The organism is Pseudomonas bananamidigenes, assembly GCF_001679645.1.
Taxonomy (GTDB): Bacteria; Pseudomonadota; Gammaproteobacteria; order Pseudomonadales; family Pseudomonadaceae; genus Aquipseudomonas; species Aquipseudomonas bananamidigenes.
Genome location: NZ_LRUN01000040.1, coordinates 1 through 57,459, shown reverse-complemented (window position 1 = coordinate 57,459; position 57,459 = coordinate 1). Strand labels below are relative to the sequence as shown.

Sequence of the window (57,459 nt, the reverse complement as noted above, 5' to 3'; positions counted from 1 at the left end):
TGATCTGAGCGAAGACATCTACCGTTTGAAGCCGGGCAACAGCCCTGACGGGTCCGTGGAAATCGCGGTGACCCGTCTCGGCATGGCTGATGAGCCGGCGTCACGCGGTGTACCGGTGATTTTGCTGCATGGCAGCTTCTCCAACCGGCGCTTCTGGTTTTCCCCAAAAGGCCTGGGGTTGGGCGCTTATCTGACACGTCTGGGGTTTGATGTGTGGATCCCGGAAATGCGCGGCCACGGCATGTCCCGGCGTAACGAAGACTATCGCCGCAACCGTGTTGCCGACTACGCCCGTTACGACCTGCCGGCCATTGCCGCGTTCGTGCGTGAACAGAGCGGGCAGGTTCCGCACTGGATCGGCCATTCGTTGGGCGGCATTACGCTCGCGGCAGCGCTGGGCGGCGAATACCTTGGCGAACCGGCCGTGGCATCGGCAGCTTTTTTCGGCACCCAGGTCAGCCGCACGTATTGGCCGTTGAAAATACCGCCGGTGGAGTGGAGCGGACGCTTCATTCTCAAACGATTTGCCCAGCTGTCCGGCTCGCGGCTCAAGCGTGGTCCGGAGGACGAACCGATCGGCCTGGCGCTGGAAAGCATGCGCTGGTACGGCCTGTTCGGGCGTTTTGGCGACAAGGACAAGGATTGGTGGGCGGGGCTTGCCGATGTTCAGGTGCCCGTACTGGCCGTAACGGCGGCCGGGGATCATCAGGATCCGGCCTGGGCCTGCCGCAAACTGTTCGAGCAGATCGGCTCCGAGCACAAGCAATTCATCAACTTGGGGCGCGAACAGGGCTTCGGCGAAAACTTCGGTCATGTCGAGATGCTGGTGAGCAAGGCCGCCCAGACCGAAGTCTGGCCGCTGGTGGCGCGCTGGTTGACTGACCAGCACACGCCGTTACTCGGCGAAAAGGTGGATCTGGCGGCAGCGGGATGAGCGCAAGGCTCTGAAAAGGGCATTTCGTTCGAACCGGGTTGCGGCTAAGATATGACGCATTGGACGGTTCCGGTCACATTTGGTGACTGTTTCGCTATTACGTTTCAGCTTGTGTTCAGGTTCGCTCAGCGACCATTGGTTGAACCAAGGTAAACAGCGGCCGCCGGATCTCGTTTCCAAAGAATGCGACATCCATGATCGTCTTCCTTGTTACAGGAGTTATTCGATGAACCATTACCTCACGCCTGACCTGTGCGATGCCTATCCGGAGCTGGTGCAGGTGCTGGAACCGATGTTCAGCAATTTCGGCGGCCGTGATTCCTTCGGCGGCGAGATCGTGACCATCAAATGCTTCGAAGACAACTCGCTGGTCAAGGAGCAGGTCGAACTCAAGGGCAACGGCAAGGTGCTGGTGGTCGATGGCGGCGGATCCCTGCGGCGTGCGCTGCTGGGCGACATGCTGGCTGAGAAGGCCTCGAAAAACGGTTGGGAAGGGCTGGTGATCTACGGTTGCATCCGTGACGTGGATGTCATCGCCCAGACCGATCTCGGCGTGCAGGCACTGGCCAGCCACCCGATGAAGACCGACAAGCGCGGTATCGGCGACCTCAACGTGCCGGTGACTTTCGCGGGTGTCACCTTTCATCCGGGCCAATACATTTATGCGGACAACAACGGCGTGATCATCTCGCCGAGCCCGCTGAAAATGCCTGAATAAATCGCGGCAACTACCGGGGTGAGGATGTTCGAGGAAGAAAACGCGCAATGGGGGCTGGTGCATGCCCTGGTGCTGGACGGTAAAGGCGGTGCGCGTTCGATAGCCCGGACTGAACTCGACGACTTGCAGCTGCAGGCCCATGAAAGCCTGTGGCTGCACTGGGATCGCAGTCATCCGCAGACCCAGACCTGGCTGCGCAAATCCAGCGGGCTCAACGAATTTACCTGCGATCTGCTGCTGGAAGAGAATACCCGTCCACGGCTGTTGCCGCTGCCTGACTCCGAATTGCTGCTGTTTTTGCGCGGGGTCAACCTCAATCCCGGTGCCGAGCCTGAAGATATGGTTTCGGTACGGATTTTCGCTTCGGCCCAGCGTGTGATTTCCCTGCGTCTGCGCCCATTGCGCGCCACCGATGAATTGCTGGCGATGCTGGGGGAGGGCAAGGGCCCGAAAACTTCGTCCGAACTCATTCTTTATCTGGCGCAATACCTCACCAACAAGGTGCAGGATCTGGTCACTTGCCTGTCGGAAGTGGTCGATGAAGAGGAAGAAAAGCTGGATGCCGACGAACGGTATACCCCCGAACACGGAGCGGTTTTGCACATCCGTCGCCGGGCGGCCGGACTGAAGCGTTTTCTTGCACCGCAGCGGGAAATTTTCGGACAGCTGACACGGATAAAACTGCCATGGTTCGTCGATGACGACGCGGACTACTGGAACGAATTGAACAACAGCCTGACCCGCTATCTCGAAGAGCTCGAATTGACCCGGGAGCGCGTGGGGCTTGTGCTGGACACCGAAGACCGGCGTTTGAGCGTGCGCATGAATCGCACCATGTATCGCTTCGGGATCATCACCGGGATCTTCCTGCCGATGAGTTTTCTCACCGGCCTGCTGGGGATCAATGTCGGTGGAATTCCGCTTTCCGGAAACCCTTACGGCTTTCTGGTGGCGTGCCTGCTGATGGTTCTGGTGGCGCTCGGACAATGGTGGTTGTTCCGCCGATTGCGCTGGGTTTGACGATGGGCCATGTGACCCGACCAAATTTGCCCGCGTCTTCCACAGACATCACGAGAGGTGCGTATGCACGATCCGTTTGAACAGTCTTTGCGCGACATGCTCAACGCCTCGCCGTCCGGCCGTGACGACGATGCCTGCCTGGGCCGCGTACTCAAAACCGCCAACCGCCAGGTCGGCGCCGGTGATCTGTTCAGCCTGCTGGGCCGCTGGCTGCCCGCGCTGATGATCGCCCTGAACAACGGCTCGGCTCATGTCGCGCCGGTTTCCCGTCTCCGTAAACCTAACGCTCGCACTGCTGATAAGGCTGATTGAATATGGAACTTGATCTCTGGACTCAGAGCCTCGTCACGGCAATGACTGCGTTGTGGACCAAAGTCGCTAATTTCATCCCGAACCTGTTCGGCGCACTGGTGGTGCTGCTGTTGGGCTTCGTCGTGGCCAAGCTGCTGGATACCTTGCTGTCGAAGCTGCTCGCCAAACTCGGCCTCGACCGCCTGATGGGCGGCACCGGCCTGACCAAGCTGATGTCCCGTGCGGGACTGCAGGTACCGATCTCGACGTTGATCGGAAAAATCGTCTATTGGTTCGTTCTGCTGATTTTCCTGGTTTCCGCAGCAGAATCTCTTGGACTTGAGCGTGTATCAGCTACGCTGGACATGTTGGCGCTGTATGTGCCGAAGGTTTTTGGCGCTGCACTGGTGCTGCTGGTGGGGGTTTTGCTGGCGCAACTGGCCAACGGTCTGGTGCGCGGTGCGGCAGAAGGCGTCGGACTGGACTACGCTTCAGGACTTGGGCGTATTGCCCAGGGGCTGGTGATCATCATCAGCATCTCGGTCGCGATCAGTCAGCTCGAGGTCAAGACCGACCTGCTGAACCATGTGATTGTCATCGTATTGATTACCGTTGGTCTGGCGGTTGCGCTGGCCATGGGTTTGGGAAGCCGGGAAATTGCCGGTCAGATTCTTGCGGGAATCTATGTGCGTGAGTTGTATCAGGTTGGGCAACAAGTGCGTGTTGGCGAGGTCGAAGGCCAGATCGAAGAGATCGGCACGGTTAAAACCACATTGCTGACCGATGAGGGTGAGCTAGTCTCTCTCTCCAATCGGATCCTGCTGGAACAGCATGTGAGTAGCCGCTAATCCGGCAAACCCTGCTAATGTATGCCGCCGCAAAATGCCAGCTGAGGCTGGCTGCGGTGGACATTGACCTGACTGTCGGCACGACTTGTTTTGAATAAAGCCCAAACCACGCGCTACGACCCCCGCGAGCTCTCTGACGAGGAGTTGGTCGCGCGCTCGCATACCGAGCTGTTTCACGTGACGCGCGCCTATGAAGAATTGATGCGGCGTTACCAGCGGACATTATTTAACGTCTGTGCACGATATCTTGGGAACGATCGCGATGCAGACGATGTCTGTCAGGAAGTGATGCTGAAGGTGCTGTACGGCTTGAAGAACTTCGAGGGGAAATCGAAGTTCAAGACATGGCTCTACAGCATCACGTACAACGAATGCATCACGCAGTATCGGAAGGAACGGCGAAAGCGTCGCTTGATGGACGCACTGAGTCTTGACCCCCTCGAGGAAGCGTCCGAAGAAAAGGCGCCGAAACCCGAGGAGAAGGGCGGACTCGATCGCTGGCTGGTGTATGTGAACCCGATCGACCGGGAAATTCTGGTGCTACGTTTTGTCGCAGAGCTGGAATTCCAGGAGATCGCAGACATCATGCACATGGGCTTGAGTGCGACAAAAATGCGGTACAAACGCGCTCTTGATAAATTGCGTGAGAAATTTGCAGGCATTGCTGAAACTTAGTTCGGCGCAAATATCTCTTACGTGTAGGCAAGTTCTGATAGACTTGCCGCCGAGTTGTCCCCCGGTTTGCGGGACTGCTTCACAATCACCAGATGGGGATTTAACGGATGAAACTGAAAAACACCTTGGGCTTGGCCATTGGTTCTTTGATTGCCGCTACTTCGTTCGGCGCACTGGCACAAGGCCAAGGCGCAGTTGAGGGCGAGCTGTTCTACCAGAAGAAGTACAACGACAGCGTTAACCACGTTGAAGACGGTCACAACCCTGGCGCCCGTATCGGTTACTTCATTACCGACGACGTAGAAGTCGGTCTGGGCTACGATAAAGGCAACTACACCCGTTCGAACGACGGTACCGGTAGCCAGAAAATCAAGAGCGACAACTTCAAGTTGTTCTCCCAGTACCACTTCAACAACCCAGGCGACATGCTGCGTCCATACGTTGAAGGCAGCGTTGGTCACAAGAGCATGACCAACGTCATCGCTGACGGCCACAGCGGTCGTGACCAGTCGACCTTCGTTGGTATCGGCGCTGGCGCCAAGCTGTACTTCACTGACAACTTCTACGCCCGTGCCGGTGTTGAAGCTGACTACAAGCTGGACAACGGTCGTTGGGACTACGCTCCTACCGTTGGTCTGGGTGTGAACTTCGGTGGCGGCGGCAAGCCAGCTGCTGCTCCAGTTCCAGCTCCGGCTGAAGTCTGCTCCGACAGCGACAACGACGGCGTTTGCGACAACGTTGACAAGTGCCCGAACACTCCAGCCAACGTAACTGTTGACGCTGATGGCTGCCCAGCCGTTGCTGAAGTTGTTCGTGTAGAGCTGGACGTGAAGTTCGACTTCGACAAGTCGGTCGTCAAGCCAAACAGCTACGCTGACATCAAGAACCTGGCTGACTTCATGAAGCAGTACCCATCGACTCACACCACTGTTGAAGGTCACACTGACTCCGTCGGTCCTGACGCTTACAACCAGAAACTGTCCGAGCGTCGTGCAAACGCCGTTAAACAAGTTCTGGTTAACCAGTACGGTGTTGAATCGTCCCGCGTTCAGTCGATTGGCTACGGCGAAACCCGTCCAGTTGCTGACAACAAAACCGAAGCTGGCCGCGCCGTTAACCGTCGCGTAGAAGCTCAGGTTGAAGCTCAAGCTAAGTAATTAGCTCGCTGCTTTGAGAAAAGCCCGGCTTATGCCGGGCTTTTCTTTGTCTGCGATTTGGTCAGGGCCGGTAATGCCTCGCGCGGCGGGGCGATGCCCGGCTATAATCGCCGCCTCTTTTCGCCGCCTTGAGTCATAGCCGCCCATGTACACCCTGGCCCGTCAGCTGTTGTTCAAACTTTCCCCGGAAACCTCCCACGATCTGTCGCTGGATCTGATCGGCGCGGGCGGGCGTTTGGGTCTCAACGGCTTGCTGTGCAAGGCGCCGGCTTCGCTGCCGGTGAACGTCATGGGTCTGCAGTTTCCGAACCCGGTGGGACTGGCGGCCGGTCTGGACAAGAATGGCGCGGCCATCGATGGTTTCTCGCAGCTGGGTTTCGGTTTCGTCGAAATCGGTACCGTGACCCCGCGCCCGCAGCCGGGCAACCCGAAACCCAGGATTTTCCGCCTGCCGGAAGCGGAGGCGATCATCAACCGCATGGGTTTCAACAACCTCGGTGTGGATAACCTGCTGGCGCGGGTGGCTGCGGCAAAGTACAAGGGTGTGCTGGGGATCAATATCGGCAAGAACTTCGACACCCCGGTCGAGCGTGCGGTGGATGATTACCTGATCTGCCTGGACAAGGTCTACGCCCACGCCAGTTACGTCACGGTCAACGTCAGTTCGCCGAACACCCCGGGCCTGCGCAGCCTGCAATTCGGCGACTCGCTCAAGCAATTGCTGGCGGATCTGGCCACGCGCCGCGCCGAACTGGCCCTGCGCCACGGCAAGCATGTACCGCTGGCGATCAAGATCGCACCGGATATGACTGACGAGGAAACTGCACAAGTCGCGCAAGCGCTGATCGAAACCGGGATGGACGCGGTGATCGCCACCAACACCACCCTCAGCCGCGTGGGCGTCGAAGGCATGGAGCATGGCGACGAGGCGGGCGGTCTGTCCGGCGCGCCGGTGCGTGAGAAGAGCACCCACACCGTGAAGGTGCTGGCGTCCGAACTGGGTGGCAAGTTGCCGATCATCGCGGCGGGCGGTATCACCGAGGGCAAGCATGCGGCCGAGAAGATCGCTGCCGGCGCGAGCCTGGTGCAGATCTACTCCGGCTTCATCTACAAGGGCCCGGCGCTGATTCGCGAATCCGTGGATGCCATTGCCGCCAGGCGCTGATTTCGGGATATGACAGGACAGGCAAAAAAAGGGCTCCTCGAAGGAGCCCCTGGGCCGTAGCCCGCCGTCCGGGAAGGACGTGCATGGTGATCATGGGTGTTGCGAAATCAGATTGTCGTGTCGGAATAAATGCCCTGTGTCAGCCGACGGCGTGAAGTTCGTTGAGTCTGTGGATTCCCGCAGTGCCGGTCATACCGTCCCAGTTGTCGCCGCGTCCTTCTCGCCAGCCGTTGATCCAGGCTTGACGTACCGACGGTAGAGTAAATGGGCAAAGCTCACGGGACTTGCCACCAACGCCATATTGATACCCGCGCAAAAATGCTCTTTCCAACGGATCACGCTTAAGTCTTCTCATAGGGTGTTTCCCTCACTTGTTGACTGTTTTTGTCGCGTTGACCTCAATCGAGGTCTGGCAGAAAAACTCTGCCGTTGGCGGCTCGCTGCCGGCGTGGCGAGCCAAGGTGTTGACGCCGTTGCGACGTCAACCTGTGTCCAGTTCTAACCAATGAGTCACATCGAGGGAATGACCGTTTTGTCATAAGGACGTAACGAAAAGGGTGCTATGGCGATAAGTAACGTCAGGTTTCATGAACGTTTATTCACCAAACCCCGGTATGATCGGCCCTGCGCTGCATGACGGGTTTAATCCTTTAGTGCGAATGACCCACGTTTACGCTTGGGTACTATTCGACGAAGGGTTGTCCTGAATCATTTTGTTGCATCAACTTTTTTATCTGTCCCGGCATCTAAGCTCCTTTAACCCGAGCAGCGGGGATGGAACGGCACACCTTCGTGCCACGCGGGCGCTCTTGTCGAAAAGCGCCTGATTGAAAACCGGATCGGCAATGCGTTGTCGGTTCATCAGCCAAAGGCTCTGGAAAAACCATGTCCGACCGTTTCGAACTCTTCCTCACTTGCCCCAAAGGCCTTGAAGGCCTGCTCATCGAGGAAGCCGTCGGGCTTGGCCTTGAAGACGCCCGTGAGCACACCTCCGCCGTGCGTGGCATGGCGACCATGGAAACCGCTTATCGCCTGTGCCTCTGGTCGCGTCTGGCCAACCGGGTGTTGCTGGTGCTCAAGCGCTTCCCGATGAAAAATGCCGAGGATCTGTATCACGGCGTACTCGACGTCGACTGGCAGGATCACATGCTTCCCGATGGCACGCTGGCTGTTGAGTTCAGCGGGCATGGCTCGGGCATCGACAACACCCATTTCGGCGCCTTGAAGGTCAAGGACGCCATCGTCGACAAACTGCGCACGCCGCAGGGCGACCGTCCAACCATCGACAAGCTCAACCCGGACCTGCGCATTCACCTGCGCCTGGATCGCGGCGAAGCGATCCTGTCCCTCGACCTGTCCGGCCATAGCCTGCATCAGCGCGGTTACCGCTTGCAGCAGGGCGCGGCGCCGCTGAAGGAAAACCTCGCCGCCGCGATCCTGATCCGCTCCGGCTGGCCGCGCATTGCAGCCGAAGGTGGTGCGCTGGCTGACCCGATGTGCGGTGTCGGTACCTTCCTGGTGGAAGCTGGCATGATCGCCACGGACATGGCGCCGAACCTGCGCCGCGAGCAGTGGGGATTCACCGCGTGGCTGGGTCACGTACCGGCGCTGTGGAAGAAACTGCACGAAGAAGCCGTCGAGCGTGCTGCCGCCGGCCTGGCCAGACCGCCGCTGTGGATCCGTGGCTACGAAGCCGACCCACGACTGATCCAGCCCGGCCGCAACAACGTCGAGCGCGCCGGCCTGAGCGAGTGGATCAAGATCTATCAGGGCGAGGTGGCAACCTTCGAACCGCGTCCGGACCAGAACCAGAAAGGTCTGGTGATCTGCAACCCGCCGTACGGCGAGCGTCTGGGCGACGAAGCCAGCCTCTTGTACCTCTACCAGAACCTCGGTGAACGCCTGCGTCAGGCCTGCCTGAACTGGGAAGCGGCGGTGTTCACCGGCGCGCCGGATCTGGGCAAGCGCATGGGTATTCGCAGCCACAAGCAGTATTCGTTCTGGAACGGCGCATTGCCGTGCAAGTTGCTGTTGATCAAAGTGCTGCCGGAGCAGTTTGTCACCGGCGAGCGCCGTACACCGGAGCAACGCCAGGCCGAGCGCGAGCAGGCTGCCTATGATCAGGCGCCGAACGAGCCACAAGAGCGCAAGTACAACAAGAACGGTAACCCGATCAAACCGACGCCGGCCCCGGCGCCGGTGATCGAGCAGCCGCGCCTGAGCGAAGGCGGGCAGATGTTTGCCAACCGCCTGCAGAAAAACCTCAAGGCGATGGGCAAGTGGGTCAAGCGCGAAGGTATCGATTGCTACCGCGTCTACGATGCGGACATGCCGGAATACGCCATGGCCATCGACCTCTATCACGACTGGGTGCACGTCCAGGAATACGCCGCGCCGAAGTCGGTCGACCCGGAGAAAGCCTCGATCCGCATGTTCGATGCCCTGGCCGCCATTCCGCAGGCGCTGAACATCGACAAGAGCCGCGTCGTGGTCAAGCGCCGCGAGCGCCAGAGTGGCACCAAACAGTACGAACGTCAGGCGGCTCAGGGCAAATTCAACGAAGTCACCGAAGGCGGCGTGAAGTTGCTGGTGAATCTCACCGACTACCTCGACACCGGATTGTTCCTCGATCATCGGCCGATGCGCATGCGGATCCAGAAGGAGGCGGCCGGCAAGCGTTTCCTCAACCTGTTCTGCTACACCGCGACCGCCAGCGTGCACGCCGCAAAGGGTGGCGCACGCAGCACCACCAGCGTCGACCTGTCGAAAACCTACCTCGACTGGGCCCGTCGCAACCTGTCGCTCAACGGCTTCTCCGACAAGAACCGTCTGGAGCAGGGCGACGTGATGGCATGGCTGGAAAGCAACCGGGAAGAATACGACCTGATCTTCATCGACCCGCCGACCTTCTCCAACTCAAAGCGCATGGAAGGCATCTTCGACGTGCAGCGTGACCAGGTGCAGTTGATTGACCTGGCCATGGCCCGTCTGGCCAAGGGCGGGGTGTTGTACTTCTCCAACAACTTCCGCAAGTTCCAGCTCGAAGACAACCTGGCCGAGCGCTATGCGGTGGAGGAAATTACCGCCAGCACCATCGATCCGGATTTCGCCCGCAACGGCAAGATCCACCGCGCCTGGAAAATCACGGCTCGTTGACGCTTTGCCTGATTGGATCCACAGAGCCTTGATTTTAAAGGCTCTTGGATCCCATCAGAGCTAGCCAAATTAGTGGCTAATAGCTATAACTCACACACGGCCAATGGGGTTATCCCCTAAGTACTGGCGTAGTGAGTGGCCCTTATGTCGTTGCACCCCGTGCGCCCCAAGATTCTGGGTTTCATCAGCGAAGAAGTTTCGGCCTGGCTGGTCGCGCTGCTGGTATTGCTCGCCGGCGGGATCCTCACGGGGCTGCTGGCGTGGGCCACACTCAATCAGTTTCACAGCCAGTTGCGTCAGCGTTTTCAATTGTTGGCCAACGAACGCTACAGCCGCATCGAAGAACGTTTTCAGGATCAGGAGCAGCGCCTCGACGGCCTGCGGCGCTTCTTCGCCAACTCCGAATCGGTGTCCCGCGCCGAATTCGATGGCTACACCCAACCTCTATTGCTGCGCACCCAGGCCTACTCGTTCGCCTTGCGGGTGAGTGGTGCCGAGCGCGCCGCCTTCGAACAGCGGGTGCGCGACGAAGGCCTGAGCACGTTCAGCGTGCGTGAACTCAATGCCCACGGCGATCTGCAACTGGCCGCCGCCCGGGATGAATACGTCGTGGTGGTCTACAGCCAGACCCAGAGCCGCCTCGGTTCCCCGCTGGGTTATGACTTGCTGGCCCAGCCGCTGCGCCGTTCGACCCTGGAGCGTGCGGATCAACTGGGCGGGCTGGCGGTTTCACAACCGATGCATCTGGTCAGTATCGAACCGGCCTATGCGCGTGGTGTATTGCTGGTGGCGCCGGTGCGGCGCGAGGGGGAGGCCAAATCCTTCGGCTATGTGATGGCGGTGATCAGCATGCGCCAGTTGCTGGCCGACGGGCTGCCGGATGCCCTGCATGATTACCTTTCGGTGCGCATCCTCGATCTGTCGACCAGCGATCAGCACGAGGTACTGTTCGAGTCGACCAATGATCCGGCCCCCAGCGATCTGTCGACCACGCGGCTGGTGCGCATGGCCGACCATGACTATCAGGTCGATATCTCGCCCAGCGAAGCCTTTCTGCAGGCCAACCATTCGTCGGTCGGCAGCGTGGTCATACTTGGCGGCCTGCTAAGCCTGTTGCTCAGCGCGCTGCTGTATGTGCTGGTCAGTCAGCGCCAGCGGGCCTTGCGCCTGGTCGAGTTGCGTACTCAGGAGCTGCACGAGCGCGAACAGGAACTGCGCGGCACCCACGGTCAGTTGCGCGGCGTGCTCAATGCGGCGACGCAAGTGGCGATCATCGCCACTGACCTGCGCGGTGTCATCAACACCTTCAATCCCGGCGCGGAGCAAATGCTCGGTTACCGCAGTGCCGAAGTCGTCGGCCACATGACCCTGGAAAACCTGCATTTCCCCCGGGAACTGATCACCCGGGCGGCGGAACTGAGCACCCGCTACGGCAAGAGCATCCCGACCTGCCAGGCCATGCTGGTGGAAGGGGGCGAAGTGGGTGGGCATGAAGCGCGTGAATGGACGCTGGTGCGCAAGGATGGCAGTCATCTGCCGGTGAACATGCTGGCCACGCCGGTGCTGGACGAGCAGGGGCTGTGGGTCGGGCACCTGGCGATCTGCATCGATATCACCGAGCGCAAGCGCGTCCACGAAGCGCTGGCGGCGCGGGATGTCCTGCTGAAGAAACTCAGTGCCCACGTTCCCGGCGGCATCTACCAGTTCAAAATGGAATTCGACGGGCGCTTCAGCGTGATCTACGCCAGCGACGGCATCCGCGAGATCTACGAGCTGGAACCCGACGTGCTGTTGCTCAATGCCGAATCCATCTTCTCCCGGATTCATCCGCAGGATGTCAGCCGCGTGCGCAAGTCGATCCGTGCCTCGGCGGACAACCTCAGCCCGTGGCGTGAGGAGTACCGCGTGCAGTTGCCCGAGCGCGGTCTGCGCTGGGTACGCGGCGAAGCGACCCCCGAGGAACTGCCGGGCGGTGGCGTGCTGTGGCATGGCTACATCTCGGACATCTCCGACCTCAAGCGCGTGGAGGAAGAGCTGCGCGCACTGTCGGTGACCGATGCGCTGACCGGTATCCACAACCGGCGCTATTTCCAGGAGCGCCTGACCACCGAAATGGCCCGTGTCGAGCGCGGTGGCGGTGAACTGTCGGTGATCATGCTCGATATCGACCATTTCAAACGGATCAACGATCAGTTCGGGCATGCTGTCGGTGACCGGGTATTGCAAGCCGTTTGCGAGCGCATCGGGCATCGCCTGCGGCGTACGGACGTGTTCTGTCGCCTGGGCGGTGAAGAATTCATGGTGCTGTGTCCAGACATCGATGGCGATCACGCGTACATGCTGGCCGTGGAGCTGTGGCAAGGCCTGCGCGGGGCGCCGGTGGATGTGGTCGGAGTGGTGACGGCCAGTTTCGGGATTGCCAGCTGGCGGCCGGGGGAGGGTGCCGATTCGTTGTTGCTGCGGGCGGATTCGGGCGTCTACGCGGCGAAGCAGGCCGGGCGGGATCGGGTCGAGCGGCAGATGAACTGATCCAGTCTCCCGGTGAACACTTGTGGGAGCGAGCTTGCTCGCGAAGGGGCCAGCAAAGTCGACATCTTTATCGACTGACTGGACGCCTTCGCGAGCAAGTCGAGTCGTCGCACCGTCGCTCCCACAGTGTTTTCTGGTGTGCTTACAGAACCGAAGCGGTCTGCGGCAGTTTCGGCTGTTTATAGAGATCCAGCAGCACCTGATCCAGCACCGACGATGCACCGAACGGCGCCTTGTCATTGAGGATCGCCACCACCGCCCAGGTGTTGCCGTTGACGTCGCGGCTGAAGCCGGCGATGGCGCGCACGGTGTTCAGGGTGCCGGTCTTGACGTGGGCCTCGCCGCGCACGGCGGTGGTTTTCAGGCGCTTGCGCATGGTGCCGTCCATGCCGGCGATCGGCAGCGAGCTGATGTACTCGGCCGCGTAAGGGCTGTGCCACGCGGCTTGCAGCATCGCGGCCATTTCCCGGGCGCTGACCCGTTCGGCACGGGACAGGCCGGAACCGTTCTCCATCACCAGATGCGGCGCAGTGATGCCTTTTCTCGCCAGCCACTGACGCACCACACGTTGCCCGGCCTTGGCGTCGTCGCCGTCGGCCTCATTGCGATATTTCTGGCCGAGGCTCAGGAACAACTGCTGGGCCATGGTGTTGTTACTGTATTTGTTGATGTCACGGATGATTTCCGCCAGATCCGGCGAGAACGCGCGGGCCAGCACCTTGGCACCACTCGGTGTCGGCGCCAGCCGATCCTTGCCCTGGATGCTGCCGCCCAGTTCCTTCCAGATCGCCCGCACGGCGCCGGCGGTGTAGGTCGCGTGGTCGAGCAGAGACAGATAAGTCTGGGAACTGCAGCCTTCACCCAATTGACCGGCAACGGTCACGGTCACGCTGCCATCGGCCTGCGTCACCGGGTTGTAGCGCACGCCACCGGTGCATTGCTTGGAGTTGAGTGCCTTGACGGTGTTTTCGATCTTGATGCTGGCGATTGGCGGTTCCACCGAAACCAGCACCCGGCCATTGTCGTTGCGTGCCACGAAGCGCAGGGCCTTGAGGTTGACCAGCAGCGAGTCGGGCTTGACCAGGAACGGCTTGTTTTCGTCGTTGCCGTCGTCGTTGAACTCAGGCAGTTGCGGCTGAATGAAGAAGCTGCGGTCCAGCACCAGGTCGCCGGTGACCTGGGTCACGCCGTTGGCGCGCAGGTCGCGCATCAGCAGCCAGAGTTTTTCCATGTTCAGCTTCGGATCGCCGCCACCCTTGAGGTAGAGGTTGCCGTTTAGGATGCCGCCGCTCAGGTCGCCGTCGGTGTAGAACTCGGTTTTCCACTGATGGTTGGGGCCGAGCATTTCCAGCGCCGCATAAGTGGTCACCAGTTTCATGGTCGAGGCCGGGTTGACCGACACGTCGGCGTTGTACACGGTCGGGGTGCCCGGGCCTTCCAGCGGCACCATCACCAGCGACAGGGCACTGGGCTGCAGTTTGCTGGCCTTCAGGGCTTTTTCGACATTGGGTGTCAGGGACGTGTTGAGCGTGGCAGCGGAAACGGGCAGGGCCAGCGGCAAAAGAAGACCGGCCAGGAAAAGAGGACGCAACGATTTGATCATATGAAATAAAACCCTGCAGTCGAGGGGAAAAAAGACGAGGACATGGATGAAAAGGCCCTCAGTGGTCATGAAAGTGTCGGCATTATGCCCCAAGGTGTAACAGCTTGTGCCTTTCCCGAGGCGGCCAACGGGTTATTTTTTTACGGGCGGTCGCACGCTCGTCCCGGATAGGCAGGCAATCGCCGGCTTAAACTGGTAAAGTGCCGGCCGTTATTTATTGAGAGGATTGTTCCAATGGCGACTAACCGTTCCCAGCGTCTGCGCAAAAAACTGTGCGTCGATGAATTCCAGGAGCTGGGTTTCGAACTGAACCTGGACTTCAAAGAAGATTTGTCCGAAGAAGCCATTGACGCTTTCCTCGAAGCCTTCATCAAAGCTCTGGACGCCAACGGTCTGGGCTATGTCGGCGGCGAAGGCTTCGGTCTGGTTTGCCTGCAGAAGCGTGGCTCGGTTACCGAAGAGCAGCGCGCTGCCGTGGAAGCCTGGCTGAAAACCCGCACCGAGCTGACCAATACTGAAATCAGCCCGCTGCTGGACGTGTGGTACCCGGAAAAGCCGATCAACAAGGCTTGATTCCGAAATGAAGAACGGCGACCCGAAGGTCGCCGTTTTTTTATGCCTTGCGCCAGTTCAGGATCAGCAAGGTCAACACCCCCGCGACAATCCCCCAGAAGGCTGAACCGATGGAAAACAGCGTCAGTCCTGACGCCGTGACCATGAAGGTGATCAGCGCCGCTTCCCGTTCCTTCACTTCGGTCATGGCAATGCTCAAACCGTTGATGATCGAGCCGAACAGTGCCAATGCGGCAATCGACAGCACCAGCTCCTTGGGCAGCGCGGCGAACAGCGCCGCCAGCGTGGCGCCGAACACCCCGGCGATCCCGTAGAAAATCCCGCACCATACCGCTGCGGTGTAGCGTTTGTTGCGATCCTCATGGGCGTGGGGGCCGGTGCAGATCGCCGCGCTGATCGCTGCCAGATTGATGCCATGGGAGCCGAACGGCGCCAGCAGCAGCGAGGCGATGCCGGTGGTGGTGATCAGCGGCGAGGCCGGGACGTTGTAGCCATCGGCACGCAGCACGGCGACGCCCGGCATGTTCTGCGAGGTCATCGCCACCACGAACAACGGAATGCCGATGCTGATGGTCGCGGCAAGCGAGAAGTGCGGGGTCGTCCAGACCGGCGTCGCCACTTCAAGGTGAAAACCGCTGAAGTCCAGCAGCCCCATGAAGCCCGACAGCGCGGTGCCGATCAGCAGTGCGGCGAGCACCGCGTAGCGTGGTGTCAGGCGTTTGACCAGCAGATAAGTGAAGAACATTCCCAGCACCAGACCGGTACGATGTTGCGCCGCAACGAAGATTTCGCTGCCGATCTTGAACAGAATCCCTGCCAGCAACGCGGCGGCAAGGGAAGCCGGGATCTTTTTCACCAGCCGTTCGAAGCTGCCGGTCAGGCCGCAGATCGTCACCAGCAACGCGCAGGTGATATAGGCGCCGATGGCTTCGCCATAGGTCACGCCGCCGAGACTGGTGATCAGCAAGGCCGCGCCGGGTGTCGACCAGGCGATGGTGATCGGCGTGCGATAGCGCAGGGAAAGACCGATCGAACACACCGCCATGCCGATGGAGATCGCCCAGATCCACGAAGAAATCTGCCCGCTGCTCAGGCCCGCCGCCTGGCCGGCCTGGAACATCAGCACCAGCGAGCTGGTGTAGCCGGTCATCATCGCGATGAACCCGGCGACGATGGCGGAGGGCGATGTGTCCGCGAAGGGGCGCAGTCGGGTGTGGGTGATTTCGTTCATGACAGCGGCGTTCCTTGTACCAATGAAGATATTCGCAGCTACACGAAACCCTTGTGGGAGCGAGCTTGCTCGCGATGGCGGCGGAACAGTGGACATTAGAGTTGAATGTCCAACCGCTATCGCGAGCAAGCTCGCTCCCACAGGGATCGCGGATTCTGCGATCAAGCCTAAACTCAAACGTAACGATGCGTTGCAATACAGCCGAAGTCACAAACAGCCGTACAGTCGTGTTGCCACCTTCCATTGTGTACAATCGCGCTGTTTTTTACGCGATACTTGCCAGCGACCCACTGTGCCGTATTACAGTCACGGTCAATTCGCCGCAGTTCTTCCGACTCGAGTGCCCATGAACGAACAGTTGCAACCCCTCAAGAAACAACCGCGAGCAGGCAAAGCCGGCCGCAGCGGAACCCAGGACGATATTGTCTATGCGCATATCTTCGAGGCCATCCTCGAACAGCGCCTGGCGCCCGGTACAAAGTTGAGCGAAGAAGCGCTGGGGGAAATTTTCGGGGTCAGCCGCACCATCATTCGCCGAGCGCTCTCGCGTCTGGCCCATGAAGGCGTGGTGCTGTTGCGGCCGAACCGTGGCGCGGTGGTGGCGAGCCCGAGCGTCGAAGAGGCGCGTCAGGTGTTCCTCGCCCGGCGGCTGGTGGAACGCGCGATCACCGAGCTGGCGGTGCAACACGCCACCGCCGAACAGATCGCCGAACTGCGGCAGATGGTCAACGACGAACGCGACAGCTTCTCCCGTGGTGATCGCGGCGCCGGCATCCGTCTCTCGGGCGAATTCCACCTGAAACTGGCCGAAGCGGCGAAGAATGCGCCTCTGATCAGCTTCCAGCGCAGCCTGGTATCGCAGACCTCGCTGATCATTGCTCAATATGAAAGCGGCAACCGTTCGCACTGTTCCTATGACGAGCACACCCAGTTGATCGACGCCATCGAAGCGCGCAACGGCGAACTGGCGGTGGACCTGATGATGCACCACATGGATCACATCGACAGCAAGCTCAACCTCGATGAGGAAAGCGCTTCGGATGATCTGCACGCGGTGTTCTCGCACCTGTTGCAGACCAGGAAGCCGGGGCGTCCGGCGGCCAAGCTCTGAGCTGACACCGTATCGCGCCCTTCGCGAGCAGGCTCGCTCCCACATTCAGTCTTCAGTGGACACAAGATTTGTGAGTGACGCCTATCCTCTGTGGGAGCGAGCCTGCTCGCGAAGACTTCCTGACAGGCAATAAAAATCCCCTGGGGTGAACACCACCGGGGGATTTTTTTGTCTGCGGAAAACTCAGCGCTGATGCACCAGCGCACCCGCCGCATAGGTCTGGGCAACCGTGCGGTCATCGCCCAGTGTCATCAGCACGAACAACGTCTCGGCAATGTTGTTGGCCTGCTTCAGGCGGTAGCTCAGCAGCGGCGTGGCGTTGTAGTCCAGCACCAGGAAGTCGGCGTCGGAGCCCGGTTGCAGGTTGCCGATCTTGTCTTCCAGACGCAGTGCCCGGGCGCCGCCGAGGGTGGCCAGGTACAGCGACTTGAACGGGCTCAGCCGCGCACCTTGCAGCTGCATCACCTTGTAGGCTTCGTTCAGGGTCTGCAGCAGCGAGAAACTGGTGCCGCCGCCCACATCCGTGCCGAGACCGACGTTCAGCTTGTGCTTCTCGGCCATCGGCAGGTTGAACAGGCCGCTGCCGAGGAAGAAGTTCGAGGTCGGGCAGAACGAGATTGCCGAACCGGTTTGCGCCAGGCGTGCGCATTCGTCGTCGCACAGGTGCACGCCGTGGGCGAACACCGAGCGCTCGCCGAGCAATTGGTAGTGATCGTAGACGTCGAGGTAGCCCTTGCGCTCCGGGAACAGTTCCTTGACCCACTCGATTTCCTTGAGGTTCTCGCTGATGTGGGTCTGCATGTACAGATCCGGATATTCAGTGAGCAATTGACCGGCGAGGGTCAGTTGTTCCGGGGTGCTGGTCGGAGCGAAGCGCGGGGTTACGGCGTAGTGCAGACGCCCCTTGCCGTGCCAGCGCTCGATCAGTGCCTTGCTGTCGACGTAGCTGGATTCAGCGGTGTCGGTCAGGTAGTCCGGCGCGTTGCGGTCCATCATCACTTTGCCGGCAATCATCCGCAGGTCAAGCTTCTCGGCGGCTTCGAAGAACGAGTTCACCGACTGCGGATGCACGCTGCCGAACACCAGGGCGGTGGTGGTGCCGTTGCGCAGCAGTTCCTTGATGAAGATGTCCGCCACTTCATCGGCGTGGGCCTTGTCGCCGAACTGGCTTTCGCACGGGAAGGTGTAGGTGTTCAGCCAATCGAGCAGTTGCTCGCCGTAGGCGCCGACCATGCCGGTCTGCGGCAGGTGGATGTGCGTGTCGATGAAACCCGGGGTGATCAGTGCATCCTGGTGATGCGTGATCTCGATGTCCGCCGGCAGGGTCGGCAGCAGTTCGCTGGCGTGGCCGAGGGCGCTGATCTTGCCACCATCGACCACCAGCAGGCCGTCCTCGAAATACTCGTAGGAGGCTTCGATCCCGACCTCGGCGGGGTCGGCGATGCTGTGCAGGATGGCGGCGCGGTAGGCTTTGCGAGTCAGAGGCATGAGGGTTCTCTAATCAGTTTGAGGCTTTGAGTGTGGCGGCCTGGCTGCGGCGCGAAACCGGCAGCAGTCTGGCAATCGGTTCGGCGCTGGCGGTGTGCTGGCCGAAATTGGCGTTATAGGTGGCGATGATTTCGCCGGCGATGGAAATGGCGATTTCTGCAGGCAGCTTGCCTTTGACTTCGCCGATGCCCATCGGGCAGCGCATGCGTTGCACGACACTGGCGTCGAAGCCACGGTCACGCAAGCGGTGTTCGAACTTGGCGCGTTTGGTCTTCGAACCGATCAGGCCGAACCAGGTGAAGTCGTTGCGCTTGAGGATCGCGGCGGTGAGCTCCAGGTCCAGCTGATGGTTGTGGGTCATGACGATGCAGTAGCTGCCGGCGGGCAGGTCGTCGACTTCGTCCACCGGTTCCTCGGCGACGATCTTGCGTACGCCGTGGGGAATCTGTGCGGGAAATTCCTCTTCCCGGGAATCGATCCAGCGTACCCGGCACGGCAGGCTGGCGAGCAAGGGAACCAGTGCGCGGCCGACATGACCGGCACCGAACACGGCGATCTGCGCCTGCACCTGGCCCATCGGTTCGAACAGCAGCACCGTGGCGCCACCGCAGCACTGGCCAAGGCTGGCGCCGAGGCTGAAACGCTCCAGATGGTTGTCCTGCCTGCCGCTGGCGAGCATCTCGCGGGCGATCTGCATGGCCTTGTATTCCAGGTGCCCGCCACCGATGGTGTCGAACGTCTGGCGTGCGCTGACGACCATTTTCGAGCCGGCATTGCGCGGCGTCGAGCCCAGCTCTTCGATGATGGTCACCAGAACGCAGGGTTCGCCCTGGTTCTGCAGGTCGGCGAGGGCGTCGATCCAGTTGTACATAGTTCACCCCTACAACATCGTTGTCTGTTCGGGCCTCTTCGCGAGCAGGCTCGCTCCCACAGGGAAATGCATTCCAAATGTGGGAGCGAGCCTGCTCGCGATGGCCGCGCCTCGGTCCTTAAAGCGGAGCCAGCTCGGTTTCAGCTTCGACGGCTTTCACCGCCTTGAGCTGACGCATCTGCTCGCAACCCCACAGCACCCGCTCCGGGGTCGCCGGGGCGTCGATCTTCGGTTGGTGCCTGTAGTCGCCGAGGCTGGCCACCGCATCCTTGATCGCGCACCACGCGGCGATGCCGAGCATGAACGGTGGCTCACCCACAGCCTTGGAGTGGAACACCGTGTCTTCCGGGTTCTTGCGGTTTTCCACCAGCTTCACCCGCAAATCCAGCGGCATGTCCGCCACGGCCGGGATCTTGTAGCTGGCCGGGCCGTTGGTCATCAGCTTGCCCTTGTTGTTCCAGACCAGTTCTTCCATGGTCAGCCAGCCCATGCCCTGGACGAAGCCGCCCTCGACCTGGCCGATATCGATGGCCGGGTTCAGCGAGGCGCCGACGTCGTGCAGGATGTCGGTGCGCAGCATCTTGTACTCGCCGGTCAGGGTGTCGACGATCACTTCGCAACACGCCGCACCGAAGGCAAAGTAGTAGAACGGCCGGCCACGGGCCTGGCTGCGGTCGTAGTAGATTTTCGGGGTCTTGTAGAACCCGGTGCTCGACAGCGAGACCTGATTGAAATACGCCAGCTGGATCAGCGCTTCGAAGGTCATGATGTGGTCGCGAACGCGGACATGACCATTGTGGAACTCCACGTCTTCTTCACTGACCTTGTAGTGCCGCGCGGCGAATTCGATCAGACGTTTCTTGATGGTTTCCGCTGCGTTCTGCGCGGCCTTGCCGTTGAGGTCGGCACCGCTGGACGCCGCGGTTGGCGAGGTATTCGGCACCTTGTCGGTGTTGGTCGCGGTGATTTGCACACGGTCCATTTCCACCTGGAACACTTCGGCGACGACCTGCGCGACTTTGGTGTTCAGGCCCTGACCCATTTCCGTGCCGCCGTGGTTCAGATGGATGCTGCCGTCGGTGTAGACGTGCACCAGGGCGCCTGCCTGGTTGAGGAAGCTGGCGGTGAAGGAAATGCCGAACTTCACCGGGGTCAGCGCCAGGCCCTTTTTCAGGATCGGGCTGTTGGCGTTGTAGCGACGGATCGCTTCGCGGCGCTCGGCGTACTGGCTGCTTTCTTCGAGCTCGGCGGTCATTTCCTCGAGCATGTTGTGCTCGACGGTCTGGTAGTAATGGGTGACGTTGCGCTCGGTCTTGCCGTAGTAGTTGACCTTGCGCACGGCCAGCGGATCAAGAGACAGATGGCGGGCAATCGCATCCATCACTTCTTCGATCGCGACCATCCCTTGCGGGCCGCCGAAACCACGGTACGCGGTGTTCGACGCGGTGTTGGTCTTGCAGCGGTGACCGTTGATAGTGGCGTCGCCGAGGTAGTACGAGTTGTCCGAGTGGAACATCGCCCGGTCGACGATAGAAGCCGAAAGGTCCGGCGAGCAGCCGCAGTTGCCGGCCAGGTCCATCGCAATCCCGTGCAGGCGCCCGGTGCTGTCGAAGCCGACGTCGTACTCGACATAGAACGGGTGACGCTTGCCGGTCATCAGCATGTCTTCGACCCGTGGCAGACGCATCTTGGTCGGCTGGCCGGTGAGGTGCGCGACCACGGCGCACAGGCACGCCGGGCTCGCGGCCTGGGTTTCCTTGCCGCCGAAACCACCGCCCATGCGGCGCATGTCGACGACGATCTTGTTCATCGAAACGTCGAGGACTTCGGCCACCAGTTTCTGCACTTCGGTGGGGTTCTGGGTCGAGCAGTAGACGATCATGCCGCCGTCTTCGGTCGGCATCACCGAGGAAATCTGTGTCTCCAGGTAGAAGTGTTCCTGTCCGCCGATGTGCAGCGTGCCTTGCAGACGATGTTCAGCCGTAGCCAGCGCATTGGCCGAGTCGCCACGCTGATGGGTATGGCTTTCAAGCACGAAGTGGCGCTTGCGCAGGGCTTCGACCACGTCCAGCACCGGTTCCAGGTCTTCGTATTCGATGATCGCGGCCATGGCGGCCTTGCGGGCGGTTTCCAGATCCCTGGCCGCCACGGCCAGTACCGGCTGACCGACGAATTGCACGTCATCGATGGCCAGCAGCGGATCGCCCGGCAGCAGCGGGCCGATGTCTTTCAGGCCTGGCACGTCTTCGTGGGTGATGGCGATGCGCACGCCTTCGAAGGCGTAGCAGGGTCTGGTGTCGATGCTGATGATTTTCGCGTGGGCGCGATCCGACAGCCGTGCGTAAACGTGCAGCTGATTCGGGAATTCCAGGCGGTCATCGATGTACTGCGCTTCACCGGACACATGCTTGGCGGCGCTGTCGTGCTTGACGCTACGGCCGACACCGGTGGTCAGGTCCCTGGCGAACAATTCAGCCAGTTCAGCTTGTGTTTTCTCTACGCCGTGATGGTTAGACATAAGCGGTCACCCGAGTCTCGATGTGCGGTGTTTGCAGTTCGATGAAGTATTTGCGCAGCAGGTTCTGCGCGCTGAGCAGGCGGTATTCCTTGCTGGCGCGGAAGTCCGAGAGCGGGGTGAAGTCCTCGCCGAGCGCGGTGCAGGCACGTTCGATAACGGCGTTGTTGAACGGCTGACCGAGCAGCACGGCTTCGCAATGGGCGGCGCGTTTCGGGATCGCGGCCATGCCGCCGAAGGCGACACGGGCGTCTGTGATCACGCCGTTCTCGACGCGCAGGTTGAACGCGGCGCAGACGGCAGAGATGTCGTCGTCCAGACGCTTGGAGACTTTGTAGGCGCGAAAGCGCTGCTCGGCGGTGGCGCGAGGGACGATGATTTTCTCGATGAACTCGCTTTCCTGGCGTGCGGTGACCCGGTAATCGATGAAGTAATCTTCCAGGTTCAACGTACGGCGGGTTTCGCCCTTGCACAGCACGATCTGCGCGCCGAGGGCGATCAGCAGGGGCGGCGAGTCACCGATCGGCGAGGCGTTGCCGATGTTGCCGCCCAGGGTGCCCTGGTTGCGGATCTGCAGCGAGGCGAAGCGATGCAGCAGTTCACCAAAGTCCGGGTATTCGGCATTCAACGCTTCATAGCAGTCGGAGAGGGCGGTGGCGGCGCCGATTTCGAGGCGATCATCAAAACGCTCGATGCGCTTCATTTCGGCGACATTGCCGACGTAGATCATCACCGGCAGGGTGCGGTGGAACTGCGTGACTTCCAGCGCCAGATCGGTGCCGCCGGCCAGCAACCGGGCCTGTGGGTAGGCGTCGTAGAGGTCGGCCAGATCGGCCACGGTCAGCGGCACCAGGCAGCGTTTGTCGCCGCTGTTGAGTTCGCCGATATCGGTCGGGGCAATGGCTTTGAGGCGAGCGATGGTTTCTGCTTCCCGGGCGTCGAACTGGTCCGGTTGCTTGCCGCAGCAGGCTTGTTCGGCGGCGGCCAGGATCGGCCGGTAGCCGGTGCAGCGGCAAAGGTTGCCGGCCAGCGCTTCGTGGGCCTTGGCATGATCCGGTGCATCGCTGTTCTTTTGCAGGGCGAACAGCGACATCACGAAGCCGGGGGTGCAGAAACCGCACTGCGAGCCGTGGCACTCGACCATGGCTTTCTGCACGCTGTGCAATTCGCCCTTGTGCTTGAGGTCTTCGACGCTGATCAGTTGCTTGCCGTGCAGCGACGAAACGAACGTCAGGCAGGAGTTGAGGCTGCGGTAGCGAATGTGCTCGCGGCCCTCGTCATCCGTCTGCAACTCGCCGACCACCACCGTACAGGCGCCGCAGTCTCCACTGGCGCAGCCTTCTTTGGTGCCGGGTTTGCCCACGTGTTCACGCAGGTAGTTGAGCACAGTCAGGTTCGGGTCCAGGGCGTGCTCGCTACGGAGTTCCTGGTTGAGTAAAAACTGGATCACGGAAGGCCTCGCAGACTCATTATTGTTGTTAAGCGACTTGAGCCGAATTTAGCAGGTCTGACTTTTCGGTCAATGGTTTTCTGACTTAAAGGTCAGGAAAAGCCGTTTTGTCGCTTTACAACCGCTCTCTTCAGTATTGACCCTCATTGGATCAAGCGCTTTTTTGCGGGATTCGTGCCAAAAACCGCTGTGCGGGCACTCCGCCATGACCGCGCATTGCGCTACACTGCGCCGCTTGTGCAGATCGAAGAGTTTGAAGGACAACCATGACGTTCAAGGCGCCGGACAGCCTCGCCGAGCAAATCGCTCACCACCTCGCCGAACGGATCATTCGCGGCGAAATGAAGCCGGGAGAGCGCATCCAGGAACAGAAGGTCACGCTGGCGCTGAACGTCAGCCGCGGCTCGGTGCGCGAAGCCTTGCTGATCCTCGAACGCCGTCATCTGATCGCGATCCTGCCGCGCCGCGGCGCCCACGTCACCGAACTGACGGCGCACAAGGTGCAGAGCCTGTGCACGTTGATGAGCGAGCTGTACATCCTGCTCGGCAACGCAGTGGCCAACGGCTGGCAGGTCCAGGCCGACATGGCGCCGTTCGTACAGATCCAGCAGCGCCTGACTGCCAGCTACGAGCGTCAGGACATCCGCACCTTTGTCGATGACAGCTTCAACGTGATGCGCGCCGCGTATCCGTTCGCCAACAACCCGTACCTGCAGGAAACCGTCGAGAACCTGCAGCCGGCCATGAGCCGTGCGTACTTCCTCGCGCTGGAACAGCGCAAGGCCGAGATGAGCGAGTTCCTCGAGCTGTTCGAGCGCTTGCTGGCCGCCGTCCTCGCCCGTGACCTGCCGCAGATCCGCATCGTGCTGACGGCTTACGCCCAGCGCAGCTGCGATCTGGTGGTGTCCGCCCTGACGGTTGCCTGACCTTGCGCCTCAAGTGCATCAAACTGGCGGGGTTCAAATCCTTCGTCGACCCGACCACGGTGAACTTCCCCAGCAACATGGCGGCGGTCGTCGGGCCGAACGGTTGCGGCAAGTCGAACATCATCGACGCCGTACGCTGGGTGATGGGCGAAAGTTCGGCCAAAAACCTGCGCGGCGAGTCGATGACCGACGTCATCTTCAATGGCTCGACCAGCCGCAAACCGGTGAGCCAGGCAAGCATCGAGCTGGTGTTCGACAACTCCGACGGCACGCTGCTGGGCGAGTGGGCGGCATACGCGGAAATTTCGATCCGACGCAAAGTGACGCGCGACAGCCAGACGACCTATTACCTCAACGGCGCCAAATGCCGTCGTCGCGACATCACCGACATTTTCCTCGGCACCGGCCTCGGTCCGCGCAGCTACTCGATCATCGAGCAGGGGATGATCTCCAAGCTCATCGAATCCAAGCCGGAAGACCTGCGCAATTTCATCGAAGAAGCCGCCGGCATCTCCAAGTACAAGGAGCGCCGGCGCGAAACGGAAAACCGCATCCGCCGCACCCACGAAAACCTTGCCCGTCTGACCGACCTGCGTGAAGAACTCGAGCGCCAGCTCGAACGCTTGCACCGCCAGGCCGAGGCGGCCAGGAAGTATCAGGAATTCAAGGCCGAAGAGCGCCAGCTCAAGGCGCAACTGTCGGCCCTGCGCTGGCAGGATCTGAACGATCAGGTCGGCCAGCGCGAATCGATCATCGGCAACCAGGAAATCAGCTTCGAAGCGCTGGTCGCCGAGCAACGCAACGCCGACGCGGCCATCGAACGCCTGCGCGACGGTCACCATGACCTGTCCGAGCGCTTCAATCTGGTGCAGGGGCGCTTCTATTCGGTCGGTGGCGACATTGCCCGGGTCGAACAAAGCATCCAGCACGGCCAGCAGCGCCTGCGCCAATTGCAGGACGACCTGAAGGAAGCCGAACGTGCGCGCCTCGAAACCGAATCGCACCTGGAGCACGACCGCACGCTGCTGCTGACCCTCGGTGAAGAACTCGATCAGCTGACCCCCGAGCAGGAAGTCACCAATGCTGCTGCCGAGGAGGCCGCCGCGGCGCTGGAAGATTCCGAATCCGTCATGCATGGCTGGCAGGAACAGTGGGACGCCTTCAACCTGACCGCCGCCGAACCGCGCCGCCAGGCTGAAGTGCAGCAGTCACGCATTCAACAGCTGGAAACCAGCCTGGAACGTCTGGCCGATCGACAAAAGCGTCTGGCTGAAGAGCGGGCGTTGCTGTCGGCCGACCCGGAAGACGCGGCGATGATGGAACTCAGCGAACAACTCGCCGAGTCCGAAGCCACTCTCGAAGACTTGCAGACCAGTGAAGAGGCTCAGGTCGAAAAGCTTGAGCAGCTGCGCCAGGAGTTGCAGCAGGCGTTGACCGCACAACAACAGGCGCAGGGCGATCTGCAGCGCCTCAACGGTCGCCTCGCGTCCCTCGAAGCCTTGCAACAGGCCGCGCTCGATCCGGGCACCGGCACTGCCGAATGGTTGAAGGAACACAACCTCGCCGAACGCCCGCGCCTGGCCGAAGGCCTGAAGGTCGAGGCCGGTTGGGAGCTGGCGGTGGAAACCGTGCTGGGCGCCGACCTGCAAGCGGTGTTGGTGGATGACTTCGCTGGTTTCGATTTGTCCGGTTTTGCCCAGGGTGATCTGCGTTTGCTCAGCCCCGGCAATGACGGCGTGCGCGTGGCCGGCAGCCTGCTGGACAAGGTCGAGGCGCAGGTTGATCTGTCGCCATGGCTGGGTCAGGTCAAACCGGTCGACAGCCTTGAGCAGGCACTGGCTTTGCGCGGCCAACTGGCTGCGGGTCAGAGCCTGATCAGTCGCGACGGCTACTGGGTCGGTCGGCATTTTCTGCGGGTGCGCCGTGCCAGCGAAGCCGAAAGCGGCATGCTTGCCCGTGGTCAGGAAATCGAAGCGCTGCATCTGGAACGCGAAGAACGCGAAGCCACGGTCGAGGCCATGGAAACCCGTTTGCAAACCTTGCGCGCGCAACAGCGTCAGCAGGAAAACGGCCGCGAACATCTGCGTCGTCTGTTGCAGGACGAGGCCCGTCAGCAAGGTGAATTGAAAGCCCAGCTCTCCGCCGGCAAAGCCAAGGCCGAGCAACTGAACCTGCGTCGCACCCGTCTTGACGAAGAACTGGTCGAGCTCGCCGAGCAGCGCGAACTGGAACACGAAAACATCGGCGAAGCGCGGATCCAGTTGCAGGACGCTCTCGACGCCATGGCCCTCGACACCGAACAACGCGAGTTGCTGCTGGCCCAGCGTGACAGTCTGCGCGAACGCCTCGACCGGGTGCGTCAGGAAGCGCGCCAGCACAAGGATCATGCCCATCAATTGGCCGTGCGGCTCGGCTCGTTGCGTGCGCAGCACGATTCGACACGTCAGGCGCTGGAGCGTCTGGAAATGCAGGCCGAGCGCCTGACTGAAAAACGTGAACAGCTCAGCCTGAATCTGGAGGAGGGCGAGGCGCCGCTGGAAGAGCTGCGCCTCAAGCTCGAAGAGTTGCTTGAGAAACGCATGAGCGTCGACGATGAACTCAAGACCGCCCAGATTGCCCTGGAAGACGCTGACCGCGAACTGCGCGACGCGGAAAAACGCCGCAGCCAGGCCGAGCAGCAATCGCAATTGATCCGTGGCCAGCTGGAACAGCAACGCATGGAGTGGCAAGCCCTGACCGTGCGCCGCAAGGCGCTGCAGGATCAACTGTTGGAAGACGGCTACGATTTGCACGGCGTGCTCGAAACCTTGAGCGCCGAGGCCAGTGAGAAGGAGGCCGAAGAAGAACTGGAACGCATCGCCGCACGCATTCAGCGCCTGGGCGCGATCAACCTCGCGGCGATCGATGAATACACGCAACAATCAGAGCGTAAACGTTATCTGGATGCTCAGGACGCCGACCTGGTGGAGGCCCTCGAGACACTCGAGAACGTCATCCGCAAGATCGACAAGGAAACCCGCAATCGTTTCAAAGATACCTTTGATCAGATCAATGGCGGTTTACAGGCGCTTTTCCCGAAAGTTTTCGGTGGCGGACGCGCGTATTTGGAACTGACGGGCGAAGATCTACTCGATACAGGGGTGACGATCATGGCGCAACCGCCCGGAAAGAAGAACAGCACCATCCATTTGCTTTCCGGCGGCGAAAAGGCCCTGACCGCGCTGGCACTGGTTTTTGCGATCTTCAAGTTGAATCCGGCGCCGTTCTGCATGCTCGATGAGGTTGACGCACCACTGGATGACGCTAACGTTGGACGCTACGCACGATTGGTCAAAGAGATGTCGCAGTCCGTGCAGTTCATCTATATCACCCACAACAAGATCGCCATGGAAATGGCCGACCAGTTGATGGGCGTGACGATGCACGAACCGGGGTGTTCGCGACTGGTGGCCGTGGATGTCGAGGAGGCGATGGCGATGGTGGATGCCTGAGCCGGCGCTGTCGGAAAAGGTATTTGCAGTCTGTAGGACATATTTACCGGCTTCGACTTGCTGGCCAATCGACATAATCGCGCAAGCCAATGAGACAGACGGTGTAAAGTTGTCTTTGGTCGTGCTAGTTTAATGTCAATTTTTCGTATACGTGGGCAAAACGCCTGTCAGAACATAGAGTTGGCGCCACGTTTTAAAGCGGTTTGCACAATGTAAACCCCTTATTTTTCAGCATTTTTCATAGAGGCACGGGATTACATGGAAATCGGTCTGCGCGAGTGGCTGATCGTCATCGGCATCATTGTGATAGCCGGTATTCTTTTCGATGGCTGGCGCCGTATGCGCGGCGGCAAGGGAAAACTGAAATTCCGTCTTGACCGAAGTCTGTCCAACCTGCCGGACGAGGACACCAGCGCCGAGTTGTTGGGCCCGGCCCGCGTACTGGATACCCATAAAGAGCCACAACTGGACGAACACGACCTGCCATCGGTGAGCATGCCGGCCCGCGAACCGCGCGAGCCTCGCGAATCCGGCTCCAGGCGCAGCAAACGTTCCAGCGGCGGTCCGGCCCAGGGTGATTTGAACCTTGATCTGGACCTGGATGGCGGCCCGAGCTTCAGCAGTCGTGACGAAGATTTCGTCGAGCCTGTCGCCAAATCGTCGCCGGCCGTTGCCGACAAGGATCAGCCACAGGCCGAAGAAGTTCTGGTGATCAGTGTGATCTGCCGCGATCCGGCTGGCTTCAAAGGCCCGGCACTGTTGCAGAACATTCTGGAAAGCGGTCTGCGTTTTGGCGAGATGGACATTTTCCACCGTCACGAAAGCATGGCCGGCAACGGCGAAGTGCTGTTCTCCATGGCCAACGCGGTCAAGCCGGGCATCTTCGATCTGGACGACATCGACCATTTCAGCACGCCGGCGGTGAGCTTCTTCCTCGGCCTGCCAGGCCCGCGTCATCCGAAGCAGGCGTTCGACGTGATGGTGGCGGCAGCCCGCAAGCTGTCCCAGGAACTGAATGGCGAATTGAAAGATGACCAGCGCAGCGTCCTGACCGCGCAAACCATCGAACACTACCGTCAGCGCATCGTCGAATTCGAACGCCGCGCCCTGACCCAGAAACGTTGATTGAAAAGGTTGCCTCGCGACAAAGAGGCAATCGGCAAACAGATTGAGCAGCCTCGGCTGCTCTTTTGCTTTATGAGAGAACACCCATGACTGCCGCCAAAGACCGCATTCTAGAGCTGCGTGCCGAACTCGATCAGCACAACTACCGTTACCACGTTCTCGATGAGCCGAGCATTCCGGATGCCGAGTACGACCGGTTGTTCCACGAGCTCAAGGCGCTGGAAGCGGCCAATCCGCAATTGATCACCAGCGACTCGCCGACCCAGCGCGTCGGCAGCGTGGCACTGACCGCGTTCACGCAGGTGCGCCACGAAGTGCCGATGCTCAGCCTCGGCAACGCCTTCGAAGAAACCGACATGCGCGAATTCGACCGCCGGGTGACCGAGGGCCTGGATCTGCCGGCCGGTGATCTGTTCGGTGGTGGCGCGGCGGTGGAATACAGCTGCGAGCCGAAACTCGACGGCCTGGCGGTCAGTCTGTTGTATCAGGACGGCGTGCTGGTGCGTGGCGCCACACGCGGCGACGGCACCACCGGCGAAGACATCAGCGTCAACGTGCGCACCGTGCGCAACATTCCGCTGAAGCTGCATGGCAGCGGCTGGCCGGCGACGCTGGAAGTGCGCGGCGAAGTGTTCATGTCCAAGGCCGGTTTCGAACGTCTCAATGCGTCGCAACTGGAAGTTGGCGGCAAGACCTTCGCCAATCCGCGGAATGCCGCGGCAGGCAGCCTGCGTCAGCTGGATTCGAAGATCACCGCCAACCGCCCGCTGGAGTTCTGTTGCTACGGCATCGGCCAGGTGTCCCACGACATCGCCGATACCCACATCGGCAACCTCAAGCAACTGCAGGCCTGGGGGATGCCGATCAGTCATGAATTGAAACTGGCCAAAGGCATTGGCGAGTGTCTGGATTACTACCGCGATATCGGTGAGCGTCGTAACGCGCTGGCCTATGAAATCGATGGTGTGGTGTTCAAGGTCAACAGCATTGCCGACCAGCGCGAACTCGGCTTTCGCGCACGCGAGCCGCGCTGGGCGATCGCGCACAAGTTCCCGGCCATGGAAGAACTCACCGAGTTGCTCGATGTGGAATTCCAGGTCGGTCGTACCGGCGCTGTCACTCCGGTGGCGCGGTTGAAACCGGTGAAGGTTGCCGGTGTCACCGTGGCCAACGCCACGCTGCACAACATGGACGAAGTCGCACGACTGGGCCTGATGATTGGCGACACGGTGATCATTCGCCGCGCCGGTGATGTGATCCCGCAAGTGGTGCAAGTGGTCACTGAGCGCCGCCCCGAGGACGCACGACCTGTGCAGATTCCCGAAAGCTGCCCGGTGTGCGGCTCTCACGTCGAGCGCACGCAACTGGTCAAGCGCAGCAAGGGCAAGGAAACCATCAGCGAAGGTGCGGTGTATCGCTGCGTAGGCCGACTGGCCTGCGGTGCACAGCTCAAGCAGGCGATCATTCACTTCGTCTCCCGTCGGGCGATGGACATCGAAGGCCTCGGTGACAAGAGCGTCGAGCAACTGGTCGATGAAGGCCTGGTCAGCTCGCCAGCGGATCTTTATGCGCTGAAGTTCGAAGACATCGTCGACCTGGAAGGCTTTGCCGAGGTGTCGAGCAACAAGTTGCTGGCCGCCATCGAAGACAGCAAGAAGCCGGGGCTGGCACGATTCATCTATGCGCTGGGCATCCCGGATGTCGGGGAGGAGACCGCCAAGGTGCTGGCGCGTTCGCTGGGTTCGCTGGAGCGTGTCCGGCAAGCCTTGCCGCAAGTGCTGACGTACCTGCCGGACATCGGCCTGGAAGTGGCTCACGAGATCCACAGCTTCTTTGAGGATGCGCACAACCAACAGGTGATCACCGAACTGTTGGGCCACGGTCTGCAGATTCAGGATCAGGGTGAGCTGGGGGCCGAGTTTGCCGCGAGCACCACACTGGGCGGCTTCCTCGACAAGCTGCACATTCCTTCGGTCGGGCCGGGCGGGGCGCAGAAGCTGGCTGACAAGTTCGAAACGCTGGAAGGGGTGATGACCGCCGATTGGTTGGACATGCGCCAGACATTGCCGGAGAAGCAGGCCAACTCGGTGCGTGATTTCTTTGCTGTGAAGGAAAATCGTCTGCTCGCCGAAGATGCCGAAAAGCAACTGCGCAAATTCGGCATGCACTGGCAGAGCGAAAAGAAAGTCGTCGAAGGCCTGCCGCTGGCCGGGGAGACCTGGGTGCTGACCGGCAAGGTCGAGCTGATGAGCCGCGACGTCGCCAAGGAACACCTGGAAAGCCTCGGCGCCAAGGTTGCCGGTTCCGTATCGGCCAAGACCCATTGCGTGGTCGCCGGGCCGGGCGCCGGTTCGAAACTGACCAAGGCCAATGAGCTGGGCGTGAAGGTCATGGATGAAGAGGCGTTTATCGCGTTCCTGAAAGGGCACGGACTGGCAGTCTGATCCTGTGGCGAGGGAGCTTGCTCCCGTCGATTTGAAGCTGCTTCGCAGCTCAGCGGGAGCAAGCTCCCTCGCCACAACGCGGCATTATCCGGAGCGGGTATTGCCGCATGGAACGATGTTGTCTCGTGAATGATCTAGTCTTGGCAGGCCCCAGGGAGAGATCGCCATGTACCGCTATTTCGAGCAGTTGAGTTCACGCCTCGTCGCGCCGTTCATGGCTGAATCCTCGCGCAACAGCAAGGTCTGGCCGTGCCGTTGCGGTCAGTCGCTGTTCTTTCGCAACAGCCAGTGCCTGGCCTGCAACGCAGCGTTGGGGTATCAACCGGAACACAGTCGGCTGACATCGCTGCAACCGGGACCGTCCGAGGGCACCTGGACGCTGGACGTCGATCCCGGGGCCGGGCTTTTCCGGCGCTGCGCCAACCTCGATACCCCGGCGTCCTGCAACTGGCTGCTGCCCGCCAACGATCACGACACGCTGTGTGTTGCCTGCAATTTGAATCGCTTCATTCCCGACCTGTCCGTCCCTGAGAACCCCGAACGCTGGCGCAAGGTGGAAATCGCCAAGCGGCGACTGGTGGCGCAACTGATCAACCTTGGCTTGCCGGTCATCCCGAAAACCGTCGACGAAGACACCGGTCTGGCGTTCGACTTCATCGGCGTCGATCTGCAGGGCAACGCGCCGATGACCGGCCACTCCAATGGATTGATCACCCTCGACATCGCAGAAGCCGACGACGCCCATCGCGAGCAGGTGCGGGCGCAGATGCGCGAACCCTATCGCACATTGCTCGGGCATTTTCGCCATGAGGTCGGGCATTACTATTGGGATCGGTTGATCGCCAACGGCCCGTGGCTGGGTGCGTTCCGCAACCTGTTCGGCGACGAGCGCGCCAGTTATGCCGAAGCGCTGGAGCGGCATTATCAACAGGGCGCGCCGGCGGACTGGTCGCAGCACTTCGTCAGTGCCTACGCCAGCATGCACCCGTGGGAAGACTGGGCGGAAACCTGGGCGCATTACTTGCACATGATGGATGCGGTGGACACCGCCCTGGGTTTCGGCATGAATACCCGGGAGATGGACCTCGATTACCAGCCGTTTCCGTCGAGCACGCTGTATGACCCCGAACATCCCGGCGCAGCGGCATTCCTGTCGTTCGTCAACGCATGGATCGAACTGGCCGGCATGCTCAACGAGCTGTCGCGCAGCATGGGCCAGCCGGATTTCTATCCCTTCGTCCTGCCGCCGGCGGCGATCGCCAGGCTGCACTTCATTCATCTGGTGATCCAGCAGGCGGGCGGCCGCGCCGACGAGGTGCTGCAGGCGCAATAGCAAGTACTTGAGCCCCCTCATATTTTTAATCTGCAACCAGCGGTTGTAACTTCGTCGCAGATAGGTACAATGGCGCGGCTCGCCGACAGGTGAGTGTCGTTATGGTGACCCTATCGGTCCCCCCGCAACGATCAGCCGTGAACCCGGTCAGGCCTGGAAGGGAGCAGCCGCAGCGGTGACATTGTGTGCCGGGGTGTGGCTGGTAGGGTTGCCACCTTGACGAACATCGAACGAATCAACAGCGAACTGCATGGGTTTTGCCCACTGCGGTTTTTTTATGTCTGCGATTTGGCGTTCAATGCAACACGCCCTGTGGGAGCAAGCCTGCTCGCGAAGGGGGCGACACGGGGTCATCATGTCCCCGGTAATCCCGCATACTCGCCTTAACCGAAATGAATGCAGAGTCTGGCCCGGATGGACCTTGACGGGTCTGCGCCCAGGTCGTGAGGTTTTATGCTCCCGGAACATTCCGATTTATCCAGCCCCGTGTTCTTGCCCGTTACGGATGAAACCTGCGCGAACCTGTTGCAGGCGAGTGGCGACAAAGCCCTCGAAGCCCTGACCGATCCAGAACTGGCGGCCGTGCTGGTCATCCAGAATCTGGTGCAAACGAAAGAGCAGGATTTCGGTGCCATTGCGGCTGAGAAGGTTCTGGCCAGGCTCCTGGCGTGGGCCGTCGAGGCTCGTGAGTCAACGACTGCCGGCCTGCTGCCGGAAGCGCAGCGATTGTTCGATCCGCGCAAACTGTATTTCGGCCTGAAGGTCCTCAGATCATTGAATCTGCGTTTGCTACTTGCCCAGGACGTGTCTGCACGCGATTACTTGTTGCCTGATGGTCAATGGGATTTTGAATACAAGATCCGCCACCATCGCAGCCATGATCCGTTCAGTCAGCCGTTAGTGACACCCAGGCACAGCGAGCGCTGGCTGAGTCCGGCGCAGGACAAACTGGTCAGGACCTTCCGCGCCAACCTGGACGAAGACCTGCACGTTCAAGGTTATGCCGGTGTCGGCAAGAGCCATTTGCTGGTGGCCCTGCTTGAGCATCTTCGGCCGGAAAAGACCCTGTTGCTGGCACGCACCCCGGCGAAACTTGAAGTCCTTCGTCAGCGCATGGGCGGAGCAGGCGAGAAAAAGGCCGGCCAGACGTTCCTGGCGTTCGCTCGGTCGTTGCTTCCCGGTCGCAGGCCGCAGGCGGAGGAAACTCGAATGCCGAGCCGTCAGGCACTGGCGCAGGAACTGAACATCTATGGTTTTCGCCACCACGACGGGCAGGTGACTCTTGAACTCTGCCTCAAGGTGATCGAGCGTTATTGCCGCTTTCGCGATCACACGTTTTCGGCGAAGCATCTGCCGCATTTCAACCAGTCGCTCTCCAGCGTGGACGCTCAGGTGTTGCTGGAGTATTCGAGCCGTGTGTGGGGCTACCTTGAGCTCAATCCGGCGTGGGGCAGCCAGACCGGGTTCGAAGCTCTATTGATGATCAAGCGGGCCTGCATTGCCGGCTGCGCGTTGCCGGCGCGGTACACGCACGTGCTGATCGACGAGAGTCAGGATATCCCCGGGTCGCTGCTGCAGATCATCGAACGCGGCCGCCAGGTGCTGATCACCCTCGGCGACGAATATCAGCAGGCCAGCGGCGTGCCGGTCAAACGGCAGCGTGAGATTCGCCGGAGCGATATCAGCTATTCCGTGCGCTCGGGTCGCAACGTCGAACGGCTGGTCAACCCATTGATCGCCCGGCATTCGCAGAAGGGCAAGATTCCTTTCGAAGGTGGCAGTGATGCCGACGTCGTCATCAAGGAATATCCGGAGGGCTTTGTACCGCCTGAGGGCTGCGTGGTGCTGACGGCATCGCCGTGGGACACCATGATCTGGGCCATCCACCTGCACGATTCCAACTGCACGTTCAGATTCCCGGACAAGCCCTCCCAGGATGATCTGAAGCATTTCATGGCCACGGCTATCGAGCTGTTCAGGCCGGACTTCTATCGCTCCGAATTCAGCGAAAACGGCGTGCATCCGTACTTCAGCGACTTGCCCGACTGGCAAGCCGTGTGCGACGCCAACCGGTTCGACGAGTCGTTTCTGCAGGTCAAGGCGCGGCTGGAAAACGGCTTCATGATTGCCGACCTGACACGCTTGAACCGAATGATCGACAACACCGGCAACGGTTGCATGCTGATGCTCGCGGAAGAGGCGGGGGGCATGGAGTTCGACAAGGTGCTGTTGACCCCGGGACTGCTGACCAACGAGAAATTCAAGGATGCCTACGAATTCGATCAGCGGATCTGCGCCGTCTATATCGCCATCTCCCGCGCCCGGCTGAAGCTTTACGTGCCGTACGATGTGGTCGCCTGGGTCGAATATCACGAATATCAGAAGTTTCGCGATACGGCGGGGCACTGATCATTCGTGGCCGTTCGCCGGTCAAGGGGCGTTTCCCGAACCCTCACGCCATAATTGGTCGGGCGAGGTAGCTGTAGTCGCGCACGGTGCCGAACCGATAAAAGCCTTCGCCCATGCAGCTTGGCCAGAATAGAACAGCGCACCGGATGCAATTTTGCCCTTGCTCCGCTAGCATTAGCCGCTTCTGCTTCCTTTGCCGCGACGGTTTTCGATGAGTTATCAGGTTCTTGCACGTAAATGGCGTCCGCGCTCGTTCCGCGAAATGGTCGGCCAGACCCATGTGCTCAAGGCTCTGATCAATGCCTTGGACAGCCAGCGCCTGCACCACGCCTACCTGTTCACCGGTACGCGGGGCGTCGGCAAGACGACGATTGCGCGGATCATCGCCAAATGCCTGAACTGTGAGACAGGTATCACTTCCAGCCCGTGCGGCGAGTGTTCGGTGTGCCGCGAGATCGATGAAGGCCGTTTCGTCGACCTGATCGAGATCGACGCCGCGAGCCGGACCAAGGTCGAGGACACCCGCGAGCTGCTCGACAACGTGCAGTACGCCCCGAGCCGCGGGCGCTTCAAGGTCTACCTGATCGACGAAGTGCACATGCTTTCCAGCCATTCCTTCAATGCGCTGCTGAAAACCCTTGAAGAGCCGCCGCCCTACGTCAAGTTCATCCTGGCGACCACCGATCCGCAGAAACTTCCGGCAACGATTTTGTCGCGATGCCTGCAGTTCTCCCTGAAGAACATGACGCCCGAGCGTGTGGTCGAGCACCTGACCCACGTCCTCGGTGCCGAAAACGTGCCGTTCGAAGACGACGCCCTGTGGCTGCTTGGTCGCGCGGCGGACGGCTCGATGCGAGACGCCATGAGCCTCACCGACCAGGCCATTGCCTTCGGGGAAGGCAAGGTGTTGGCTGCCGATGTGCGTGCGATGCTCGGGACGCTGGATCACGGCCAGGTCTATGACGTGTTGCACGCGCTGATCGAAGGCGACGCCAAGGCGTTGCTCGAAGCCGTGCGTCACCTGGCCGAACAGGGTCCGGACTGGAACGGCGTACTCTCGGAAATGCTCAATGTGCTGCACCGCGTCGCCATCGCCCAGGCGCTGCCGGAAGGTGTCGACAACGGCCACGGCGACCGAGACCGGGTGCTCGCACTGGCGCAGGCGTTGCCGGCCGAAGACGTGCAGTTCTACTACCAGATGGGCCTGATCGGCCGCCGCGACCTGCCGCTGGCGCCGGATCCGCGAGGCGGTTTCGAAATGGTGCTGCTGCGGATGCTGGCCTTCCGGCCGGCGGACACGGCGGATGCCCCGAGGCAATCGCTAAAGCCAGTGGGGATCAGCCAGGCCACAGTTGATTCCGCAAATGCAGTGGCTGCCGCGCCGAAGCCTGCGCCGGTAGTGGCTGCGGCTGTTGCGCCGGCTCCTGTGGTTGCGCCAGCACCTGCTCCCGAGCCTGCGCCGGTTGTCCCGGTGATCGTGCCTGAAGCCGTTCATGAACCGGAGCCGGAACCAGAGCCCGAACCGGTGGCGGTCGAAGAAGCAGTCGTCGACCTGCCGTGGAACGACCCGGTAGTGCCGGCGACCGTGCAGCAGCCAGCCGTCGAGCCTGTTCTGGAGACCACCGCCGAGCAACCGGATCTACCGCCGATGCCGCTGCCGACCCCGGACAGTGTCGTGCCTGACGCCCCGGAGTGGGTCGCAGCGCCGATTCCCGAGCCGTCGGTGGCCGATGTCGATGCCGCCACGCCAGGCATGGACATGGATGACGAACCGCCGCTCGATGAGGATTACATCGAGCCGGACCTCGATTCCGCCTACAGCTACCTCGATGATCTGGCCAGCGAACACGCCGTCGATCCGGCGCCGGAGCCCGAGCCGGAACCCGCCGCTGCGCCGGCCACCGGTCTGGCCCTGCAATGGCTGGAACTGTTCCCGAAACTGCCGATTTCCGGCATGACCGGCAGCATCGCCGCCAACTGCACGCTGATCGCGGTCGATGGTGACAACTGGCTGATGCACCTGGACCCGGCCCACAGCGCCTTGTTCAACGCCACTCAGCAACGTCGTCTGAACGATGCCTTGAACCAGTATCACGGCCGCACGCTGAACCTGAGCATGGAGCTGATCAAGCCCGAGCAGGAAACCCCGGCCCAGGCCGCTTCCCGGCGCCGTGCCAACCGTCAGCGCGAGGCGGAGGAGTCGATCCACGGCGATCCGTTCATCCAGCAGATGGTGAAGGAGTTCGGCGCGGTCGTGCGACACGATACTATTGAACCTGTCGACGCCCTGGCCAGTCAGGGCTAATAACTGAAGGCGCTCGGGGCAAGTCGCCGGGCGCTGTATTGATCCAAGTACTTTTGAGGTGATTACCATGATGAAAGGTGGCATGGCCGGCCTGATGAAGCAGGCGCAGCAGATGCAGGAAAAAATGGCCAAGATGCAGGAAGAGCTGGCCAACGCAGAAGTCACCGGCAAGGCCGGCGGCGATCTGGTCACCGTGGTGATGACCGGCCGTCATGACGTGAAAAAAGTCAGCATCGACCCGAGCGTACTGCCGGGCCTGGACGAAGACGACCGTGAAGTGGTCGAGGATCTGGTGGCTGCCGCCGTCAACGCCGCCGTGCGTCAGATCGAAGCCAACAGCCAGGCGAAAATGGGCAGCATGACCGCCGGCATGAACCTGCCGGCCGGTATGAAACTGCCGTTCTGATTCGTCTACCCACGGCGCACGAGTAAAAAATGCCAGGCATCGCGCCTGGCATTTTTGGTTTCGCAATCAAGTCCTTACCGTAGCGCCAGCGGGCCCGGATCCTGTGATGTGGCGGGTGCCACAGACCGGACATTGACGCTGTCCGGAGGCGCGGGTATAAACCGCGTCTCGTTGTTTTGTCGGACTTTTCCCCATGAGCTTCAGCCCTTTGATTCGCCAACTGATCGACGCCCTGCGAGTTTTGCCGGGTGTGGGTCAGAAAACCGCCCAGCGCATGGCGTTGCAGTTGCTCGAACGTGACCGCAGTGGCGGCACGCGTCTGGCCCAGGCATTGGGACAGGCCATGGAAGGGGTCGGACACTGCCGTCAGTGCCGCACGCTGACCGAGGACGATCTGTGTCCGCAATGTGCCGACCCGCGCCGTGACGACACGCTACTGTGCGTGGTGGAAGGGCCGATGGATGTCTATGCGGTCGAGCAGACCGGGTTTCGCGGTCGTTACTTCGTACTCAAGGGCCATCTGTCACCGCTGGACGGGCTCGGGCCGGAGGCCATCGGCATTCCGCAATTGATGGCACGGATCGAAGAGGCGGGCACCTTCACCGAAGTCATCCTCGCTACCAACCCGACCGTGGAAGGGGAAGCGACGGCGCATTACATCGCACAGTTGCTCAATAACAAAGGTTTGATCGCCTCGCGTATCGCACACGGCGTGCCGTTGGGCGGCGAGCTGGAGCTGGTGGACGGCGGCACGCTGGCCCACTCGTTTGCCGGGCGCAAGCCGATTTCTCTCTGAACCTCACAATCTGGTTGAAAACCAAGCAAGCGCTCGGTTAAGTTCGGCGAACCCTTCCATGGAGTTCGCCGATGCCCGCCTTCCAGGAATACTTCGACCCCAGTCATCAATTGGTTCGCGACAGCGTCAGACGTTTCGTCGAGCGTGAAATCCTGCCGGACATCGATGCGTGGGAAGAAGCTGAAAGCTTTCCCCGTGAGCTGTACCTCAAGGCCGGTGCGGCCGGCATCCTCGGCATTGGTTACCCGGAAGCGCTGGGTGGCAGCCACGAAGGCGATCTGTTCGCCAAGATCGCCGCCAGCGAAGAACTCATGCGTTGCGGCTCCGGCGGACTGGTGGCCGGGCTCGGTTCGCTGGATATCGGCTTGCCGCCCATCGTCAAATGGGCCCGGCCGGAAGTGCGTGATCGCGTCGTACCTCTGGTACTCGGTGGCGAGAAAATCAGCGCGCTGGCCGTGACCGAGCCGGGCGGCGGCTCCGATGTCGCCAACCTGCAGACCCGCGCCGTACGCGATGGCGATCACTACCGGGTCAGCGGCAGCAAAACCTTTATCACCAGTGGCTTACGTGCCGACTACTGCACCGTCGCGGTGCGTACCGGCGAGCCGGGATTTGGCGGTATCAGCCTGCTGTTGATCGAGAAGGGTACGCCCGGTTTCACCGTCGGCCGGCAGTTGAAGAAAATGGGCTGGTGGGCGTCAGACACGGCTGAATTGTTCTTCGACGATTGCCGGGTGCCTGTGGGAAATCTCATCGGTGCCGAGAACATGGGCTTTGCCTGCATCATGGGCAACTTCCAGAGCGAACGCCTGGCGTTGGCGCTGATGGCCAACATGACCGCCCAGCTGGCGCTGGAAGAGAGCCTGAAATGGGCGCGGGAGCGTGAAGCGTTCGGCAAACCCATCGGCAAGTTTCAGGTGATCAAGCATCGTCTTGCGGAAATGGCCACCGCGCTGGAAGTCTCGCGGGAGTTCACCTATCGGCAGGCGGCGAAGATGGCGGCGGGGCAGAGCGTGATCAAGGAGATCTCCATGGCCAAGAACTTCGCCACGGACACCTCGGATCGCATCACCCATGAGGCGGTGCAGATTCTCGGGGGGCTGGGCTACATGCGCGAAAGCCGGGTGGAGCGGCTGTATCGGGATAACCGCATCTTGTCGATTGGCGGCGGGACGCGGGAAGTGATGAACGAAATCATCAGCAAACAGATGGGGCTTTAGGTTTTGCAGTGAGGCTGCCGGCCCCTTCGCGAGCAAGCTCGCTCCCACAGAGGGACGCATTCCAACTGTGGGAGCGAGCTTGCTCGCGAAGGCGGTGGAACAGGCGCTATTTACTTATCGGTCAACGCAAACTGCGTCAGGCAGAACGTAGGGATTCCCATGTCTTCCAGACGCTGCGAACCACCCAGCTCCGGCAGATCGATGATCGCCGCCGCTTCATGAACGCGGGCGCCCATGCGGCGGATCAGGTTGGCCGCTGCGATCAGCGTGCCGCCGGTGGCGATCAGGTCATCGAACATCACCACCGAATCACCTTCGCACAGGCTGTCGGCGTGGGCTTCGAGGAACGCTTCGCCGTACTCGGTCGCATAACCTTCAGCCAGCACGTCCGCCGGCAGTTTGCCTTGCTTGCGGAACAGTACCAGCGGCTTGTTCAGCTGATAGGCCAGCACCGAACCGATCAGGAAACCGCGCGCATCCATCGCGCCGATGTGGGTGAAGTCGGCTTCCACGTAACGGTGGGCGAAGCTGTCCATCACCAGGCGCATGGCCTTGGGCGACTGGAACAGCGGGGTGATGTCGCGAAAGATCACGCCCGGTTTCGGGAAGTCGATCACAGGGCGGATCAGGGATTTGATGTCGAAGGAGTCGAAGACCATCGTCGAGGTGTCCTGGCAGGGCTGCAAACGGCGCAGTATACCCGCGGCTGAAACGATACGCTCGGCCGCGGGTCGAGATCAGACTTCGAGCGAGCCGCCGGCCAGGGCGCAGAGCTGGATCGGGTCGAGGATATGGATTTCCTTGCCCTCAGCGGCGATCAATTCGTTCTGCTGGAAGCGGGTGAAGACCCGGGACACGGTTTCCACCGCCAGTCCCAGATAATTGCCGATTTCATTGCGCGACATGCTCAGGCGGAACTGGTTGGCCGAAAATCCGCGAGCGCGGAAACGGGCCGACAGGTTGACCAGAAAGGTGGCAATGCGCTCGTCGGCGGTCTTTTTCGACAACAGCAGCATCATTTGCTGGTCGTCGCGGATTTCGCGGCTCATCACGCGCATCAACTGACGGCGCAACTGCGGCAATTGCAGGGCCAGTTCGTCGAGGCGTTCGAACGGAATTTCGCAGACCGAAGTGGTTTCCAGGGCCTGGGCGGAAACCGGGTGTTTCTCGGTGTCCATGCCGGACAGCCCGACCAGTTCGCTCGGCAGGTGGAAGCCGGTCAGTTGTTCTTCGCCGGTATCGCTCAGGCTGAAGGTCTTCAGGGCGCCGGAGCGTACTGCATAAACGGAATCGAAGGTGTCGCCCTGGCGGAACAGGAACTCACCCTTCTTCAGCGGGCGGCCACGTTTGACGATTTCGTCCAGCGCATCCATGTCTTCCAGATTCAGCGAAAGTGGCAGGCAGAGAGGGGCCAGGCTGCAATCCTTGCAATTAGCCTGGTTGTGAGCGCGCAGTTTGACTGGCTCGGACATTTCTTAAATCCTTGTGGGAAAACACACATAAGGCGTAAGGGTAACCCAGGGGGGGACATTCAGGCCAGCCTGTGGCGAGATTGCCCCACGGGCAAAAAGCCGCAGAGCAAAGCGCAGACCTGTTGCAAGGGTTGACCCGCAAGGAAACGACTTCATGGTGTGCGCGCAATTGACGACGGTTCAGATCACCCGGGAAAAACGCTGACGGTTCTGCTGTTCCAGATACGCATCGAACACCATGCACACCGAACGCACCAACAGGCGACCGGCCGGCAGCACGCTGATCCGTTCGCGATCCAGCTCGATCAGCCCGTCCTTTGCCATGCCTTGCAGCTGCGGCCAGAGCGCGCCGAAGTAACCCTGGAAATCGATGTTGAACGTGCGCTCGATCTCGGCGAAATCCAGGCTGAAATTGCAGATCAATTGCTGAATCACTGCGCGTCGCAGGCGATCATCGGCGTTGCACACCAGGCCACGGCTGGTGGCCAGTTGCGCGCCGGCGAGGGTGTTCTGGTATTGATTGAGGTCGCTGCTGTTCTGGCAGTACAGATCGCCGATCTGGCTGATGGCCGACACGCCGAGGCCGATCAGGTCGCAATGCCCGTGGGTGGTGTAGCCCTGGAAGTTGCGTTGCAGGGTCGCTTCTTCCTGGGCAATCGCCAATTCATCGTCGGGCAGGGCGAAGTGATCCATGCCGATGTAGCGGTAGCCGGCGGCAGTCAGTTGCTCGATCGTGCGTTGCAGCATTTCCAGTTTCTGTGACGGGCCCGGCAGTTCGTTGCCGTTGATCCGCCGCTGCGGCATGAAGCGTTCCGGCAGATGCGCGTAGTTGAACACCGAGAGCCGGTCCGGTTGCAGGCTGATGACTTCTTCAACCGTGCGGGCGAAGTTGTCCGGGGTCTGCTTGGGCAGACCGTAGATCAGATCGATGTTGATCGAGCGAAACTGCAAGGTGCGCGCCGCGTCGATCACCGCACGGGTTTCGTCCAGGCTCTGCAGGCGATTGACCGCCCGCTGCACCGCCGGGTCGAGGTCCTGCAGGCCGATGCTGACCCGGTTGAAACCCAGTTCCCGCAGCAGGCCCATGGTCGACCAGTCGGCTTCGCGTGGGTCGATCTCTATACCGTAGTCGCCGGAGTCATCATCCAACAGATTGAAATGCTTGCGCAGGTGCGCCATCAGTTGCCGCAACTCGTCGTGGCTGAGAAAGGTCGGCGTGCCGCCGCCGAAGTGCAGCTGCTCGACTTTCTGCGCCGGGTCGAGGTGGCAGGCGATCAGCTGGATTTCCTGCTCCAGCCGTTGCAGATAGGGCAGGGCCCGACCGCGATCCTTGGTGATGACTTTGTTGCAGGCGCAGTAGTAGCAGATGTTCGCGCAGAACGGCACATGCACGTACAACGACAATGGGCGCAGGGCCTTGCGGCTGTCGCGCAGGGCGTGGAACAGGTCGAAGGTGCCGACCTGACTGTTGAATTGCACGGCCGTCGGGTACGAGGTGTAGCGCGGCCCCGCCAGGTCGTAGCGGCGGATCAAATCGGTGTCCCAACGAATGGCGTCGAGCATGCGGGCATTCCCCCGGATAGGCTGGCAGTGTGAGCGAGTCTAGGGGAGGGCGCGACGAGGCATCTTGATTTGCATCAAGCCGGAATCAGTGGCCCATCAGCCAGTGCTGATGCGGCCCTGGCAGGGTCCAGAGACCGAACAGGATGACCAGCAATCCACCGGCCATGCGTACGCTGCGTTTGCGCAACAACGCCGTGACCCGCTCGGCAGCCAGGCCTGTCGCGAGCAGCACCGGCCAGGTGCCGAGCCCGAAGGCGAGCATCAGCAATGCGCTGTCCAGTGCATTGCCCTGACTGGCCGACCACAGCAGCGTGCTGTAAACCAGCCCGCACGGCAGCCAGCCCCACAGCGCACCGAGCAGCAAGGCCCGGGGCAGGCTCGACACTGGCAACAGGCGATTGGCGACAGGTTGAATGTAGCGCCACAGGCCGCGACCCAGGCTTTCGATGCGGGTCAGGCCGCTCCACCAGCCAGCGAGGTACAAGCCCATGGCGATCAACAGCAACCCGGCGAGCACCCGCATGAACAGCGCTGCCGGGCTGTTGGCCACGGCCCAGCCCGCGAGTCCGATCAGCAATCCGGCCGTGGCATAACTGAGAATCCGCCCAAGGTTGTAGGCCAGGAGCAAGCGAAAGCGTCGGCTGCGTTGCTCCTTGGGAATCGCCAGGGTCAGTGCGCCCATCAGGCCGCCGCACATGCCCAGGCAATGACCGCCACCGAGCAGGCCGAGAATCAGTGCAGAGACCAGCAGTGGCGCCAGTTCAAGCATGGGGCGGCGCCTTGTCGTCCGGTCTGGCCGGGTTGGCTTCATCCACGGCGGCGGTGTGTTTCGGATCCTGGTCGTCGAACAGAATGCTGTGGGCCGGGCCGTCGAGGTCGTCGTACTGGCCGCTGTCCACCGCCCAGAAGAAGATGTAGACGGCGATGGCCACGATCAGCAATGCGGCCGGAATCATCACGTAGAGAGCTGGCATCTATACTCCATGCCCGCGCGGCTCAGGCCGGCAGCGGGCGGGTTTCTGACGAGGCGTTGACGGTCGGCGCGCTCGGCAGGCGAGTCAGGCGCAGGGCGTTGAGCACCACGGTCAGCGAACTGATCGACATGCCGACGGCGGCCCATACCGGAGTGATCCAGCCGAGGGCGGCGAACGGCAACATGAGGCCATTGTACAGCGCGGCCCACAACAGGTTTTCGATGATGACCCGACGGGTGCGGCGGGCCAGCGTGAAGGCTTGCACCAGGGCGTCGAGGCGGTTGGACAACAGCACCGCGTCGGCACTGGTTTTCGCCAGGTCGGTGGCCGAACCCATGGCCACGCTGATGTCCGCAGCGGCCAATACCGGCACGTCGTTGACCCCGTCGCCGAGCATCAATACCTTGCGGCCGCCCTTGTGCAGTTGTTGCAGCACTTGCAGTTTGTCGTCCGGGCGCAAACCACCCCGGGCTTCGTCGATGCCCAGTTCGGCGGCGACACTGGCGACCATCGGCGAACTGTCGCCCGACAGCAGCAGCGTATGCCAGCCGCGCGCCTTGCACACGGCGAGCAGGGCCGGGGCATCGGCACGCAGGCGATCATCCAGGACGAACCATGCCAGCGCGCCTTGGGTGTCGCCCAGCAGCAACCATTGGCCCGGTTCGTCGGGCATTTTCGGCACAGGCGTGCCACTGAGATCGCAGACGAAATCCGCCTGCCCGATGCGCAGACGCTGTTCGCCGACCAAGCCTTCAAGCCCCAGCCCCGGTGTGCTGTGAACCTCTTCGGCGGCCAGCGGCGCCCGGCCAAAGGCCCGGGCGATCGGATGTTCCGAACGGTTTTCCAGCGCCGCGGCGAGGCTCAGGCACCGGTCGCTGTCGAGGTCACCGAGGGGGCGAATCGAGCGCAGCACCAGACGCCCTTCGGTGAGGGTGCCGGTCTTGTCGAAAATCACTGTGTCGATCTGATTCAGACCTTCCAGCACATGGCCGCGTGTCAGCAGCAGACCCAGCTTGTGCAGCGTGCCCGTGGCGGCAGTGAGTGCGGTCGGTGTGGCAAGCGACAATGCGCAAGGGCAGGTCGCCACCAGCATGGCCAGAACGATCCAGAAGGCCCGCGACGGATCCAGTTCCCACCACAACAGACCGATCGCGGCGGCAGCAATCAACGACAGCAGCAGGAACCATTGCGCGGCGCGGTCGGCGATTTCCGCCAGACGTGGTTTCTCTGCCTGAGCGCGATCCAGCAAACGGACGATGGCCGACAGCCGCGTGTCCTGGCCCAGCGCCTGCACTTCGACGGTCAGCGCGCCTTCCACATTCAGCGTGCCGGCGGTGACCGCGTCGCCGGGCGTACGTATCTGCGGCAGGTATTCGCCGGTCAGCAGGGATTCATCGATGCTCGACCGGCCGTCGAGGATTCTGCCGTCCGCCGGCAGCACCGAGCCGGGCTGCACCAGCACCCGGTCACCGAGGCGCAGTTCGCTGAGCAGGATCCGTTCACTCTGGCCGGCGGCGTCCAGGCGCAAGCAAGAGGCGGGCAACAGGTTCACGAGTTGCGCAGTCGCAGCGGCGGTGCGTTCCCGGGCGCGGCGTTCGAGGTAGCGTCCGGCGAGCAGAAATAGCGCGAACATCCCGACGGCGTCGAAATACAGCTCGCCGTTCCCGGTGATCGAGGTCCAGATGCCGGCGACGTAAGCCGCGCCGATGGCCAGCGACACGGAAACGTCCATGGTCAAGTGGCGGGTGCGCAAGTCACGCATGGCACCCTTGAAAAACGGCGCGCAGCTGTAGAACACAATCGGCGTGGTGAGGAACAGCGCGACCCAGCGCAGGATGGTGTGCAGTTCGGGGCTGAGGTCGATGTTGAATTCCGGCCAGGTCGCCATGGTTGCCATCATCGCCTGGAACCACAGCAGTCCGGCGACGCCGAGTTGGCGCAGGGCGAGACGGTTTTCGCTGGCCAGTTGTTCGCTGGCGCGGTCCGCCTGATACGGGTGTGCGGCGTAGCCGATGTGGCGCAGTTCGCCGAGGATCTGGCTCAGTGGCAGTTGCGCATCGGCCCAGCGCACGTGCAGGCGATGGTTGGACAGATTCAATCGCGCCTCGGCCACGGCGGGCAAGGTGCGCAGGTGTTTCTCGATCAGCCAGCCACACGCGGCGCAACTGATGCCTTCCATCAACAGCGTGGTTTCGGCCAGTTCGCCTTCGTGGCGGACGAAAGGTTGCTGCACATCGGCGCGGTCATACAGCGCCAGTTCATCCACCAGTTGCACGGGCAGCGCCTCGGGGTTGGCCGAGGCTTCGCTGCGGTGTTGGTAATAGCTTTCGAGCCCGCCGGAAACGATGGCTTCGGCCACGGCCTGACAGCCCGGGCAGCAGAACTCGCGGGATTCCCCGAGTACGACAGCAGTGAAGCGGCTGCCCGTCGGAACGGGCAGGGCGCAGTGGTAGCAGGGGATGGGGGTGGTCATGTCTGATGCCATGCAGAATCTATTGTGGCGAGGGAGCTTGCTCCCGCTCGGCTGCGCAGCAGTCGCAAAGCAGCAGGCTCACGTTGGCTGAATGTACTCGAGTGCTGAGTCGGGGGCGCTTTGCACCCCAGCGGGAGCAAGCTCCCTCGCCACAGTGAAGATCTTTATTTTTTCAGGTCTTCCGCGCCTTGCAGCGGTTCGTCACCGAGCAGCAGATCCTTGTCATGGCTGACCACTTCTTCCTCGAACATGCGCCATACCTGGTCGCCCTGCGAACCCAGCAACTCAACAAAACGACGACCTTCGACCTTGTCGTTCACCTGGCCAATGTATCGACCCTGCTCGGTTTCGCTGCGGGTCAGGACGATCTTGCGATCCTTGTCCGGCTGAGTCGGGGAAATCAGGTTCAGTTCCAGGGTCTTGGGCTGGCTGTCGCCGCTCAGGCGCAAGTCGACTTCGCCAGTGACGTCGTCCAGGTGTACGTTGGCGCGCATTTTCAGGGTCTGTGCCAGCAGTTCACGGTCCAGCGAACGATTGATGCCCTTGCCGGCCTCATAGTAGTTGTCGTTGACCAGGTTGTCCGGGTGATTCACTGCGATGGTCACCATGGACAGGGTCAAGGTCACCGAGCAGGCCAGGATCCCGATGATGATCCATGGCCAGATATGCTTGTACCAAGGGCTTGCGGCGTTTGCGTCGGGCATGTTCTGTTCTCTCAACGATTCTGTGGGCCGATGAACCGGCTCTTGGCTTCGACGTGGACGCTGTCGTCATCGGCATCCTTGAGGATGAATTTCACCTCGTTGGTGCTCGACGGCAGTTGTTCGGGGGCGCTCGACAGTTCGACCGGCATGCTGAAGATTTCCCCGGCCGGCACCTTGATCTCGCGTCTGCCTTGCAGGCGCAGATCCGGCAAACCGGCGGCTTCCAGCACGTAGGTATGGTCGCGCTGATCCTTGTTCATGATCTTCAGGCTGTAGACGTTTTCGATCCGGCCTTCGGCGTTTTCGCGGTACAGCACGCGGTCCTTGCTGACGTCGAAGCCCACCAGCGAACGCATGAAGAAGGCGGTGACCAGCAGGCTGATCATCGCCAGCAGCACCACGGCATAGCCGATCAGGCGCGGACGCAGTTTATGGGTTTTCTGCCCGGACAGGTTGTGTTCGGTGGTGTAGCTGATCAGGCCGCGCGGGTAATCCATCTTGTCCATGATGCTGTCGCAGGCGTCGATGCACGCGGCGCAGCCGATGCATTCGATCTGCAGGCCGTCGCGGATGTCGATGCCGGTCGGGCAGACCTGGACGCACATGGTGCAGTCGATGCAATCGCCCAGGCCCTGAGCCTTGTAATCGATGCCTTTCTTGCGCGGGCCACGGCTTTCGCCGCGACGCGGATCATAGGAAACGATCAGCGTGTCCTTGTCGAACATCACGCTCTGGAAGCGCGCATACGGGCACATGTAGATGCACACCTGCTCACGCAGCCAGCCGGCGTTGCCGTAGGTGGCGAGGGTGAAGAAGCCGACCCAGAAATACGACCAGCCATCGGCCTGCCCCGTGAAGAAGTCGATGACCAGTTCACGGATCGGCGAGAAGTAGCCGACGAAGGTCATGCCGGTGACGAAACCGATCAGCAGCCACAGGGCGTGCTTGGCGAATTTGCGCAGGAACTTGTTGGCGCTCATCGGCGCCTTGTCGAGCTTGATGCGCTGGTTGCGGTCGCCTTCGGTGACCTTTTCGCACCACATGAAAATCCACGTCCATACGCTTTGCGGGCAGGTGTACCCGCACCAGACCCGGCCGGCATACACCGTGATGAAGAACAGGCCGAACGCGGCAATGATCAGCAGGCCTGAGAGCAGAATGAAATCCTGTGGCCAGAAGGTGGCGCCGAAGATGAAGAACTTGCGTTCCGGCAGGTTCCACCACACGGCCTGATGGCCGCCCCAGTTCAGCCAGACCGTTCCGAAGTACAGCAGGAACAGCACGGTACCGCCCATCATCCGCAGATTGCGGAACAGGCCGGTGAAGGCACGGGTGTAGATTTTTTCTCGAGAGGCGTAGAGATCGACGCTGTTGTTCGCGTTCTTGTTGGGGGGCGTGACGTCGTGTACCGGAATCTGATTACTCATCGTTGCATCCCACGGCAGTGGAAAAATGCCTCGGCCGATACGTGCCGGCCGGGGTCAGAAAGGGTGTTGCGGTGGCGCAATGATACGCCTGTGATGCCGACGAACGGGTGCGACCTTTGGTCGCGTTGGGGAAATATCCTGAATGGTGTAGCGAATGCAACAAAGCATGATGCAGATCAATTGACTTGCTAAGTATGGACGGGTTTGCGAGCAGCGTCGTTCGCTGGTCCCGCATTCCTGGCCGACGTTGAGACGAAATCAAAAGGTATCGCCATTTCTGCTGTCCCACGGATTGATCAATGCAACGCCACTGGATTCAAAGTCGGCGACATTTCGGGTGACCACTGTCAGGCCATGCACCAACGCCGTTGCAGCAATCAACGCATCACTTTCATTGGCCTGGTCTGGCACATGAAGGCGCGCACATCGCAGTGCGACTGCCGCATCGACCGGCAGGATTCTCGCGTCGAAGGCCGGCATCACGTGGCGCTTGAGCCAGGTGCGCAGAACCTTGCCTTGAGCCGGGTCTCGGCGCTCCATGCGAAGGACGCCGGTCTCCAGTTCCTTCAAGGTAATGGCCGAGATGAACATGCGAGGGGCAATGACCGTTTTGGCCCAGGCGACAACGTTCCTGTCGGCCTGGGGTTTGCGCAGTTCGGAAATCACATTGGTGTCGAGCAAATACATTCAGGACAGATCCACGGGGCGGTGAGTGATTACGGCACGCTCGGTTTCGAACTCGATGTCTGCTGCTTCAGGCATGACCAGCAGATCGACAATGCTCGCGTTGAGGCCGGTGAGTTTTTCGTACTCCTCAATGCTTAGCAGTACGTGGGCGGGCTTGCCACGATCAGTGATGATCACCGGCCCATTGCGGGTGGCTTTTTTGGCACTGCTTGTGTCCTGATTGAATTCACGGCTGGAAATGGTGGTGATGGCCATCATTGCGACCTCTCCTGAAGAAGATATGTAGCAACGTTACTACCGCTTCTGGCGTCTCACAACCGGGAAGGCCTGACGAGCCTGACCGCTGGTCGGCCATTCAAAGGGCAGAAACAAAAAGGCCCCGCCAGTTCTCACTGGCGGGGCCATTTTTTTGCTTCAAGCGTTGGCCTTACTGCGCCTCGGCTTCCGGAGCTTTTTCACCGTGAGACAGGCTGTAAACATAAGCCGCCAGCAGGTGAACCTTGTCGTTGCCTTGCAGTTGTTCCTGGGCAGGCATCTGGCCCTGACGGCCGTAACGGATGGTCTGCTGCAGCTGCGCGAAGCTCGAGCCGTAGATGAACGCCGCCGGGTGGGTCAGGTTCGGGGCGCCCATAGCCGGCGTGCCTTTACCTTCCGGACCGTGGCAGGCCACGCAGTTGGCAGCGAACAGTTTCTGGCCGTTGGCCGGATCGGCCTTGGTGCCTTCCGGCAGCTTGCGGCCATCCAGATTGGTCAGCACGAATGCCGCCACGTCCGCCACGCCTTGCTCGCCGATCACTTCGGCCCAGGCCGGCATCACCGCGTGACGACCGCCCATGATGGTGGTCTTGATGGTTTCCGGTTCGCCGCCCCAGCGCCAGTCGGCGTCGGTCAGGTTAGGGAAGCCGTAGGCACCCTTGGCGTCGGAACCGTGGCAGACCGAGCAGTTGGACGCGAACAGACGACCGCCCATCTTCAGGGCTTGCGGATCTTTCGCGACTTCCTCGATTGGCATCGCCGCGAACTTGGCGAAGATCGGACCGAACTTGGCGTCCGAGCGAGCCATTTCCTTTTCCCACTCGTGAACGCCGGTCCAGCCGGTCTGGCCGTTGGCGAACGGGGTCTGCTTTTCGTTATCGAGGTAGTTGTAGCCCGGCAGCAGACCTTTCCAGCTGCCCAGGCCCGGGTACAGCACCAGGTAACCCAGGGCGAAGACGATGGTGCCCACGAACAGCATGAACCACCATTTCGGCAGCGGGTTGTCGTACTCCTCGATCCCGTCGAAGGAGTGGCCGACCGTCTCGTCGGTCTGCTCGGCGCGCTGACCCTTGCGGGTCGACAGCAACAGCCAGGTCAGGGAAAAGATCGTACCGAGACTGAGGACTGTGACGTACAGACTCCAGAATGTAGTCATTCTTTGTTACTCCTAGAAGCTTGCTCGACGTGCTTGATGGCTTCGGGATCATCCGCGAAGGGCAGCAAGGTCGCGTCTTCAAACTCCGACTTGCGCTTGGGGCTGAACACCCACAACGCCAGGCCGATGAAGGCAACCATCACGACAACGGTGCCCAGGCCTCGAATCATCCCGATATCCATCAGAATCACCGTTTGCTTTTGATGATGGTGCCCAGGCCTTGCAGATAGGCCACCAGCGCGTCCATTTCGGTTTTACCCTTCACAGCATCTTTTGCACCGGCAATGTCTTCGTCGGTGTAAGGGACGCCGAGCGTGCGCAACACTTCCATTTTTCTGGCCGTGTCTTTGCCGTCGAGCTTGTTTTCCACGAGGAACGGGTAAGCCGGCATTTTCGATTCAGGCACGACGTTGCGCGGGTTGTACAAGTGCGCACGCTGCCAGTCATCGGAGTAACGACCGCCGACACGGGCCAGGTCCGGGCCGGTACGCTTGGAACCCCACAGGAACGGGTGATCCCACACGCTTTCACCGGCGACCGAGTAGTGGCCGTAGCGTTCGGTCTCGGCACGGAACGGGCGGATCATCTGCGAGTGGCAGCCGACACAGCCGTTGGCGATGTAAACGTCGCGGCCTTCCAGTTCAAGGGCGGTGCGCGGCTTCATGCCTTCGACCGGCTTGTTGGTGACGTCCTGGAAAAACAGCGGAACGATTTGGGTCAGGCCACCGACGCTGACGGCGATGACCATGAAGAAGGCCAGCAGGCCGATGTTCTTCTCGACAGCTTCATGCTTCATCAGTGAGCTCCAACTACGGCGATCTTGGCGGCGGCTTCAGCTTCAGCCGGGTCCGAGGCGCGAACGGTGCGCCACACGTTGTAGGCCATCAACAGCATGCCACTGGCGAAGAACGCACCGCCCAGGGCACGGACGATGTAGCCAGGGTGGCTGGCCTGCAGCGCTTCGACGAACGAGTAGGTGAGGGTGCCGTCGTCGTTGATTGCACGCCACATCAGGCCTTGAGTGATGCCGTTGACCCACATCGAAGCGATGTACAGCACGGTGCCGATGGTCGCGAGCCAGAAGTGCGCGTTGATCAGACCGACGCTGTGCATCTGCGCGCGGCCGAACAGTTTCGGGATCATGTGGTAGATCGCGCCGATCGAGATCATCGCCACCCAGCCGAGCGCACCGGCGTGTACGTGGCCGATGGTCCAGTCGGTGTAGTGCGAGAGCGAGTTGACGGTCTTGATCGCCATCATCGGACCTTCGAAGGTCGACATGCCGTAGAACGCCAGCGAGACCACGAGGAAACGCAGGATCGGGTCGGTGCGCAGCTTATGCCAGGCACCCGACAGGGTCATCATGCCGTTGATCATGCCGCCCCAGCTTGGCGCCAGCAGGATGATCGACATGGCCATGCCCAGCGATTGTGCCCAATCCGGCAGCGCGGTGTAGTGCAGGTGGTGCGGACCGGCCCAGATGTACAGGGTGATCAGTGCCCAGAAGTGCACGATCGACAGACGATAGGAGTAGATCGGACGTTCGGCCTGTTTCGGCACGAAGTAGTACATCATCCCCAGGAAGCCGGTGGTCAGGAAGAAGCCCACAGCGTTGTGGCCGTACCACCACTGGATCATCGCGTCGGTCGCGCCCGAGTAGGCGGAGTAGGACTTGAAGAAACTCACCGGCAGGGACGCGTGGTTGACGATGTGCAGCATCGCCGTCACGACGATGAACGCGCCGTAGAACCAGTTACCCACATAGATGTGTTTGGTCTTGCGCTTGGTGATGGTGCCGAAGAACACCAGACCGTAGGTGACCCAGACAATGGCCAGCAGAATGGCGAGGGGCCATTCCAGTTCCGCGTATTCCTTGGTGGTGGTGTAACCCAGCGGCAAGGTAATCAGCGCGCCGACGATCACGGCTTGCCAGCCCCAGAAGGTGAAGGCCGCGAGGCTGTCGGAAATCAGTCGCGTCTGGCAGGTTCGCTGCACGACATAGTAGGAAGTGGCGAACAGTGCACAACCACCGAAGGCGAAAATCACCAGGTTTGTGTGCAACGGGCGCAGGCGTCCAAAGCTCGTCCACGGCAGACCGAAATTCAACTCCGGCCAGACCAGTTGCGAGGCGATGAAGACACCGAGCCCCATGCCAAGGATCCCCCAGACCACCGTCATGATGGCGAACTGGCGGACTACCTTATAGTTATAAGCAGTCGGACTGATTGCTGTGCTCATTCTAAGGTTCCACGGTTTGGGTGTTTTATTAGGATTAAAATCGGTCGCAAGTATGTAGAAAGCAGGGGGTCAATGCAACGCGCCATGACCTGGGTCAATGCTTTCCAACGCTGATTCTGCGGCCTTTCCATGCGCCGCGTAAGGACAAAATTTCCCTCGGAAAAAATCTCCCGGCGGACAAAAAAAGCGAGGGGTCCCGGTCGACCGAAACGGGGTCTGTTCGAACGCCAGGTTCGGGTGACGGACGGTCATCGGCGCGACAGCCGGTATCTACCGGCCTTTGCGGCCATGTCAGTCAGCCGATTCGTTCAACGCCTCGTTCAGGGGCAACATGGAACCGGCACGGGCCAGTCCGCATCGAGCAAGCGTAGACCCGAATCCGGGGAACCGAAAGGAGAGGGGAAGAGGGGGTGCGACAATGCGTCGCAAAGAGGCTGGAAACTGCCGCACTGGAAACGTGCGGCAGTGTTGTGCTCAATGATTACTGTTTATTCTCTTCAGTAATCAGTTTTTCTGTATTCAATCCATGGCTAAGGCTGTACACATAAGCGGCCAGCAATTGCACTTTATCGTTGCCCAGCAGCTCGCTCTGAGCCGGCATGTGGCCCTGACGACCATGGCGGATGGTCTGTTCGAGTTGAGTCAGGCTGGTGCCATAGATAAATCCGGTCGGGTGCGTCAGGTTCGGCGCACCCATGGCTTCAGTGCCCTGGCCGGTTGCCCCATGACAGGCTACGCACATGGTGCTGAATGTTTGCTGTCCGGCTTGCAGGTCGGCCTTGTTGTCCGCCGGCAGTGGCAGCCCGGCCAGTTCGTGACGCACATAGGCGGCGACGTTTTTCACGCCCGCCTCACCGAGCGACTCGCCCCAGGCCGGCATTGCCGCAACCCGGCCACCCATGATGGTGGTCTTGATCGTCTCGGCGCTGCCGCCCCAGCGCCAGTCCTGGTCGGCGAGGTTAGGGAAGCCGAAGGCGCCCTTGGCGTCCGAGCCGTGACACACCGAGCAGTTGGAGGCGAACAGACGGCCACCCATTTTCAGCGCCTGCGGATCCTTCGCCACTTCTTCCACCGGCATGGCGGCGAATTTTGCGAAGATCGGCCCGAATTTGGCGTCGGCCTTGCTCATTTCCTTTTCCCACTCGTGGACGCCCGTCCAGCCGTCCTCGTAGCCGGGCAGGATGCCCTTCCAGTTACCGAGGCCCGGATAGAGGATCAGATAGCCCACGGAAAACACCAGCGTGCCGGCGAACAGCATGAACCACCACTGCGGCAGCGGGTTGTCGTACTCCTCGATGCCGTCGAAGCTGTGGCCCATGGTCTGGTCGACGCTGCCCTTGGTTTCGCCCCGACGGGTGCCGACCAGCAGCCAGGTCAGGCCGATCAGGCTGCCGATGGTCAGTACGCAGATCCACGTACTCCAGAAGGTGGTCATGACCGGGTACTCCTTGTTTCAGTTGCAGGGGTTGGGTCGGGTTGCGGCTCGTCGGCGAACGGCAGCAGGCGCGCTTCGGCAAATTCCGGCGTGCGCTTGCGGTTGAACACCCACAGGGTCAGGCCGACGAAGGCCACGAACACCACGACCGTGCCGAGGCCGCGAATCAGCCCCGCGCTCATTTCAATGGCCATGTCTCACCTCTTGCTCTTGATTGCAGTGCCGAGCACTTGCAGGTAGGAGACGAGGGCGTCCATTTCGCTCTTGCCCTTGAGGCTGGCCACCGCACCGCTGATGTCGTCGTCGGTGTAAGGCACGCCGAGGGTGCGCATGACCTTGAGCTTGGTTTCGGTATGGCTGCTGTCGAGCGGTTGGGTGACCAGCCACGGGTAGGCCGGCATCTTCGATTCCGGCACGACGTTGCGCGGGTTGTACAAGTGCGCACGGTGCCAGTCATCCGAGTAACGACCGCCCACACGGGCCAGGTCCGGACCGGTGCGTTTCGAACCCCACAGGAACGGGTGATCCCACACGCTCTCGCCGGCCACCGAGTAGTGGCCGTAGCGTTCGGTTTCGGCGCGGAACGGACGAATCATCTGCGAGTGGCAGCCGACGCAGCCTTCGCGGATGTAGATGTCGCGGCCTTCCAGTTGCAGCGCGGTGTAGGGCTTCATGCCTTCCACCGGTTTGTTGGTCACGTCCTGAAAGAACAGCGGGACGATCTGGGTCAGGCCGCCGATGCTCACGGCGAACACCATCAGCAGCATCAGCAGGCCGACGTTCTTTTCAATCGTTTCGTGTTTCATGGCGGACTCCTCAGGCCATCTGCGCGGCGGCAACGACGTCAGCAGGCTGCGAGGCCCGCACGGTGCGCCAGGTGTTGTAAGCCATCAGCAACATGCCGCTGAGGAAGATCGCCCCGCCGATCAACCGCACGACGAAGCCAGGGTGGCTGGCCACCAGGGTTTCGACGAAGGAGTAGGTCAGCGTGCCGTCTTCGTTCACCGCACGCCACATCAGGCCCTGGGCGATGCCGTTGACCCACATCGACGCGATGTACAAAACGGTGCCGATGGTCGCGAGCCAGAAGTGCGCGTTGATCAGGCCGATGCTGTGCATCTGCTCTTTGCCGAAGACTTTCGGGATCATGTGGTACAGCGCGCCGATGGAAATCATCGCCACCCAGCCGAGCGCGCCGGCGTGTACGTGGCCGATGGTCCAGTCGGTGTAGTGGGAGAGGGCGTTGACGGTCTTGATCGCCATCATCGGACCTTCGAAGGTCGACATGCCGTAGAACGCCAGCGAAACCACGAGGAAACGCAGGATCGGGTCACTGCGCAACTTATGCCAGGCGCCCGAAAGGGTCATCATGCCGTTGATCATGCCGCCCCAGCTCGGTGCCAGCAGGATCAGCGACATCACCATGCCCAGCGACTGCGCCCAGTCCGGCAGCGCGGTGTAGTGCAAGTGGTGCGGGCCGGCCCAGATGTACAGGGTGATCAGCGCCCAGAAGTGCACGATCGACAGGCGATACGAATACACCGGACGTTCGGCCTGCTTCGGTACGAAGTAGTACATCATCCCGAGAAAACCGGCGGTGAGGAAAAAGCCTACGGCGTTGTGACCGTACCACCATTGCACCATCGCGTCGGTTGCACCGGCGTACACCGAGTAGGACTTGGTGAAGCTCACCGGCAGCTCAAGGTTGTTGACGATGTGCAGGATCGCCACGGTGATGATGAATGCGCCGAAGAACCAGTTGCCCACATAAATGTGTTTGGTCTTGCGCTGCATGATCGTGCCGAAGAACACGATGGCGTAGGCGACCCAGACGATGGTGATCAGAATGTCGATCGGCCATTCCAGCTCGGCGTATTCCTTGGAACTGGTGTAACCCAGCGGCAGGCTGATGGCCGCCAGCAGGATCACCAGTTGCCAGCCCCAGAAGCAGAAGGCGGCGATTTGCGGCGCGAACAGTTGCGTCTGGCAGGTGCGCTGCACCGAGTAGAACGAACTGGCGAACAAGGCACAGCCACCGAACGCGAAGATCACCGCGTTGGTGTGCAGCGGGCGCAGGCGTCCGAAGCTGGTCCACGGCAGGTTGAAGTTGAGTTCGGGCCAGACCAATTGAGCCGCGAGAAAAACCCCGAGCCCCATGCCGACGATGCCCCACACCACCGTCATAATGGCGAATTGGCGGACCACCTTGTAGTTGTAGGCGGTACTGATAGAAGTGTTCATGGTTCCCCATCCACGGTTCAGCCGAAGTGAGTGCGCGCAGAAAACGCCGCGAACCCTTCGCCTGGAGTTATAGGCAGACTAAAAGCGAGGCAAGCATGGACAAACAGCACAAGGCCAGTATTGACGGGGATCAATGGGCGCAGTGCGTGCGGGATCACGGGTGGCTTTGGGATGCCGCTGTTGGCGAGGCTTCGGCGACCCTCATCCTTGCTCATGGTGCCGGGGCGCCGATGGACAGCGAGTGGATGACGGATATGGCCGGGCGCCTTGCCGGGCTGGGTATCAACGTGTTGCGGTTTGAGTTTCCTTATATGGCGCAGCGGCGGATTGACGGCAGCAAACGCCCGCCGAATCCGGCGCCGAAGTTGCTCGAATGTTGGCGTGAGGTGTATGGCCTGGTGCGACTTCATGTCGCTGGGGTTTTGGCGGTTGGCGGGAAGTCGATGGGGGGGCGGATGGCCAGTCTTCTTGCCGATGAGCTTGGCGCTGATGCGTTGGTTTGCCTGGGGTATCCGTTTTATGCGGTTGGGAAACCGGAGAAACCGCGGGTCGAACATCTGGCTTCTTTGCGGACTCGGACGTTGATTGTTCAAGGCGAGCGCGATGCTCTTGGCAACCGGGGCGCTGTCGAAGGGTATTCCTTATCGCCGACTATTGGAGTGTTTTGGTTGGCGGCGGGGGATCATGATTTGAAGCCGCTCAAGGTTTCCGGGTTTACGCATGAGCAGCATTTGGCTGCCGCCGCACAGAAGGTGGCCGCGTTTCTTCAGAGTTGACCGAGCCGAGCTGAAATTTTGAAACTCATGAAGATCGGCTCCCTTTCCCCCCTCGCCCCCTTGGGGGAGAGGGCTGGGGTGAGGGGGTAGATCTTGAACGCTGCACATTTTTCGATCTGTATGCATATCCATTGCTGAGGTAACGGCCACCTAGGGTTTCGCCCTGACGGCGACTCACTTTTTTTACAAACGCCTAAAAAAAGTAAGCAAAAAAACGCTTGCTCCTACGTTCGGCCCGCTCGCTAAAGCTCGGGGTTCCTTCGCTCCG

48 protein-coding genes and 1 other RNA gene (1 of these 49 only partly in view) are annotated in these 57,459 nt (G+C 61.0%); 24 read left to right on the top strand and 25 right to left on the bottom strand.

Annotated elements, in window-relative coordinates; all coding sequences use genetic code 11:
• The 8 genes from BBF94_RS14835 to BBF94_RS14800 form a co-directional block, all read left to right on the top strand.
• Positions 1 to 934 carry the 3' portion of an alpha/beta fold hydrolase gene (locus BBF94_RS14835; RefSeq protein ID WP_065259740.1) on the top strand. The gene continues 56 nt to the left of window position 1, outside the view, so only the last 934 of its 990 coding nucleotides appear in the window; its start codon lies off the left edge, out of view; its stop codon occupies positions 932 to 934.
• A gap of 226 nt (positions 935 to 1,160) precedes the next feature.
• Positions 1,161 to 1,652 carry a ribonuclease E activity regulator RraA gene (gene rraA / locus BBF94_RS14830; protein WP_065259739.1) on the top strand — a complete coding sequence of 164 codons (492 nt, stop codon included), beginning with the start codon at positions 1,161 to 1,163 and terminating at the stop codon, positions 1,650 to 1,652.
• A gap of 24 nt (positions 1,653 to 1,676) precedes the next feature.
• Positions 1,677 to 2,672, top strand: coding sequence for a zinc transporter ZntB (locus BBF94_RS14825; RefSeq protein ID WP_065259738.1), 996 nt, complete (start codon positions 1,677 to 1,679; stop codon positions 2,670 to 2,672).
• A gap of 63 nt (positions 2,673 to 2,735) precedes the next feature.
• Positions 2,736 to 2,984 carry a CrfX protein gene (locus BBF94_RS14820; protein WP_065259737.1) on the top strand — a complete coding sequence of 83 codons (249 nt, stop codon included), beginning with the start codon at positions 2,736 to 2,738 and terminating at the stop codon, positions 2,982 to 2,984.
• 2 nt (positions 2,985 to 2,986) lie between these two features.
• Entirely contained in the window at positions 2,987 to 3,811 is an 825-nt protein-coding gene (locus tag BBF94_RS14815) for a mechanosensitive ion channel family protein (RefSeq protein WP_065259736.1), read from the top strand.
• Positions 3,812 to 3,901: 90 nt separating this feature from the next.
• Positions 3,902 to 4,486: an RNA polymerase sigma factor SigX gene (sigX, locus tag BBF94_RS14810; protein ID WP_065259735.1), complete on the top strand. Its 585-nt coding sequence runs from the start codon at positions 3,902 to 3,904 to the stop codon at positions 4,484 to 4,486.
• A 107-nt stretch (positions 4,487 to 4,593) separates the two neighbouring features.
• Positions 4,594 to 5,643, top strand: coding sequence for an OmpA family protein (locus BBF94_RS14805; RefSeq protein WP_065259734.1), 1,050 nt, complete (start codon positions 4,594 to 4,596; stop codon positions 5,641 to 5,643).
• Positions 5,644 to 5,788: 145 nt separating this feature from the next.
• A complete protein-coding gene (locus BBF94_RS14800; RefSeq protein WP_065259733.1) occupies positions 5,789 to 6,808 on the top strand; it encodes a quinone-dependent dihydroorotate dehydrogenase in 1,020 nt (339 codons plus the stop codon).
• Between the two features lie 139 nt (positions 6,809 to 6,947).
• Here BBF94_RS14800 and rmf read toward each other — a convergent pair whose 3' ends face one another.
• The gene (gene rmf / locus BBF94_RS27185) at positions 6,948 to 7,163 is read right to left on the bottom strand and encodes a ribosome modulation factor (RefSeq protein ID WP_003223300.1); all 216 of its coding nucleotides are present in this window, start codon (positions 7,161 to 7,163) and stop codon (positions 6,948 to 6,950) included.
• A 530-nt stretch (positions 7,164 to 7,693) separates the two neighbouring features.
• On the opposite strand from rmf, the gene rlmKL reads away from it, so the two are divergent.
• Together rlmKL and BBF94_RS14790 are read left to right on the top strand one after the other, a co-directional pair.
• The gene (gene rlmKL / locus BBF94_RS14795) at positions 7,694 to 9,964 is read left to right on the top strand and encodes a bifunctional 23S rRNA (guanine(2069)-N(7))-methyltransferase RlmK/23S rRNA (guanine(2445)-N(2))-methyltransferase RlmL (RefSeq protein WP_065259732.1); all 2,271 of its coding nucleotides are present in this window, start codon (positions 7,694 to 7,696) and stop codon (positions 9,962 to 9,964) included.
• A 144-nt stretch (positions 9,965 to 10,108) separates the two neighbouring features.
• Positions 10,109 to 12,493 (top strand): sensor domain-containing diguanylate cyclase, encoded by a 2,385-nt coding sequence (locus BBF94_RS14790; RefSeq protein WP_065259731.1) that lies wholly within the window; start codon positions 10,109 to 10,111, stop codon positions 12,491 to 12,493.
• Between the two features lie 142 nt (positions 12,494 to 12,635).
• Here the strand turns inward: BBF94_RS14790 and dacB are convergent, their stop codons facing one another.
• The gene (dacB, locus tag BBF94_RS14785) at positions 12,636 to 14,096 is read right to left on the bottom strand and encodes a D-alanyl-D-alanine carboxypeptidase/D-alanyl-D-alanine endopeptidase (protein ID WP_065259730.1); all 1,461 of its coding nucleotides are present in this window, start codon (positions 14,094 to 14,096) and stop codon (positions 12,636 to 12,638) included.
• A gap of 234 nt (positions 14,097 to 14,330) precedes the next feature.
• Here dacB and BBF94_RS14780 point away from each other — a divergent pair, with 234 nt between their 5' ends.
• Positions 14,331 to 14,669 carry a YggL family protein gene (locus BBF94_RS14780; RefSeq protein ID WP_065259729.1) on the top strand — a complete coding sequence of 113 codons (339 nt, stop codon included), beginning with the start codon at positions 14,331 to 14,333 and terminating at the stop codon, positions 14,667 to 14,669.
• 40 nt (positions 14,670 to 14,709) lie between these two features.
• Here the strand turns inward: BBF94_RS14780 and BBF94_RS14775 are convergent, their stop codons facing one another.
• Positions 14,710 to 15,900 (bottom strand): benzoate/H(+) symporter BenE family transporter, encoded by a 1,191-nt coding sequence (locus tag BBF94_RS14775; protein ID WP_065259728.1) that lies wholly within the window; start codon positions 15,898 to 15,900, stop codon positions 14,710 to 14,712.
• A 346-nt stretch (positions 15,901 to 16,246) separates the two neighbouring features.
• Between BBF94_RS14775 and BBF94_RS14770 the strand changes: the two genes are divergently transcribed.
• Entirely contained in the window at positions 16,247 to 17,011 is a 765-nt protein-coding gene (locus tag BBF94_RS14770) for a GntR family transcriptional regulator (RefSeq protein ID WP_065259727.1), read from the top strand.
• A 183-nt stretch (positions 17,012 to 17,194) separates the two neighbouring features.
• Here BBF94_RS14770 and guaD read toward each other — a convergent pair whose 3' ends face one another.
• The 4 genes from guaD to xdhA all read right to left on the bottom strand — a co-directional run bounded on the left by guaD (position 17,195) and on the right by xdhA (position 23,335).
• Positions 17,195 to 18,499: a guanine deaminase gene (guaD, locus tag BBF94_RS14765; protein WP_065259726.1), complete on the bottom strand. Its 1,305-nt coding sequence runs from the start codon at positions 18,497 to 18,499 to the stop codon at positions 17,195 to 17,197.
• 13 nt (positions 18,500 to 18,512) lie between these two features.
• Positions 18,513 to 19,370: a xanthine dehydrogenase accessory protein XdhC gene (gene xdhC / locus BBF94_RS14760; RefSeq protein ID WP_065259725.1), complete on the bottom strand. Its 858-nt coding sequence runs from the start codon at positions 19,368 to 19,370 to the stop codon at positions 18,513 to 18,515.
• Between the two features lie 118 nt (positions 19,371 to 19,488).
• The gene (gene xdhB, locus BBF94_RS14755; protein WP_065259724.1) at positions 19,489 to 21,888 is read right to left on the bottom strand and encodes a xanthine dehydrogenase molybdopterin binding subunit; all 2,400 of its coding nucleotides are present in this window, start codon (positions 21,886 to 21,888) and stop codon (positions 19,489 to 19,491) included.
• Entirely contained in the window at positions 21,881 to 23,335 is a 1,455-nt protein-coding gene (xdhA, locus tag BBF94_RS14750) for a xanthine dehydrogenase small subunit (protein ID WP_065259723.1), read from the bottom strand. Before xdhA ends, xdhB begins: the two co-directional genes overlap by 8 nt.
• A gap of 266 nt (positions 23,336 to 23,601) precedes the next feature.
• Here xdhA and BBF94_RS14745 point away from each other — a divergent pair, with 266 nt between their 5' ends.
• From BBF94_RS14745 to BBF94_RS14695, 11 genes are all read left to right on the top strand, one after another.
• Positions 23,602 to 24,261, top strand: a complete 660-nt coding sequence (locus BBF94_RS14745; RefSeq protein ID WP_065259722.1) for a GntR family transcriptional regulator — start codon at positions 23,602 to 23,604, stop codon at positions 24,259 to 24,261.
• Between the two features lie 2 nt (positions 24,262 to 24,263).
• On the top strand, positions 24,264 to 27,752 hold the full coding sequence (smc, locus tag BBF94_RS14740; RefSeq protein WP_065259721.1) for a chromosome segregation protein SMC: 3,489 nt from the start codon (positions 24,264 to 24,266) through the stop codon (positions 27,750 to 27,752).
• A gap of 258 nt (positions 27,753 to 28,010) precedes the next feature.
• Positions 28,011 to 28,877, top strand: coding sequence for a cell division protein ZipA (zipA, locus tag BBF94_RS14735; protein ID WP_065259720.1), 867 nt, complete (start codon positions 28,011 to 28,013; stop codon positions 28,875 to 28,877).
• An 86-nt stretch (positions 28,878 to 28,963) separates the two neighbouring features.
• Positions 28,964 to 31,321: an NAD-dependent DNA ligase LigA gene (gene ligA / locus BBF94_RS14730; RefSeq protein ID WP_065259719.1), complete on the top strand. Its 2,358-nt coding sequence runs from the start codon at positions 28,964 to 28,966 to the stop codon at positions 31,319 to 31,321.
• A 166-nt stretch (positions 31,322 to 31,487) separates the two neighbouring features.
• Positions 31,488 to 32,654, top strand: a complete 1,167-nt coding sequence (locus BBF94_RS14725; protein ID WP_065259718.1) for a zinc-binding metallopeptidase family protein — start codon at positions 31,488 to 31,490, stop codon at positions 32,652 to 32,654.
• A 111-nt stretch (positions 32,655 to 32,765) separates the two neighbouring features.
• Positions 32,766 to 32,862: signal recognition particle sRNA small type (ffs, locus tag BBF94_RS14720), an RNA gene on the top strand.
• A gap of 245 nt (positions 32,863 to 33,107) precedes the next feature.
• On the top strand, positions 33,108 to 35,063 hold the full coding sequence (locus BBF94_RS14715; RefSeq protein ID WP_065259717.1) for a hypothetical protein: 1,956 nt from the start codon (positions 33,108 to 33,110) through the stop codon (positions 35,061 to 35,063).
• 211 nt (positions 35,064 to 35,274) lie between these two features.
• A complete protein-coding gene (gene dnaX, locus BBF94_RS14710) occupies positions 35,275 to 37,368 on the top strand; it encodes a DNA polymerase III subunit gamma/tau (protein ID WP_065259716.1) in 2,094 nt (697 codons plus the stop codon).
• 67 nt (positions 37,369 to 37,435) lie between these two features.
• Positions 37,436 to 37,774: a YbaB/EbfC family nucleoid-associated protein gene (locus BBF94_RS14705; protein WP_007951650.1), complete on the top strand. Its 339-nt coding sequence runs from the start codon at positions 37,436 to 37,438 to the stop codon at positions 37,772 to 37,774.
• Between the two features lie 193 nt (positions 37,775 to 37,967).
• Positions 37,968 to 38,570 (top strand): recombination mediator RecR, encoded by a 603-nt coding sequence (gene recR, locus BBF94_RS14700; protein WP_065259715.1) that lies wholly within the window; start codon positions 37,968 to 37,970, stop codon positions 38,568 to 38,570.
• 71 nt (positions 38,571 to 38,641) lie between these two features.
• The gene (locus BBF94_RS14695) at positions 38,642 to 39,790 is read left to right on the top strand and encodes an acyl-CoA dehydrogenase family protein (RefSeq protein WP_065259714.1); all 1,149 of its coding nucleotides are present in this window, start codon (positions 38,642 to 38,644) and stop codon (positions 39,788 to 39,790) included.
• A gap of 110 nt (positions 39,791 to 39,900) precedes the next feature.
• Here the strand turns inward: BBF94_RS14695 and BBF94_RS14690 are convergent, their stop codons facing one another.
• From BBF94_RS14690 to ccoN (BBF94_RS14605), 18 genes are all read right to left on the bottom strand, one after another.
• Positions 39,901 to 40,449: an adenine phosphoribosyltransferase gene (locus tag BBF94_RS14690; RefSeq protein ID WP_065259713.1), complete on the bottom strand. Its 549-nt coding sequence runs from the start codon at positions 40,447 to 40,449 to the stop codon at positions 39,901 to 39,903.
• Positions 40,450 to 40,527: 78 nt separating this feature from the next.
• A complete protein-coding gene (gene fnr, locus BBF94_RS14685) occupies positions 40,528 to 41,262 on the bottom strand; it encodes a fumarate/nitrate reduction transcriptional regulator Fnr (protein ID WP_007951654.1) in 735 nt (244 codons plus the stop codon).
• A gap of 180 nt (positions 41,263 to 41,442) precedes the next feature.
• Positions 41,443 to 42,825, bottom strand: coding sequence for an oxygen-independent coproporphyrinogen III oxidase (hemN, locus tag BBF94_RS14680; RefSeq protein ID WP_065259712.1), 1,383 nt, complete (start codon positions 42,823 to 42,825; stop codon positions 41,443 to 41,445).
• Between the two features lie 85 nt (positions 42,826 to 42,910).
• Positions 42,911 to 43,594, bottom strand: a complete 684-nt coding sequence (locus tag BBF94_RS14675) for a sulfite exporter TauE/SafE family protein (RefSeq protein ID WP_065259711.1) — start codon at positions 43,592 to 43,594, stop codon at positions 42,911 to 42,913.
• Entirely contained in the window at positions 43,587 to 43,799 is a 213-nt protein-coding gene (gene ccoS / locus BBF94_RS14670) for a cbb3-type cytochrome oxidase assembly protein CcoS (protein WP_065259710.1), read from the bottom strand. The genes BBF94_RS14675 and ccoS overlap by 8 nt, the downstream gene beginning before the upstream one ends.
• A 22-nt stretch (positions 43,800 to 43,821) precedes the next feature.
• Positions 43,822 to 46,272 (bottom strand): heavy metal translocating P-type ATPase, encoded by a 2,451-nt coding sequence (locus BBF94_RS14665; RefSeq protein WP_065259709.1) that lies wholly within the window; start codon positions 46,270 to 46,272, stop codon positions 43,822 to 43,824.
• Positions 46,273 to 46,436: 164 nt separating this feature from the next.
• Positions 46,437 to 46,976, bottom strand: coding sequence for a FixH family protein (locus BBF94_RS14660; protein ID WP_065259708.1), 540 nt, complete (start codon positions 46,974 to 46,976; stop codon positions 46,437 to 46,439).
• Between the two features lie 11 nt (positions 46,977 to 46,987).
• Positions 46,988 to 48,403, bottom strand: a complete 1,416-nt coding sequence (gene ccoG / locus BBF94_RS14655; RefSeq protein ID WP_065259707.1) for a cytochrome c oxidase accessory protein CcoG — start codon at positions 48,401 to 48,403, stop codon at positions 46,988 to 46,990.
• 258 nt (positions 48,404 to 48,661) lie between these two features.
• Entirely contained in the window at positions 48,662 to 49,090 is a 429-nt protein-coding gene (locus BBF94_RS14650; protein WP_065259706.1) for a type II toxin-antitoxin system VapC family toxin, read from the bottom strand.
• A complete protein-coding gene (locus BBF94_RS14645) occupies positions 49,091 to 49,345 on the bottom strand; it encodes a type II toxin-antitoxin system Phd/YefM family antitoxin (RefSeq protein WP_065259746.1) in 255 nt (84 codons plus the stop codon). It abuts the gene before it with no gap.
• A gap of 172 nt (positions 49,346 to 49,517) precedes the next feature.
• Entirely contained in the window at positions 49,518 to 50,501 is a 984-nt protein-coding gene (gene ccoP / locus BBF94_RS14640) for a cytochrome-c oxidase, cbb3-type subunit III (protein ID WP_065259705.1), read from the bottom strand.
• Positions 50,498 to 50,683: a CcoQ/FixQ family Cbb3-type cytochrome c oxidase assembly chaperone gene (locus BBF94_RS14635; protein ID WP_003175465.1), complete on the bottom strand. Its 186-nt coding sequence runs from the start codon at positions 50,681 to 50,683 to the stop codon at positions 50,498 to 50,500. The genes ccoP (BBF94_RS14640) and BBF94_RS14635 overlap by 4 nt, the downstream gene beginning before the upstream one ends.
• 5 nt (positions 50,684 to 50,688) lie before the next feature.
• Entirely contained in the window at positions 50,689 to 51,297 is a 609-nt protein-coding gene (gene ccoO, locus BBF94_RS14630) for a cytochrome-c oxidase, cbb3-type subunit II (protein ID WP_057396232.1), read from the bottom strand.
• On the bottom strand, positions 51,297 to 52,739 hold the full coding sequence (ccoN, locus tag BBF94_RS14625; protein WP_065259704.1) for a cytochrome-c oxidase, cbb3-type subunit I: 1,443 nt from the start codon (positions 52,737 to 52,739) through the stop codon (positions 51,297 to 51,299). The genes ccoO (BBF94_RS14630) and ccoN (BBF94_RS14625) overlap by 1 nt, the downstream gene beginning before the upstream one ends.
• Before the next feature lie 481 nt (positions 52,740 to 53,220).
• Positions 53,221 to 54,174: a cytochrome-c oxidase, cbb3-type subunit III gene (ccoP, locus tag BBF94_RS14620; RefSeq protein ID WP_065259703.1), complete on the bottom strand. Its 954-nt coding sequence runs from the start codon at positions 54,172 to 54,174 to the stop codon at positions 53,221 to 53,223.
• Complete coding sequence (locus BBF94_RS14615) at positions 54,171 to 54,368, bottom strand: cbb3-type cytochrome oxidase subunit 3 (protein ID WP_065259702.1); 198 nt, start codon at positions 54,366 to 54,368, stop codon at positions 54,171 to 54,173. Before BBF94_RS14615 ends, ccoP (BBF94_RS14620) begins: the two co-directional genes overlap by 4 nt.
• A 3-nt stretch (positions 54,369 to 54,371) precedes the next feature.
• Positions 54,372 to 54,980 carry a cytochrome-c oxidase, cbb3-type subunit II gene (ccoO, locus tag BBF94_RS14610; RefSeq protein WP_065259701.1) on the bottom strand — a complete coding sequence of 203 codons (609 nt, stop codon included), beginning with the start codon at positions 54,978 to 54,980 and terminating at the stop codon, positions 54,372 to 54,374.
• A gap of 10 nt (positions 54,981 to 54,990) precedes the next feature.
• Entirely contained in the window at positions 54,991 to 56,415 is a 1,425-nt protein-coding gene (ccoN, locus tag BBF94_RS14605) for a cytochrome-c oxidase, cbb3-type subunit I (RefSeq protein ID WP_065259700.1), read from the bottom strand.
• Between the two features lie 95 nt (positions 56,416 to 56,510).
• Between ccoN (BBF94_RS14605) and BBF94_RS14600 the strand changes: the two genes are divergently transcribed.
• Positions 56,511 to 57,191, top strand: coding sequence for an alpha/beta family hydrolase (locus tag BBF94_RS14600; RefSeq protein WP_065259699.1), 681 nt, complete (start codon positions 56,511 to 56,513; stop codon positions 57,189 to 57,191).
• Positions 57,192 to 57,459 lie beyond the last annotated feature (268 nt).

What these genes read in the sequence shown, in the direction of transcription:
- BBF94_RS14790 (WP_065259731.1), top strand. Translation starts at nt 10,109, where the DNA reads ATGTCGTTGCACCCCGTGCGCCCCAAGATTCTGGGTTTCATCAGCGAA.
- BBF94_RS14725 (WP_065259718.1), top strand. Translation starts at nt 31,488, where the DNA reads ATGTACCGCTATTTCGAGCAGTTGAGTTCACGCCTCGTCGCGCCGTTC.
- BBF94_RS14635 (WP_003175465.1), bottom strand. Translation starts at nt 50,683, where the DNA reads ATGGATATCGGGATGATTCGAGGCCTGGGCACCGTTGTCGTGATGGTT.
- ccoP (WP_065259705.1), bottom strand. Translation starts at nt 50,501, where the DNA reads ATGACTACATTCTGGAGTCTGTACGTCACAGTCCTCAGTCTCGGTACG.
- BBF94_RS14615 (WP_065259702.1), bottom strand. Translation starts at nt 54,368, where the DNA reads ATGGCCATTGAAATGAGCGCGGGGCTGATTCGCGGCCTCGGCACGGTC.
- BBF94_RS14675 (WP_065259711.1), bottom strand. Translation starts at nt 43,594, where the DNA reads ATGCTTGAACTGGCGCCACTGCTGGTCTCTGCACTGATTCTCGGCCTG.
- rlmKL (WP_065259732.1), top strand. Translation starts at nt 7,694, where the DNA reads ATGTCCGACCGTTTCGAACTCTTCCTCACTTGCCCCAAAGGCCTTGAA.
- ligA (WP_065259719.1), top strand. Translation starts at nt 28,964, where the DNA reads ATGACTGCCGCCAAAGACCGCATTCTAGAGCTGCGTGCCGAACTCGAT.
- BBF94_RS14815 (WP_065259736.1), top strand. Translation starts at nt 2,987, where the DNA reads ATGGAACTTGATCTCTGGACTCAGAGCCTCGTCACGGCAATGACTGCG.
- BBF94_RS14715 (WP_065259717.1), top strand. Translation starts at nt 33,108, where the DNA reads ATGCTCCCGGAACATTCCGATTTATCCAGCCCCGTGTTCTTGCCCGTT.
- BBF94_RS14780 (WP_065259729.1), top strand. Translation starts at nt 14,331, where the DNA reads ATGGCGACTAACCGTTCCCAGCGTCTGCGCAAAAAACTGTGCGTCGAT.
- dacB (WP_065259730.1), bottom strand. Translation starts at nt 14,096, where the DNA reads ATGATCAAATCGTTGCGTCCTCTTTTCCTGGCCGGTCTTCTTTTGCCG.
- BBF94_RS14820 (WP_065259737.1), top strand. Translation starts at nt 2,736, where the DNA reads ATGCACGATCCGTTTGAACAGTCTTTGCGCGACATGCTCAACGCCTCG.
- guaD (WP_065259726.1), bottom strand. Translation starts at nt 18,499, where the DNA reads ATGCCTCTGACTCGCAAAGCCTACCGCGCCGCCATCCTGCACAGCATC.
- rmf (WP_003223300.1), bottom strand. Translation starts at nt 7,163, where the DNA reads ATGAGAAGACTTAAGCGTGATCCGTTGGAAAGAGCATTTTTGCGCGGG.
- BBF94_RS14745 (WP_065259722.1), top strand. Translation starts at nt 23,602, where the DNA reads ATGACGTTCAAGGCGCCGGACAGCCTCGCCGAGCAAATCGCTCACCAC.
- rraA (WP_065259739.1), top strand. Translation starts at nt 1,161, where the DNA reads ATGAACCATTACCTCACGCCTGACCTGTGCGATGCCTATCCGGAGCTG.
- BBF94_RS14650 (WP_065259706.1), bottom strand. Translation starts at nt 49,090, where the DNA reads ATGTATTTGCTCGACACCAATGTGATTTCCGAACTGCGCAAACCCCAG.
- BBF94_RS14665 (WP_065259709.1), bottom strand. Translation starts at nt 46,272, where the DNA reads ATGACCACCCCCATCCCCTGCTACCACTGCGCCCTGCCCGTTCCGACG.
- BBF94_RS14645 (WP_065259746.1), bottom strand. Translation starts at nt 49,345, where the DNA reads ATGGCCATCACCACCATTTCCAGCCGTGAATTCAATCAGGACACAAGC.
- ccoN (WP_065259704.1), bottom strand. Translation starts at nt 52,739, where the DNA reads ATGAGCACAGCAATCAGTCCGACTGCTTATAACTATAAGGTAGTCCGC.
- ccoN (WP_065259700.1), bottom strand. Translation starts at nt 56,415, where the DNA reads ATGAACACTTCTATCAGTACCGCCTACAACTACAAGGTGGTCCGCCAA.
- fnr (WP_007951654.1), bottom strand. Translation starts at nt 41,262, where the DNA reads ATGTCCGAGCCAGTCAAACTGCGCGCTCACAACCAGGCTAATTGCAAG.
- BBF94_RS14690 (WP_065259713.1), bottom strand. Translation starts at nt 40,449, where the DNA reads ATGGTCTTCGACTCCTTCGACATCAAATCCCTGATCCGCCCTGTGATC.
- xdhC (WP_065259725.1), bottom strand. Translation starts at nt 19,370, where the DNA reads ATGTACAACTGGATCGACGCCCTCGCCGACCTGCAGAACCAGGGCGAA.
- BBF94_RS14805 (WP_065259734.1), top strand. Translation starts at nt 4,594, where the DNA reads ATGAAACTGAAAAACACCTTGGGCTTGGCCATTGGTTCTTTGATTGCC.
- BBF94_RS14770 (WP_065259727.1), top strand. Translation starts at nt 16,247, where the DNA reads ATGAACGAACAGTTGCAACCCCTCAAGAAACAACCGCGAGCAGGCAAA.
- BBF94_RS14695 (WP_065259714.1), top strand. Translation starts at nt 38,642, where the DNA reads ATGCCCGCCTTCCAGGAATACTTCGACCCCAGTCATCAATTGGTTCGC.
- xdhB (WP_065259724.1), bottom strand. Translation starts at nt 21,888, where the DNA reads ATGTCTAACCATCACGGCGTAGAGAAAACACAAGCTGAACTGGCTGAA.
- ccoG (WP_065259707.1), bottom strand. Translation starts at nt 48,403, where the DNA reads ATGAGTAATCAGATTCCGGTACACGACGTCACGCCCCCCAACAAGAAC.
- ccoP (WP_065259703.1), bottom strand. Translation starts at nt 54,174, where the DNA reads ATGACCACCTTCTGGAGTACGTGGATCTGCGTACTGACCATCGGCAGC.
- ccoO (WP_057396232.1), bottom strand. Translation starts at nt 51,297, where the DNA reads ATGAAGCATGAAGCTGTCGAGAAGAACATCGGCCTGCTGGCCTTCTTC.
- hemN (WP_065259712.1), bottom strand. Translation starts at nt 42,825, where the DNA reads ATGCTCGACGCCATTCGTTGGGACACCGATTTGATCCGCCGCTACGAC.
- dnaX (WP_065259716.1), top strand. Translation starts at nt 35,275, where the DNA reads ATGAGTTATCAGGTTCTTGCACGTAAATGGCGTCCGCGCTCGTTCCGC.
- zipA (WP_065259720.1), top strand. Translation starts at nt 28,011, where the DNA reads ATGGAAATCGGTCTGCGCGAGTGGCTGATCGTCATCGGCATCATTGTG.
- BBF94_RS14775 (WP_065259728.1), bottom strand. Translation starts at nt 15,900, where the DNA reads ATGAACGAAATCACCCACACCCGACTGCGCCCCTTCGCGGACACATCG.
- ccoS (WP_065259710.1), bottom strand. Translation starts at nt 43,799, where the DNA reads ATGCCAGCTCTCTACGTGATGATTCCGGCCGCATTGCTGATCGTGGCC.
- BBF94_RS14600 (WP_065259699.1), top strand. Translation starts at nt 56,511, where the DNA reads ATGGACAAACAGCACAAGGCCAGTATTGACGGGGATCAATGGGCGCAG.
- BBF94_RS14705 (WP_007951650.1), top strand. Translation starts at nt 37,436, where the DNA reads ATGATGAAAGGTGGCATGGCCGGCCTGATGAAGCAGGCGCAGCAGATG.
- BBF94_RS14825 (WP_065259738.1), top strand. Translation starts at nt 1,677, where the DNA reads ATGTTCGAGGAAGAAAACGCGCAATGGGGGCTGGTGCATGCCCTGGTG.
- BBF94_RS14660 (WP_065259708.1), bottom strand. Translation starts at nt 46,976, where the DNA reads ATGCCCGACGCAAACGCCGCAAGCCCTTGGTACAAGCATATCTGGCCA.
- ccoO (WP_065259701.1), bottom strand. Translation starts at nt 54,980, where the DNA reads ATGAAACACGAAACGATTGAAAAGAACGTCGGCCTGCTGATGCTGCTG.
- recR (WP_065259715.1), top strand. Translation starts at nt 37,968, where the DNA reads ATGAGCTTCAGCCCTTTGATTCGCCAACTGATCGACGCCCTGCGAGTT.
- BBF94_RS14800 (WP_065259733.1), top strand. Translation starts at nt 5,789, where the DNA reads ATGTACACCCTGGCCCGTCAGCTGTTGTTCAAACTTTCCCCGGAAACC.